The organism is Burkholderia sp. BCC1993 (assembly GCF_905339865.1).
GTDB lineage: Bacteria > Pseudomonadota > Gammaproteobacteria > Burkholderiales > Burkholderiaceae > Burkholderia.
On record NZ_CAJPGZ010000023.1, the window covers coordinates 1 to 57,199 of the forward strand.

Annotated in this window: 52 protein-coding genes (1 of these 52 cut by a window edge); 19 read left to right on the forward strand and 33 right to left on the reverse strand. The window is 65.3% G+C overall.

Annotation, left to right across the window (positions count from 1 at the left end; genetic code table 11):
• Together U4Y91_RS31760 and U4Y91_RS31765 are read right to left on the reverse strand one after the other, a co-directional pair.
• Window positions 1-126, reverse strand: a 126-nt coding sequence (locus U4Y91_RS31760) for a porin (protein WP_321808476.1), incomplete at its 3' end; no start/stop codon positions are given.
• 495 nt (window positions 127-621) lie between these two features.
• Window positions 622-1,593 carry a LysR substrate-binding domain-containing protein gene (locus U4Y91_RS31765; RefSeq protein WP_321808369.1) on the reverse strand — a complete coding sequence of 324 codons (972 nt, stop codon included), beginning with the start codon at window positions 1,591-1,593 and terminating at the stop codon, window positions 622-624.
• 136 nt (window positions 1,594-1,729) lie between these two features.
• Between U4Y91_RS31765 and U4Y91_RS31770 the strand changes: the two genes are divergently transcribed.
• Together U4Y91_RS31770 and U4Y91_RS31775 are read left to right on the forward strand one after the other, a co-directional pair.
• Window positions 1,730-4,030 (forward strand): NADP-dependent malic enzyme, encoded by a 2,301-nt coding sequence (locus U4Y91_RS31770; protein WP_124521810.1) that lies wholly within the window; start codon window positions 1,730-1,732, stop codon window positions 4,028-4,030.
• Between the two features lie 124 nt (window positions 4,031-4,154).
• Complete coding sequence (locus U4Y91_RS31775) at window positions 4,155-4,883, forward strand: transporter substrate-binding domain-containing protein (RefSeq protein ID WP_321808477.1); 729 nt, start codon at window positions 4,155-4,157, stop codon at window positions 4,881-4,883.
• A 217-nt stretch (window positions 4,884-5,100) separates the two neighbouring features.
• On the opposite strand, the gene U4Y91_RS31780 is transcribed toward U4Y91_RS31775, so the two are convergent.
• From U4Y91_RS31780 to U4Y91_RS31790, 3 genes are all read right to left on the reverse strand, one after another.
• Window positions 5,101-5,358: a hypothetical protein gene (locus U4Y91_RS31780; protein WP_321808370.1), complete on the reverse strand. Its 258-nt coding sequence runs from the start codon at window positions 5,356-5,358 to the stop codon at window positions 5,101-5,103.
• Window positions 5,359-5,487: 129 nt separating this feature from the next.
• On the reverse strand, window positions 5,488-6,309 hold the full coding sequence (locus U4Y91_RS31785) for a cysteine hydrolase (RefSeq protein ID WP_082088705.1): 822 nt from the start codon (window positions 6,307-6,309) through the stop codon (window positions 5,488-5,490).
• Between the two features lie 401 nt (window positions 6,310-6,710).
• Window positions 6,711-6,866, reverse strand: coding sequence for a hypothetical protein (locus U4Y91_RS31790; RefSeq protein ID WP_321808371.1), 156 nt, complete (start codon window positions 6,864-6,866; stop codon window positions 6,711-6,713).
• A 529-nt stretch (window positions 6,867-7,395) separates the two neighbouring features.
• On the opposite strand from U4Y91_RS31790, the gene U4Y91_RS31795 reads away from it, so the two are divergent.
• Window positions 7,396-8,226 (forward strand): alpha/beta hydrolase, encoded by an 831-nt coding sequence (locus U4Y91_RS31795; RefSeq protein WP_321808372.1) that lies wholly within the window; start codon window positions 7,396-7,398, stop codon window positions 8,224-8,226.
• A 137-nt stretch (window positions 8,227-8,363) separates the two neighbouring features.
• A complete protein-coding gene (locus tag U4Y91_RS31800; protein WP_321808373.1) occupies window positions 8,364-9,842 on the forward strand; it encodes a catalase in 1,479 nt (492 codons plus the stop codon).
• A gap of 28 nt (window positions 9,843-9,870) precedes the next feature.
• Here the strand turns inward: U4Y91_RS31800 and U4Y91_RS31805 are convergent, their stop codons facing one another.
• Window positions 9,871-11,685: a LysR substrate-binding domain-containing protein gene (locus U4Y91_RS31805; protein WP_321808374.1), complete on the reverse strand. Its 1,815-nt coding sequence runs from the start codon at window positions 11,683-11,685 to the stop codon at window positions 9,871-9,873.
• A 232-nt stretch (window positions 11,686-11,917) separates the two neighbouring features.
• On the opposite strand from U4Y91_RS31805, the gene U4Y91_RS31810 reads away from it, so the two are divergent.
• Window positions 11,918-13,465, forward strand: coding sequence for a winged helix-turn-helix domain-containing tetratricopeptide repeat protein (locus U4Y91_RS31810; RefSeq protein ID WP_321808375.1), 1,548 nt, complete (start codon window positions 11,918-11,920; stop codon window positions 13,463-13,465).
• 209 nt (window positions 13,466-13,674) lie between these two features.
• On the opposite strand, the gene U4Y91_RS31815 is transcribed toward U4Y91_RS31810, so the two are convergent.
• From U4Y91_RS31815 to U4Y91_RS31830, 4 genes are all read right to left on the reverse strand, one after another.
• Window positions 13,675-14,802: an aminotransferase class V-fold PLP-dependent enzyme gene (locus U4Y91_RS31815; protein ID WP_321808376.1), complete on the reverse strand. Its 1,128-nt coding sequence runs from the start codon at window positions 14,800-14,802 to the stop codon at window positions 13,675-13,677.
• 144 nt (window positions 14,803-14,946) lie between these two features.
• Complete coding sequence (locus U4Y91_RS31820; protein WP_321808478.1) at window positions 14,947-16,326, reverse strand: epoxide hydrolase family protein; 1,380 nt, start codon at window positions 16,324-16,326, stop codon at window positions 14,947-14,949.
• Between the two features lie 191 nt (window positions 16,327-16,517).
• The gene (locus U4Y91_RS31825; protein WP_321808377.1) at window positions 16,518-17,510 is read right to left on the reverse strand and encodes a carbon-nitrogen hydrolase family protein; all 993 of its coding nucleotides are present in this window, start codon (window positions 17,508-17,510) and stop codon (window positions 16,518-16,520) included.
• 205 nt (window positions 17,511-17,715) lie between these two features.
• Complete coding sequence (locus U4Y91_RS31830; protein WP_321808378.1) at window positions 17,716-18,753, reverse strand: GlxA family transcriptional regulator; 1,038 nt, start codon at window positions 18,751-18,753, stop codon at window positions 17,716-17,718.
• A 104-nt stretch (window positions 18,754-18,857) separates the two neighbouring features.
• Here U4Y91_RS31830 and U4Y91_RS31835 point away from each other — a divergent pair, with 104 nt between their 5' ends.
• The 6 genes from U4Y91_RS31835 (at window position 18,858) to U4Y91_RS31860 (ending at window position 24,551) form a co-directional block, all read left to right on the forward strand.
• Complete coding sequence (locus tag U4Y91_RS31835) at window positions 18,858-19,034, forward strand: hypothetical protein (protein ID WP_415750518.1); 177 nt, start codon at window positions 18,858-18,860, stop codon at window positions 19,032-19,034.
• A 5-nt stretch (window positions 19,035-19,039) separates the two neighbouring features.
• Entirely contained in the window at window positions 19,040-19,516 is a 477-nt protein-coding gene (locus tag U4Y91_RS31840) for a hypothetical protein (protein ID WP_321808379.1), read from the forward strand.
• Between the two features lie 43 nt (window positions 19,517-19,559).
• A complete protein-coding gene (locus U4Y91_RS31845; protein ID WP_321808380.1) occupies window positions 19,560-19,916 on the forward strand; it encodes a muconolactone Delta-isomerase family protein in 357 nt (118 codons plus the stop codon).
• Window positions 19,917-19,998: 82 nt separating this feature from the next.
• A complete protein-coding gene (locus U4Y91_RS31850) occupies window positions 19,999-20,973 on the forward strand; it encodes an alpha/beta hydrolase (protein WP_321808381.1) in 975 nt (324 codons plus the stop codon).
• A gap of 238 nt (window positions 20,974-21,211) precedes the next feature.
• Entirely contained in the window at window positions 21,212-22,999 is a 1,788-nt protein-coding gene (locus tag U4Y91_RS31855; protein ID WP_321808382.1) for a SulP family inorganic anion transporter, read from the forward strand.
• A 25-nt stretch (window positions 23,000-23,024) separates the two neighbouring features.
• On the forward strand, window positions 23,025-24,551 hold the full coding sequence (locus U4Y91_RS31860; protein ID WP_321808383.1) for a CHAD domain-containing protein: 1,527 nt from the start codon (window positions 23,025-23,027) through the stop codon (window positions 24,549-24,551).
• A 37-nt stretch (window positions 24,552-24,588) separates the two neighbouring features.
• Here U4Y91_RS31860 and U4Y91_RS31865 read toward each other — a convergent pair whose 3' ends face one another.
• The gene (locus U4Y91_RS31865; protein ID WP_321808384.1) at window positions 24,589-24,966 is read right to left on the reverse strand and encodes a RidA family protein; all 378 of its coding nucleotides are present in this window, start codon (window positions 24,964-24,966) and stop codon (window positions 24,589-24,591) included.
• 103 nt (window positions 24,967-25,069) lie between these two features.
• Window positions 25,070-25,963: a LysR family transcriptional regulator gene (locus U4Y91_RS31870; RefSeq protein WP_321808385.1), complete on the reverse strand. Its 894-nt coding sequence runs from the start codon at window positions 25,961-25,963 to the stop codon at window positions 25,070-25,072.
• A gap of 124 nt (window positions 25,964-26,087) precedes the next feature.
• Between U4Y91_RS31870 and U4Y91_RS31875 the strand changes: the two genes are divergently transcribed.
• Window positions 26,088-26,531: a DMT family transporter gene (locus U4Y91_RS31875; protein WP_321808479.1), complete on the forward strand. Its 444-nt coding sequence runs from the start codon at window positions 26,088-26,090 to the stop codon at window positions 26,529-26,531.
• 77 nt (window positions 26,532-26,608) lie between these two features.
• On the opposite strand, the gene U4Y91_RS31880 is transcribed toward U4Y91_RS31875, so the two are convergent.
• From U4Y91_RS31880 to U4Y91_RS31905, 6 genes are all read right to left on the reverse strand, one after another.
• Window positions 26,609-27,070 carry a cytochrome c gene (locus U4Y91_RS31880; RefSeq protein ID WP_321808386.1) on the reverse strand — a complete coding sequence of 154 codons (462 nt, stop codon included), beginning with the start codon at window positions 27,068-27,070 and terminating at the stop codon, window positions 26,609-26,611.
• A gap of 62 nt (window positions 27,071-27,132) precedes the next feature.
• Complete coding sequence (locus U4Y91_RS31885) at window positions 27,133-27,636, reverse strand: cytochrome c (protein WP_321808387.1); 504 nt, start codon at window positions 27,634-27,636, stop codon at window positions 27,133-27,135.
• Window positions 27,633-28,178, reverse strand: a complete 546-nt coding sequence (locus U4Y91_RS31890) for a methylamine dehydrogenase light chain (protein ID WP_321808388.1) — start codon at window positions 28,176-28,178, stop codon at window positions 27,633-27,635. Before U4Y91_RS31890 ends, U4Y91_RS31885 begins: the two co-directional genes overlap by 4 nt.
• Window positions 28,179-28,217: 39 nt before the next feature.
• Complete coding sequence (gene mauD / locus U4Y91_RS31895; RefSeq protein ID WP_321808389.1) at window positions 28,218-28,853, reverse strand: methylamine dehydrogenase accessory protein MauD; 636 nt, start codon at window positions 28,851-28,853, stop codon at window positions 28,218-28,220.
• Complete coding sequence (locus U4Y91_RS31900) at window positions 28,850-29,404, reverse strand: MauE/DoxX family redox-associated membrane protein (RefSeq protein WP_321808390.1); 555 nt, start codon at window positions 29,402-29,404, stop codon at window positions 28,850-28,852. Before U4Y91_RS31900 ends, mauD begins: the two co-directional genes overlap by 4 nt.
• Window positions 29,405-29,411: 7 nt before the next feature.
• Window positions 29,412-30,569: an amine dehydrogenase large subunit gene (locus U4Y91_RS31905; RefSeq protein ID WP_321808391.1), complete on the reverse strand. Its 1,158-nt coding sequence runs from the start codon at window positions 30,567-30,569 to the stop codon at window positions 29,412-29,414.
• Between the two features lie 241 nt (window positions 30,570-30,810).
• On the opposite strand from U4Y91_RS31905, the gene U4Y91_RS31910 reads away from it, so the two are divergent.
• From U4Y91_RS31910 to U4Y91_RS31930, 5 genes are all read left to right on the forward strand, one after another.
• Entirely contained in the window at window positions 30,811-31,773 is a 963-nt protein-coding gene (locus U4Y91_RS31910) for a helix-turn-helix domain-containing protein (protein WP_321808392.1), read from the forward strand.
• 131 nt (window positions 31,774-31,904) lie between these two features.
• A complete protein-coding gene (locus U4Y91_RS31915) occupies window positions 31,905-32,849 on the forward strand; it encodes a GlxA family transcriptional regulator (protein ID WP_321808393.1) in 945 nt (314 codons plus the stop codon).
• A gap of 479 nt (window positions 32,850-33,328) precedes the next feature.
• The gene (locus U4Y91_RS31920) at window positions 33,329-35,041 is read left to right on the forward strand and encodes a M36 family metallopeptidase (RefSeq protein WP_321808394.1); all 1,713 of its coding nucleotides are present in this window, start codon (window positions 33,329-33,331) and stop codon (window positions 35,039-35,041) included.
• 74 nt (window positions 35,042-35,115) lie between these two features.
• Window positions 35,116-35,682, forward strand: a complete 567-nt coding sequence (locus U4Y91_RS31925; RefSeq protein ID WP_321808395.1) for a M28 family peptidase — start codon at window positions 35,116-35,118, stop codon at window positions 35,680-35,682.
• A gap of 121 nt (window positions 35,683-35,803) precedes the next feature.
• Window positions 35,804-36,172, forward strand: coding sequence for a YbjQ family protein (locus U4Y91_RS31930; RefSeq protein ID WP_321808396.1), 369 nt, complete (start codon window positions 35,804-35,806; stop codon window positions 36,170-36,172).
• A gap of 10 nt (window positions 36,173-36,182) precedes the next feature.
• Here U4Y91_RS31930 and U4Y91_RS31935 read toward each other — a convergent pair whose 3' ends face one another.
• From U4Y91_RS31935 to betC, 8 genes are all read right to left on the reverse strand, one after another.
• Window positions 36,183-36,893 (reverse strand): PepSY-associated TM helix domain-containing protein, encoded by a 711-nt coding sequence (locus U4Y91_RS31935; protein ID WP_321808397.1) that lies wholly within the window; start codon window positions 36,891-36,893, stop codon window positions 36,183-36,185.
• Window positions 36,890-37,573, reverse strand: a complete 684-nt coding sequence (locus U4Y91_RS31940; protein WP_321808398.1) for a Fe2+-dependent dioxygenase — start codon at window positions 37,571-37,573, stop codon at window positions 36,890-36,892. Before U4Y91_RS31940 ends, U4Y91_RS31935 begins: the two co-directional genes overlap by 4 nt.
• Window positions 37,574-37,619: 46 nt before the next feature.
• The gene (locus U4Y91_RS31945) at window positions 37,620-39,815 is read right to left on the reverse strand and encodes a TonB-dependent siderophore receptor (protein WP_321808399.1); all 2,196 of its coding nucleotides are present in this window, start codon (window positions 39,813-39,815) and stop codon (window positions 37,620-37,622) included.
• A gap of 578 nt (window positions 39,816-40,393) precedes the next feature.
• Window positions 40,394-41,644 carry an MFS transporter gene (locus tag U4Y91_RS31950; RefSeq protein ID WP_321808400.1) on the reverse strand — a complete coding sequence of 417 codons (1,251 nt, stop codon included), beginning with the start codon at window positions 41,642-41,644 and terminating at the stop codon, window positions 40,394-40,396.
• A 334-nt stretch (window positions 41,645-41,978) separates the two neighbouring features.
• Window positions 41,979-42,863, reverse strand: coding sequence for a patatin-like phospholipase family protein (locus U4Y91_RS31955; protein WP_321808401.1), 885 nt, complete (start codon window positions 42,861-42,863; stop codon window positions 41,979-41,981).
• Window positions 42,864-43,090: 227 nt separating this feature from the next.
• Entirely contained in the window at window positions 43,091-44,230 is a 1,140-nt protein-coding gene (locus U4Y91_RS31960; protein ID WP_321808402.1) for a porin, read from the reverse strand.
• 256 nt (window positions 44,231-44,486) lie between these two features.
• On the reverse strand, window positions 44,487-45,458 hold the full coding sequence (choX, locus tag U4Y91_RS31965; RefSeq protein ID WP_321808403.1) for a choline ABC transporter substrate-binding protein: 972 nt from the start codon (window positions 45,456-45,458) through the stop codon (window positions 44,487-44,489).
• A 43-nt stretch (window positions 45,459-45,501) separates the two neighbouring features.
• Entirely contained in the window at window positions 45,502-47,037 is a 1,536-nt protein-coding gene (betC, locus tag U4Y91_RS31970; protein ID WP_321808404.1) for a choline-sulfatase, read from the reverse strand.
• Window positions 47,038-47,239: 202 nt separating this feature from the next.
• Between betC and U4Y91_RS31975 the strand changes: the two genes are divergently transcribed.
• Together U4Y91_RS31975 and purU are read left to right on the forward strand one after the other, a co-directional pair.
• On the forward strand, window positions 47,240-48,166 hold the full coding sequence (locus U4Y91_RS31975; RefSeq protein ID WP_321808405.1) for a choline sulfate utilization transcriptional regulator: 927 nt from the start codon (window positions 47,240-47,242) through the stop codon (window positions 48,164-48,166).
• Between the two features lie 304 nt (window positions 48,167-48,470).
• Window positions 48,471-49,358: a formyltetrahydrofolate deformylase gene (gene purU, locus U4Y91_RS31980; RefSeq protein ID WP_044844353.1), complete on the forward strand. Its 888-nt coding sequence runs from the start codon at window positions 48,471-48,473 to the stop codon at window positions 49,356-49,358.
• Window positions 49,359-49,508: 150 nt separating this feature from the next.
• Here purU and U4Y91_RS31985 read toward each other — a convergent pair whose 3' ends face one another.
• The 7 genes from U4Y91_RS31985 to U4Y91_RS32015 all read right to left on the reverse strand — a co-directional run.
• Entirely contained in the window at window positions 49,509-51,164 is a 1,656-nt protein-coding gene (locus U4Y91_RS31985; protein ID WP_321808406.1) for an APC family permease, read from the reverse strand.
• A 179-nt stretch (window positions 51,165-51,343) separates the two neighbouring features.
• The gene (locus tag U4Y91_RS31990) at window positions 51,344-52,207 is read right to left on the reverse strand and encodes a glycine betaine ABC transporter substrate-binding protein (protein ID WP_321808407.1); all 864 of its coding nucleotides are present in this window, start codon (window positions 52,205-52,207) and stop codon (window positions 51,344-51,346) included.
• A 149-nt stretch (window positions 52,208-52,356) separates the two neighbouring features.
• Window positions 52,357-53,505 carry a hybrid-cluster NAD(P)-dependent oxidoreductase gene (locus U4Y91_RS31995; protein WP_321808408.1) on the reverse strand — a complete coding sequence of 383 codons (1,149 nt, stop codon included), beginning with the start codon at window positions 53,503-53,505 and terminating at the stop codon, window positions 52,357-52,359.
• A 29-nt stretch (window positions 53,506-53,534) separates the two neighbouring features.
• Window positions 53,535-54,776 carry an aromatic ring-hydroxylating dioxygenase subunit alpha gene (locus U4Y91_RS32000; RefSeq protein ID WP_321808409.1) on the reverse strand — a complete coding sequence of 414 codons (1,242 nt, stop codon included), beginning with the start codon at window positions 54,774-54,776 and terminating at the stop codon, window positions 53,535-53,537.
• A gap of 52 nt (window positions 54,777-54,828) precedes the next feature.
• Window positions 54,829-55,614, reverse strand: coding sequence for an electron transfer flavoprotein subunit beta/FixA family protein (locus U4Y91_RS32005; RefSeq protein WP_044844358.1), 786 nt, complete (start codon window positions 55,612-55,614; stop codon window positions 54,829-54,831).
• Window positions 55,611-56,780: an electron transfer flavoprotein subunit alpha/FixB family protein gene (locus U4Y91_RS32010; protein ID WP_321808410.1), complete on the reverse strand. Its 1,170-nt coding sequence runs from the start codon at window positions 56,778-56,780 to the stop codon at window positions 55,611-55,613. Before U4Y91_RS32010 ends, U4Y91_RS32005 begins: the two co-directional genes overlap by 4 nt.
• A 4-nt stretch (window positions 56,781-56,784) precedes the next feature.
• Window positions 56,785-57,199 carry the 3' end of a (Fe-S)-binding protein gene (locus tag U4Y91_RS32015; protein WP_321808411.1) on the reverse strand. Its footprint extends 1,511 nt past the window's final position, so the window shows 415 of its 1,926 coding nt (coding positions 1,512-1,926); its start codon lies off the right edge, out of view; the stop codon is at window positions 56,785-56,787.

The window sequence follows — 57,199 nt, forward strand, 5'->3', positions numbered from 1 at the left end:
CGTCGCGATGTGGTTCAGGTATTCGACGCCGCCGTCGATCCGGCCGTACAGCGTCACGCTCGTCTGCGCGAACGCGGCCGCCGGTGCGGTGGCCACGATCAGCCATGCGAAATGTTTGAGTCGCAAAATCAAGCCCGCCTCTCCGTGTCTCGACCGTCCGATGCGTTGGCCGGCAACCCATGCCATCACGGCAGCGATGGTGCAACGCACACCATACGAATCGACATGCACGCGTCTGACGTTGATAATCCGCCGAACGGCGACGGAACAAGCGACAAAGACGATGGAATCGATACGGTACGCGGCCGCCGCGAGCCTTCCTTCGTTGTGGACCGATTATGAGGGTAGGACAAGCACCATGCGATGAACAACCACTATTTGGAAATTCACCCATGCCGCTCGTTTCTTAATGACGGAATCGAGTCATGCCAGCATCGGACTTGCCGTCTCTGTTGCCGGCCATGCGTCGTGACGATCCAGTGATGGGTGACGACGCAATTGACGATGACGATCCATGCAATTGCAACGCGCCTGCCGGAGCACGCCATGTCATCGGCGGACGATCAAAACCGGGGATGACGCGGTTGCCGGCCGCGCGCGTACCGGCCGGCACCCGAAGGCTTATCGCGGCACTTCGACGTAGGTTTCCCTGCAGATCTCGCGCAGCGCCTGGACGAGCACATCCCGCGTCGGCGCATGCGATTCGGCGGCGCGGGTAAACAGCGCGATGGGCGGCAGCGTCCAGACCAGCGAGTAAGGCACGATCGCCACGCCGGCGATGCGCACCATTTCTTCCGCGATATCGGCCGGCACGATCGACACCGCGTCGTCGCTCGACGCGATCATTTCGCCGATCAGCTTCGACGAGTAGCTTTCGACGATCGGCACGGGTGGCGCGATGCCCGCCGACAGAAACAGGTCGGTCACCTGCTCCCGCATCGGCGTGTGGGGCGCGCCGAGAATCCAGTCCAGCGCGTGCAGCTTCTCCCAGTCGAGCTTCGAGCGGGCCAGTTTCGCGGCGAGGCGCCGGCTCGCGATCATCCGCGGCTGCTGCTGGTACAGGACTTCGAAGGAGACCTGCCCCAGATCGATCGCCGACGACGCCCGCCCGATCACGAGGTCGACGCTGTGGTCCTTGAGCTGCAACAGCAGCTGATCGCTGGTGCCTTCGTGGATCGTCACGGTCAGGCGCCGTTCCATCCGGGATTGCAGCCGCTTGAGCGCCGCCGACAGCATCTGGCCCGAAATAAACGGAATCACGCCGATATGCAGGTGCGCCGCATGGCCGGCGGCGACCGCCTCCATCTCGCGGGCGAGATGGTCGAGATCCCTCAGCATCGCCTTGGCGCGTTCGAGCACGACCGAACCGAGCGCGGTCGGCCGCATGCCGCGCGACGAGCGCTCGAACAGCGGCGTGCCGAACATGCTTTCCAGCTCGGACAGCGCGTTCGTCACGGCGGGCTGGCTGCTGGCCATGTGCTCCGCGACGCGCGTCAGCGACCCGTGCTGCTGGATCTGCAGCAACAGCATCAGGTGCCGCATCTTCAGGCGCGCGCCAAGCCGCCTGACCACGTCGTTCGCGTCGAATGTCATTGCCGAACCGCCACACCATCATGAAAAAGTGATGGACCGATATTAAAACAGAATCATCTCCTTATGGCTGATCCCTAGAATCACCTCCATGGATCGCGTCGGGACTGGCCTGGCGCGCACGCCCGGACCAAAAAACATGAAACAGACAGAGACCCAGCAGCAGGCCGCGTACGACTATCACGAGTTTCCGACCCCTGGGAAGATCTCCGTCGTCGCCAGCAAGCCGCTCGTGACGCAGCGCGATCTCGCGCTCGCCTACACGCCCGGCGTCGCCAGCGTCTGTGAGTCGATCGCCGCCGAGCCGCTGAACGCGCACCGCTTCACGAGCCGCGGGAATCTGGTGGGCGTCATCACCAACGGCACCGCCGTGCTGGGTCTGGGCAACATCGGCGCACTCGCGTCCAAGCCGGTCATGGAAGGCAAGGCCGTGCTGTTCAAGAAGTTCGCGGGAATCGACGTGTTCGACATCGAGATCAACGAGACCGACCCGGACAAGCTCGTCGACATCATCGCCGGCCTCGAGCCCACCTTCGGCGGGATCAACCTCGAGGACATCAAGGCGCCGGAGTGCTTCACCGTCGAGCGCAAGCTGCGCGAGCGCATGAAGATTCCCGTCTTTCACGACGACCAGCACGGCACCGCCATCACCGTCGCCGCCGCGTTCATCAACGGGCTGAAGGTGGTCGGGAAGTCGATCAAGGAAGTGAAGGTCGTGACGTCGGGCGCCGGCGCGGCGGCGCTGGCCTGCCTGGACCTGCTCGTCGACCTCGGGCTGCCGGTCGCGAACATCTGGGCAACGGATATCGAAGGCGTCGTCTATCGCGGCCGCACCACGCTGATGGATCCGGCCAAGGAACGCTTCGCGCAGGAAACCGATGCGCGCACGCTGTCCGAAGTGATCGGCGACGCGGACGTGTTCCTCGGGTTGTCGGTCGGCGGCATCCTGAAGCCGGAAATGCTGAAGGCGATGGCCGCGCGTCCGCTGATTCTCGCGCTCGCCAACCCGACGCCGGAGATCTTCCCCGAACTCGCGCATGCGACGCGCGACGACGTCGTGATCGCGACCGGCCGCTCGGATTTCCCGAACCAGGTCAATAACGTTCTCTGCTTCCCGTACATCTTCCGCGGCGCGCTGGATGTGGGCGCGACGACGATCACCCGCGAAATGGAAATCGCCGCGGTTCACGCGATCGCCGGCCTCGCGCAGGAAGAGCAGAACGATATCGTCGCCGCGGCATACGGCGGCGATGAAGTGTCGTTCGGTCCGCAATACCTGATTCCGAAGCCGTTCGATCCGCGCCTGATCGTGCGTATCGCACCGGCCGTGGCCAAGGCGGCGATCGAAGGCGGCGTGGCGACGCGCCCGCTCGCGGATCTCGACGCGTATGTCGAGCAGCTGCAGCAGTTCGTCTACCACTCCGGCGCGTTCATGAAGCCGCTGTTCGCGACCGCGCGCCAGCTCGTGCGCGACGGCGGCAAGGCACGCATCGTGTTCACCGAAGGCGAGGACGAGCGTGTGCTCCGCGCGGTGCAGGTGATCGTCGACGAGAAGCTCGCGCGCCCGATCCTGGTCGGCCGTCCGGAGGTGCTGCTCGCGCGGATCGAGCGGTTCGGCCTGCGCCTGCGTCTCGGCCAGGATGTCGAGGTGACCAATCCTGAATACGACGAGCGCTTCCCGCAATACTGGACCACGTATTGGGAACTGCGCTGCCGCGACGGCATCTCGAAGGAAATGGCGCGCGTCGAAATGCGCCGGCGCCTGACGCTGATCGGCGCGATGATGGTGCGGCTCGGCGATGCGGACGGGATGATCTGCGGGACGGTTGGCGAATATCACAATCACCTGCGCTTCGTCGATGAAGTGATCGGCAAGAAGCCCGATGCATCGACCTACGCGGCGATGAATATCCTGCTGCTCAATCAGCGGACGGTCGCGCTCGTGGATACGCACGTGAACGACAATCCGGATGCCGAGCAGATCGCGGAATTCACGATCGCGGCCGCGCGGCAGATGGAATGGCTGAACCTCACGCCGAAGGCTGCGCTGCTGTCGCGGTCGAACTTCGGCTCGGGCAGCGCGGCGTCGGGCGTGAAGATGCGCAAGGCGCTCGAGATCATCCGCGCGCACGCGCCGGATATCGAAGCCGATGGCGAGATGCATGGCGACTGTGCGCTCGATGAGGCGCTGCGCGCGCGGCTGCTGCCGATGTCGCCGCTGAAGGGCGCGGCGAACCTGCTCGTGTGCCCGAACGTCGATGCGGGGAACATCGCTTACAACCTGCTCAAGACGGAGGCCGGCAGCAACGTCGCGGTCGGGCCGTTCCTGCTGGGGGTCAATGCGCCGGTGAACATCCTCACGTCGAGCGCGACCGTGCGACGGATCGTGAACATGACGGCGTTGACCGTGATCGAAGCGAATCGGAACGTGGCGGGTTGAGAGCGGCCCAGGTAGTCGCATGATGGGGGCCGGCTGCGGCCGGCCCTGTCCTGCGAGCGAAGTATTAGAATCGTCGGCAATCGGCTCCCGATTCGGCGGCCGTCCCTGCTCGCGAGAAGAAGCGATGAAGGTAACGATTGCATACCTCGACGAACCGCCATTTGGATGGACGGAACCGGATGGCACGGCAACCGGTGCCGACATCGATCTCGCCGGCGAGATCCTTCGGGCGATCGGCGTCACGCGGATCGAACATCACCTGACGACGTTCAGTGAACTGCTGCCCGGTGTCGCCGCAGGCCGCTGGGACATGAACGTTCCGCTCTTCGTTACGCCGGAACGCGCCGCGATGGTCGCGTTCAGCGTACCCGTGTGGGGAATCGCGGACGGCTTTCTCGTACGTGCCGGAAACCCGAAGCAACTCACCCGCTATGCGTCGCTTGCCGCGCGTCCCGATGCACGTCTTGGCATCATTACCGGACAGGTACAGCACGACTCGGCGAAAGCCGCGGGCGTGAGCGAGCATCAGATCACCCTGTTCGACCGGCAAGCCGATGCGATCGAGGCGGTGCGCGCCGGCACGGTCGACGCGTACGCGAGTACTGCGCTCGGACTTCGGATCGTGGCGAAGCGGATGGACGGCGCATTACTCGAGGCCGTCGCGCACGAACCGCTAGCGGATCGAATACACCACCGGCCGCCGTTGGGTGCCTTCTCGTTCAATCGACAAAACAGCGCGTTGCTCGATGCGGTCAACCGGCAGCTGCGCTCGTATCTGGGCTCGCCGGAGCATCGCGCGCGCATGGCGGGATTCGGATTGAGCAGTGCCGAAATCGATCCTGCCCTCCGCTGAAACGGTGCCGCGAGGATGAGCACCGGCAACTGGATAAGCGCATTCGAGATGGTGACGCTGGAAGCTGCGCATCGCGCACGCTCGTGCTCGTGCTAGTGCTCGCGAAAACAGCGCACCGGCACGCCAAGGCGCGACTGCGCCTCACCCAACTCGCCCGGACCGAACACGGCCGCGCTTTGCCGCAGGTCTTCCCATGCGAAGACATCGTCGTTGACGATCAGGCGGTTACCGAACTGCCTCGATATGCGTCAAACAGCTGTGAGCACAGGGCCGCCAGGGCAGCGAGATTCACAGCCTGGTCCGCGTGCTCGACTTCGCCGGCATTAAGCACGTCATCGAGGACAGGAGCCAGGCGACGCAGTTTTCGGAAGGTAGCGGCGTCAAGTTTCATGTGATGATGCGCGAAGGGGCACGCTGGACTTCTGCAAAACTCTTCGCGCTGGAACTTCAGGAAGCCTTCGATCAGGTCTTGCATGATGTCGCCCGTTTGGTTGCGTGGGAACTCGATGTGCAATCGAGGTGGCCACGAAAATATGCCTGCGCTTTATGCTCAGATCGTGCACCCCCGACATCCATGACCGGGGGCGCCAAGGCTGGGAATGCTTCAGACCGACTTACCTTCCAGCATCTTTACCGTATCGTCTGTGGTCCAGACTCCATCGGCGATGAAGCGATAATTGACTAGCGCAGCGCCATAGCCATCGCCTTCCGGCAGCTTCGGTCCCGCTACGGCGTCACGCACGACTGCCACCTCGAAGCCATTCTCGAGCAGATCGCGCAGATGCGACTCCACGCACAGGTTGGCCAGCATGCCCGCCAGAATGACCTGCTCCACGCGCTGCTTGCCCAGTTGGAGCTTCAGGTCGTTGACCTGGGGGCCATAGAGCTTGTGCGGCGAGCAAATGATTGTCTTGTCATCCTCGATGTACGGTTTGAACTCCGGAAGGAAGTCCGAGCCTGACCCGCGGAAGCCTTCAAGCGAGAGCGCACTCGGACGGTCGAACAGGCCGAGGTTGTGCTGAAATATCTCCGCCCCACCCTGGAACTTCCACCGATGGTCCTGCGGATAGTAGTAGTGGGGGGAAATCGCTATCGTAATTCCGGCCTTCTTGGACGCCTGAAACAGTCGCACCAGGTTCGGCACCATATTCTGTTCGGTCACGCTTTCGCCCACCACCGGCCACGCCTTGCCCTTCGGGCTCATGAAGTCAATCTGCGGATCGATCACGACGAACGCAGTACGGGTGAGGTCAAGCTTCATGCCCGTCTTGGGCAGTGCCGGTTTGGCCGGATCCGCGTACTTGGCACCGCCACCGGCGGGCGCTGAGTTGGCCAGCGAGGGCAGTTGCGTGGAGGCTACTGCCGCGGCGGCAGCCATGCCCTTGAAGAAGGTACGGCGGCCATGAAATTTCGAGGATTCACACATAGTAATTCTCCGGTTGGCTGCGCGGGAACGCTAGCAGGTGCGGCCGACGCGCTGTCACGGGTCCCAAGCGCACGTTCGCTAAAGCAACTTCCAGAATCGGGAAGAGACGGAGTGGTCGTCACAGCCGCCAGGTTTCATCACCGCCTGGAAAGCGCACTGCGGCTACCCGAACTCCTTGTCAGACGAGCCGGGCGATGCAGGATGCAACGTTTACGGGGTTCCAGTTGTTGATCGTCCCCACGAGGCAGGTGAGGATCGGCAGTTCCTGCTAGCTGTATTGCGTGTGTACACGTTCTCGCGAATAGGCCCTTCGATCGTGATCTTCTGAAACAGCGGGCCGAACTCCATGCGATTCGTGGACAGTTCTCTGGACTGCTTAACGTAGGTAGGAATCTGAGTCATTAGGTTTCCTTTATGAACTGACTGAAGGCGTGTTTCTCGACCATGGCGGTGCGTTCCAGATCGAGTGTCATCGTGGGGAACGGGCATGGCGCGCGCGCTCGGATCGGTGTACCAGGCCGGTTGTTCTGCTGTTGGTAGTTGCTGTGTTGGATCATGTTGGTTCCTGGGACTGAGGTGGACAACGAACACGTCGCGAGAATCTCGAGCCGATGCATCGATGCTGACGTGATGCGTTGAAATCTAGAGGCAAATGCCTGCCTGAACTAGGGGCCGGGTGCGGATAGTTCTGTCAATCGCGACGCACCAATCGCGTTCAGCGAGAGTTCATCAAGAATGAGCCGGCATTTGAAGATCCTGTCGTGCGAATGGCTGAGCCCGGTGAACGACCCAGCGGCACGCGCTGGATGCGTTGCCGCGACATTGGTGAAGCACCTGCAACATCGAATTGCACGTGATGCATATCGCACGGCGAGGTGACCGTGGCTAGACTGATCGCGTCTCCCCTCAGGCCTATTACCCATGAAGATCGATCCCGTGCCAATGCAGCGTGGCTTCGCCAGAGTCACGCGTCGTCAGTTGTTGATCATCGGGGCAGGCACTGCAGCAGCAGTGGCTTTGCCATTCGCAGCGTTCGCTGCACCTACTGCGCCGAATGGCGCCGAAACTCCGGAAGGAAATCCACCCATGAGCTATATCACCACCAAAGACGGAGTCCAGATCTTCTACAAGGATTTGGGTCCCTCCAATGGCACTCCGATCGTCTTCTCGCACGGATGGCCTCTGAGCTCCGACGATTGGGACGCGCAGATGATGTTCTTCCTCTCCAAGGGCTATCGTGTCGTCGCGCACGATCGGCGCGGGCATGGTCGCTCGGCGCAAGTCTGGAACGGCCACGACATGGATCACTACGCCGACGACCTCGCCGCGGTCGTGAACCATCTCGACCTCAAGGGCGCGATCCACGTCGGGCACTCCACCGGCGGCGGCGAGGTCGTGCGCTATCTCGCTCGCCACGGCGAGAAGCGGGCCGCGAAGGCCTGCCTCATTAACGCCGTGCCGCCGCTGATGGTCAAGACCGCGTCGAATCCCGGCGGCCAGCCGAAGGACGTGTTCGACGGCCTGCAACGGCAGACGGCCACGAACCGGGCGCAGTTCTACCGCGACATTCCCGCCGGACCGTTCTACGGCTTCAACCGGCCGGGCGCGAAGCCGCAGGAAGGCATCATCCAGAACTGGTGGCGCCAGGGGATGATGGGCAGCGCCAAGGCGCACTACGACGGCATCGTCGCGTTCTCGCAGACCGACTTCACCGACGACCTGAAGAAGATCGGACTGCCGGTGCTGGTGATGCACGGCGACGACGACCAGGTCGTCCCCTACGCCGACTCCGCGCCACTGTCGGCCAAGCTGCTGAAGAACGGCACGCTGAAGACCTACAAGGGCTTTCCGCACGGCATGCCGACAACGCACGCGGACGTCATCAACGCGGACCTGCTGACATTTATCCAGGCCTGATGGAGTCCGAATCAGTCGGCACCGTCGATGGCCGGTCCACGCTTGTGGTGAAGGCCATCGACGCGACGCCCACTCCGGACGTCCAGCCCCCCCTCCTGAAGACGCTCCGCTGAACCCTTCTTCTTGCCCACATTGCCATGACCAAACTCACTTTTGCCAACGGCGCCCCCGTTGTCGACAACTTCAACATCGAGACCGCCGGTGCGCGCGGCCCCGCGCTGTTGCAGGACATCTGGCTGCTTGAGAAGCTCGCTCACTTCGACCGCGAGGTGATCCCCGAGCGGCGCATGCACGCCAAGGGCTCCGGCGCATTTGGCCACTTCACGGTGACGCACGACATCACAGCGTTCTCGAAGGCCAGGCTCTTTTCCGGCGTCGGCAAGAAGACGGACGTCTTCGTGCGCTTCTCCACGGTGGCCGGCGAGCGCGGCGCGGCGGATGCCGAGCGAGACATCCGCGGCTTCGCGGTGAAGTTCTATACCGAGGAAGGCAATTGGGACCTGGTGGGCAACAACACGCCCGTGTTCTTCCTGCGTGATCCGCTGCGATTTCCCGACCTGAACCACGCCGTCAAGCGCGACCCGCGCAGCAACCTGCGTAGCGCCCAGAACAACTGGGACTTCTGGACGCTGCTACCCGAGGCGCTGCATCAGGTGACCATCGTGATGAGCGATCGCGGCCTGCCCGATGGCTATCGCCACATGCACGGTTTCGGTAGTCACACGTTTAGCCTCATCAACGAGGACAACGAGCGGCACTGGGTGAAGTTTCACCTGCGCAGCCGGCAAGGCATCCGTAACCTCACCGACGCACAGGCCGCCACGATCGTCGCCAACGACCGCGAGAGCGCGCAGCGCGACCTGCTCGAGGCAATCGATGCCGGCGACTTCCCGCGCTGGACGTTGTGCATCCAGGTGATGACCGAGCAGCAGGCGCAGGTCTGCCCGTTTAATCCCTTCGACCTCACCAAGGTCTGGCCGCACGGCGACTACCCACTCATCGAGGTGGGTGTGCTGGAACTCAACCGCAACCCCGACAACTACTTCGCCGATGTGGAGCAGGCGGCGTTCTCGCCCGCCAACGTCGTGCCGGGCATTGGCTTCTCGCCGGACAAGATGCTGCAGGGGCGGCTCTTCAGCTACGGCGACGCGGTCCGCTACCGTCTGGGCGTGAACGCGCACCAGATCCCGGTGAACGCCCCGCGCTGCCCGATGCACAGCTATCACCGCGACGGCGCGATGCGCGTGGACGGCAACCAGGGCGGGCTGCCCGGCATCGTGCCAAACAGCCGCGGCGAGTGGGCCGACAGCCCGCGACTGGCGGAGCCGCCGCTGGTGGTCTCGGGGGCAGCCGCGCACTGGGACCATCGCGCGGACGAGGACTACTACTCGCAGCCCGGGGCGCTGTTCCGACTGATGTCGCCCGAGCAGAAGCTGCAGCTCTTCGACAATACGGCGCGCTCGCTCGGCGGCGCGAGCGAGGACGTGCAGCAGCGGCATATCCGCAATTGCACGATGGCCGATCCCGCCTATGGTGCAGGAGTTGCCGAGGCGCTGAAGAACCTCCAGTCAGGCATGGCCCTGCCGTCGTCCACTCACGGCGCAGCTGGTCGTTGAAGGCGCGTTGTCAGTCGTCCTGCCAAGTCTATTGACCCGGCAGGGGCACCCATGGCGCCGAGGCGGCCTGTCGATCATCACGCGTGGGTGAAAGAGCACCTGCGCATTGAAGGTCCAGCGCCCGGATTGCTGTCGTCATGTGATCGACGAACACGCGGATACGCGACGGCAGATGCTGACGACTCAAGTAGCAGATGTAGTGGCCGCGGTCATCGGGTGCGTACTGTGGCATGGAGTAAACCAGTTTCCCCTCGCGCAGCAGATCGCAGATCAGGTACCCGCCCAACTGAGCGATGCCTTTGCCTTGGAGGACGGCCTCCAGCACTAGCCCGACATCGTTGAACATGAGGCGCGATGGCGGAGTCAGCTTGCGCGTGCCCCCCTCCACCTTGAACTCCCATTCGTAGACGCGGCCCGACGGCAGACGGACGTTGATGCAGTCGTGCTGCATCACCGCGTCCGGCGACTCGGGCATACCGCGCCTTCCGGCATACTCGGGCGAGGCGCATACCAAAGTCTGCATCGGGACGATCTGTTTTGCGACGATCCGGCTGTCGGCCAAGCGCCCGTTGAGAAACGAGACGTCGATGCGGTCCGACGTGAAGTCGCTCGCGACAAAGCTTAGGTGCAGCTCGATCTCGATGTCGGGGTACTTCTCCTGGAAGCCCCACAGCAGCGGTGCAACCACTTTGCGGCCGAAGCCCACGGAAGCGGAGACCCGCAGGCGTCCTCGCGGCGGACCATCGCGCAGATCGCGCATGTCTTCCATTGCCTCTTTGATGAGAGCGACGCTGGGCTGGCAGCGGGCATGGAAGATCTCGCCTTCGCGCGTGAGCGAAATGCTGCGCGTCGTCCGACTCAACAGACGCAAGCCGACCTGCGCCTCCAGTTTCTGGATGACGCGGCTGACCGCAGAACGAGTGATCCCGAGCCGGTCAGCAGCCTTGCAAAAGCCGCCTTCGGCCACAACGGCGATGAAGGCGACGACTCCGGGATAGCTCGTCGCGAAACTCGATGCAAGCGCGTCCGAGTTGTCCGCAGCGGCAGTCGCCAAAAGAGAGGACTGCATGGCGAAGCAGGACTGAGCCTTGTAGCGATCGAGCCAGTCCTCGAACCGGATCGCGCCGATGCGGGGGTTCTCCCCGGGCGTGAGCGTTCGATCCGAGAGGAGGCCACCGAAGTAGCGCGCGTGGATGTCCGGCACGACCTTGCGCGTATCCTGCGTCGCCCGCAGGAAGCGCCTGACCAGTTCGTCCAGTGGCATCGCCTCCGGACCGGCGACTTCGACCGTGCCGTTGACCGGCGGCGCGACTGCGACCTCGGCAAGCGCCGCTGCCACGTCCGCTGACGCGATCGGCTGGATCAGCGCCGGCGACAAGCGAATCTCCTTGCCTAAGGTGGCCAGCCGGGCAACCGACTGGGCAATGTCACCGACAGACTCGTAGAACTGCGTCGCACGCACGATGGTGTATGGAATGCCGGATGCCTTGATGAGGCCCTCCTGCACGACCTTCGCCCGGAAATTGCCGCAGTCGGTAAGCCGTTCGCTACCAACGATCGACAGGGCCACATGGTGGCGTACGCCGGCGGCAGCGCCCGCAGCCAGCAGGTTGCGGCCCGATGTCTCGAGCAACTCGATGGCCGCCTTGTCTTCCCATACTGGCGCGTTCGCCGCATCGACGACGACCTCGGCACCGTCGAGCGCTTTGGCCAAACCCTCGCGGGTGCTGGCGTTGTCGCCGGTGTCAGGGGCGGCTGCGAGCACGTCATGGCCGCGCTTGCGCAGGTCCTCGACAAGCATCGTTCCGATGAGGCCGGTGCACCCGATGACGACAATTTTCATGTTTTCTCTCCGTTTCTCGACCGCAAACCGTTGTCGTCGATGTGTATGGAGATTGCCTGCGCGCGCCGGGGAAGTCCTTGCCTTCGCCTTGAATTTCTCTGCAGGAGACCTTGATTATTCGTCCAAGCGTTGCCCGATCGGGATGAGATGCGCTCACCTCCGGTTGCAGTATCATCCATGGACGGAATTCGCCAGTTACCCCCTGGGAGCCGAATCGGCCACGGGATGTCAAGTGAAGTTCGAGTTTGGAGACTACGTGATCGACCCGGAACGCCGGGAGCTTTCGCATCGCGCGAAAGTCGTACCTGTCGGGCCGCAAGTCTTCGATCTGCTCCTGCATCTTGTCAGGAACCGCGACCGTGTCGTCAGCAAGGACGACCTGCTGCAGGCGGTATGGCGCGGCCGAATCGTCTCGGAATCGACGATCACCAGTCACATCAATGCGGTCCGCAAGGCCATCGGCGACACCGGCGGGGAACAGCGCTTGGTCAGGACTGTCGCCCGCAAGGGTTTCCGCTTCGTCGGCGAGATCGGCGAACACGTCTCCAGAGAATTGAGGGAGCCGCCGTCCGCGCTCCTCCTTCCGGGTAAACCCTCCATTACCGTATTGCCCTTCCAGAACCTGAGCGGCGATCCCGAGCAGGAGTATTTCGCCGACGGCGTGGTGGAGGACATCATCGCTGCGCTATCGCGCATACGCTGGCTGTTCGTCATCGCGAGCGACTCGAGCTTCACCTACAAGTGCCGCGCAGTCGAGGTGAAGGACGTCGGCCGCGAGCTTGGCGTGCGCTACGTGCTGGAAGGTAGCGTGCGCAAGACCGGCAACAAGGTGCGCATCACAGGGCAGCTCATCGATGCCAGGATCGGGGCCCATCTCTGGGCGGAGCGCTTCGAAGGCACGCTGGACGACATCTTCGAACTGCAGGACCAGGTTGCGGAAAGCGTCGTCGGCGCCATCGCGCCGCAGCTCGAGCGGGCGGAAATCGAGCGTGCCAAGCGCAAACCGACGGAGAACCTGTGCGCCTACGACTATTACCTTCGCGGCGCCGCGCACTTGCACAGCGGAACGCGCGAATCAATCGAGGCGGCGCTGCCCTTGTTCTACAAGGCCACCGAGCTCGATCCGGCGTTCGCATCGGCCTATGGCATGGCGGCCTGGTGTTATTTCTGGCGCAAGATGAATGGCTGGATGACCGATCCGCCCCGGGAGATTGCCGAGGGCACTCGCCTGGCACGACTGGCGGTGGAGCTTGGCCGGGACGATGCTGTGGCGCTCACGAGAGGAGCTCATGCACTCGGGCATCTCACCGGCGACCTCGACGGCGGTATTGCGCTGTTCGACAGAGCTTTGCTGCTCAATCCGAACCACGCCCCTGCATGGTCCCTGTGTGGGTGCCTGTACGCTTGTCGCGGTGAAACAGACGTTGCGATCAAGTATTTGGCGCGTGCCATTCGCTTGAGTCCATTGGATCCAGAAATGTTCAGGATGCAGGCTGGGATGGCGCTGGCACATTTCTTTGCAGGACGCTTCGACTCCGCTTCGGATTGGGCCGAAAGGGCCAAATGGAATCTACCCAGTTTCCTTGCCCCGGTCGGCATTCTGGCGGCGAGTCATGCGTGCGCTGGACGCATGGACAAAGCGAAGGACGCGATGCAGCGCCTGCGCACGCTCGATCCGTCACTCCGCGTCTCCAATCTCAATGACTGGCTTCCGATCGGTCGCCCAGAAGATCTGACCCAGTTTGCGGAGGGGCTGCGGCTGGCCGGATTGCCCGAGTGACTACGGCACGATTGCTCCTCGTCGATGGCGCATACCGCGCCGAGCAGAGCGTGCTCTCGAACGGCCGCACCGATCGCATGGATGAGGCCGCGAGGCATCGGCCGATGATCGGTCGCGGCGGCATTCGGGAAACGCGGCGCATCCGTGATCGTGATCGGATCGATCTCGTCACGTCATGCGCCGCAACGCGCGCCTGGATCAGCAACGCGCTACAGAACCCGCTCCAGCGCACTCGCGAACCGCGCAACCGCCGCATCGACGTCATTCAGCTTGTCGAGCCCGAACAAGCCGATCCGGAAAGTCTTGAAATCCGCCGGCTCATCGCATTGCAACGGCACGCCGGCCGCGATCTGCATGCCGACATCGGCGAATTTCTTGCCGGAGCGGATATCGTCATCGTCGGTATAACAGACGACGACGCCCGGTGCCTCGAAGCCTTCTGCCGCGACACTCCGGAACCCCTTCTCGGCAAGCAACGCACGAATCCGCGTGCCGAGCTCGAGCTGTTCCGCCCTCACCTTGTCGAAGCCGTACGCGTCCGTTTCCTTGATCACGTCGCGCAGCGTCGCGAGGCTGTCCGTGGGCATCGTCGCGTGATACGCGAACCCGCCGCTTTCGTACGCTTCCATGATCTGCAGCCACTTGCGCAGATCGCACGCAAAACTGGTGCTCGTCGTCGCATCGATGCGCTCGCGGGCGAGCGCACTGAGCATCACCAGCGCACAGCCGGGCGACGCGCTCCAGCCCTTTTGCGGTGCGCTGATCAGCACGTCGACACCGCTCGCCTCCATGTCGACCCAGATCGTGCCGGACGCGATGCAGTCGAGCACGAACATGCCACCGACCGCATGCACGGCGTCGGCGACCGCACGCAGATACGCATCGGGCAGCATCATCCCCGACGCGGTTTCGACGTGCGGCGCGAACACCAGATCCGGCTTGTGCTCGCGAATCGCCGCAACGACTTCATCGATCGGCGTCGGCGCAAAGGCGGCCTGTCTGCCCGCTTCGACCGGACGCGCCTTCAGCACGATCGACTCGGACGGAATGCTGCCCATGTCGAAAATCTGCGACCAGCGGAAGCTGAACCAGCCGTTGCGGATGACAAGGCACTTCCTGTTCGTCGCGAACTGCCGGGCCACGGCCTCCATGCCGAACGTCCCGCTGCCCGGGACGATTGCGACCGCCTTCGCGTTGTAGACCTTCTTCAGCGCAGCGGAAATATCGCGCATCACGCCCTGGAAGCGCTGCGACATGTGATTGATCGACCGGTCGGTGTACACGACCGAGTATTCGAGAAGCCCGTCGCGGTCGACATCGGGAAGTAATCCTGGCACGTTCGCCTCCGGTAAAGGACATGGGATGAGCGCGAGCGGTGTTCATGAGCGGATGCCGCTGCGCCGATGCAACGCTGCTGTTCTCTGATAGTCGAACGATTCTAACGAAAGCTGCCGCTCGTTGGAAATTTCGGCGGTTGCACGTCACGCGCGCAACGGTCTCAACCCGGCACGCACTTCATTCGCGAAGATCATCGGTTCTTCCCATGCCGCGAAGTGCCCGCCTGTTTCCGGTTTGTTGAAGTAAATCAGATCGTGATAAGCCCTCTCGGTCCAGCTCCGCGGCGCCTGGTAGTTTTCCCCCGGAAACGCGCTCACCGCGGCCGGCACGCCGACGTCGGCTGCAAGGAAGAAGTTCGCATGCGATTCCCAGTAGAAACGCGCCGCCGAGATGCCCGTGTTCGTCAGCCAGTAGAGCGTGATGTCGTCGAGCACGTCGTCCCGTGTCAGCGCGCCGGCCAAGTGGCCGTTGACCGGGCGACCCAGCACGGCCGCACTCAGCGCTGCCGCCGGCTGCCCGTAACCGTCCCCGTGATCGAGCAGCCACGAAGCCAGCGCGACGGGCGAATCGGCGAGTCCATACAACGTCTGCGGGCGCGTACCCATTTCAATCGCGTAGCCGCGCTTCCTTTTGAAATTGGCGCTCAGCTGTTCATACGCGTGCCGCTCCTCGTCCGACAAACCGGCAGGTGCGGGATCGCCGGCCGTCAGCGACTTCAGAATTTCCGCCGGCACGGACGCCGGGAAATTCACATGAATGCCCATCAGCTCAGGCGGCGCCTGTTTCGCCATGACGTTCGTGACGATGCCGCCGAGGTCCCCGCCCTGCGAAGCAAAGCGCGCGTAGCCGAGCCGTTTCATCAGCGTCACCCATGCGCGCGCCGTGCGCTCCGGCCCCCATCCCGTCGTCGTGGGTCGCGCCGAAAAGCCATAGCCGGGCAGCGACGGAATCACGAGATGGAACGCATCCGACGCCGGCGCGCCGTACGCAGTCGGATCGACGAGCGGCGCGATGATCTTGAACTGCTCGATGATGGAGCCGGGCCAGCCGTGGGTCACGATCAACGGCATCGCATTCTCGTGCTTCGATCGCACATGGATGAAATGGATGTCGAGGCCATCGATTTCGGTCACGAATTGCGGATACGCATTCAGCGTCGCTTCGCACTTGCGCCAGTCGTAGTCGCTCGCCCAATACCGTGCGAGCGCCTGAATGGTCGCAAGCTGAATGCCCTGCGACTCGTCGGCCACGGTCTCGCGGTCCGGCCAACGCGTCTTGTTGATGCGGTGCCGCATGTCGGCGAGCTGCGCGTCGGGCACATGCACCCGGAATGGCCGAATCGCGGATTTGTCGCCGCGTGCGGGTGCCGCGGTGCCGATTGCCGGGCTGGTCTGTGCGACCGCCAGGCGGCTCAGCGAACCGGCCGCCAGTGCGGCGGCCGCGATACCGACAAAGCGCCGGCGCGACAATGACGTCGTCACGTTGCGACCAGCGCCGGCAGTCGCGCTTCCGGCGCACGACATCAGGAGTGGCCGATCATCGGCAGCGTTCGTTTTCATATCACACACCTTTCAAGGAAAGATTTCATCACACCTTTATATGCATATGCACATATAGCGGTCAAAAAATGTGCGGTCATGCGGCGATCCATACTGCGACTGCCGGACCCGATCGGCAAGCCGAATGTTCAGTAACGGCCGGGCAAGCCTGCGCATCACGCAGCCGCGGCACGCCCATCGTCCACGCCCGCGTCATATCCGGCCACCGGCTGCGCGACGCGTTCGTGAACATGCGCGGTCGGCGTACGGTCGATCATCAGGCTCAGCAATTCCGAGCGGTTATAGTGACCGGCCGCATCCATCAGCATCTTGCGACGGTCGATCTGCGAGAAGTCCAGATCGACGATGACCTCGCCCTCGCCCGATCGAAGCGGCTCGGCCATCAACATGCCGTCGGGCGACACGATCGTCGTGAAGCAGCCGCCCGAGATCGGCCCGATCGCGCAACCGGTGTCCTTCATGATTTGCGCCTGCTGGTCGGCATCCAGCCACGCCGTTGCATTGACGACGAACGCGCCGGACTCGAGCGCATGCTGCCGGATGTTGATCTCCATGCGCTGCGCGAAGCCTTCCCCGAAAGCCGAACCCGGATACATCGCCGAATGAATCTGTTCGCCGTCGGCAATCATCGCGTAGCGCGCGAGCGGATTGTTGTGCTCGAAACAAGCGAGCTGACCGATACGGCCGACGGCGCTGTCGACCGCGCGCAGCCCCGATCCGTCGCCCTGCCCCCAAACCATGCGCTCGAAGTGCGTCGGCGTGATCTTGCGACGGCGCTGGATCAGTTGCCCGTCCGCGTCGAACAGCAACTGCGCGTTGTACAGCGTGCCCCCGTCGCGCTCGTTGACGCCGATGGACACGACCATGCCGGCCCTGCGTGCTGCTTCGCCGATCGCATCGGTCGCGGCGGACGGCACGGTGACGGCCTGTTCCAGCAGCCGAAGATGCTCGGTACCGGACAGCAGTTCGATGCCCGTCTGAACGGCCGCGAAATACGGGTAATAGGGGACGACCGTTTCGGGAAAAGTGGCGAATTGCACACCTTGCCGGCCAAGCGCGTGGATCTTCTCCACGACCTTGGCGACGGTGGCTTCACGACTGTAGAGCACCGGGCTGAACTGGACAGCGGCGGCCTTGACGACTTTCATGACTCACTCCTTGGACCATGCGCGGTGCGGCGTTCCGCTCGCGACAGGCGCATTGGAACAGGCGAACGTATCCCGTTCTTGTCGGAAAGCCGGCGATATGTATGCGTACGTATCCGCGTCTGTTGCAGATACTTCGGGATACAAAGAAAGGCGGCGACCGGAGCGGCCCGGACCTGACGCGAGCGGCAACGCGACGTCGCGAGGTTCAATCGCGCTGATCGCGTGGTTCGGCTTGCACGCTCTTTGCCGCCGCACGCGAAAACTGCACTTGATATTCGCTCGGCGACAACCCCGTTTTGCGCTTGAACAATTGCCGGAATGTACTGACATCGCTGTAACCGACGCGCTGACTCACGTCCTCGAGCCCGATCGGCCGTGTTTCCAGCAGACGTTTCGCAACCTCGACCCGCAGATTCTGCAGATACGTCAACGGCGCGAGGCCGACCGCTTCCTTGAAGCGACGATTGAGCGTGCGTTCGCTGACGGCAAGCGATGCCGCCAGATCGCCGAGCCGGAATCCTTGCTGCAATGTCGCTTCCATCCGCTGCTGAGCGCGCGCCACGAGCGTGTCGGTATGCCCGTGTTCGTCGAGAAGCGTGGCAAAGGACGCCTGCGACGTCCGGTTCATGTCGATCAACAGCGCCTTCGCGGTCATCATCGCGAGTTCTCCGCCGGCGCAGGCTTCGACGAGGTGCACGGCGAGGTTCAGATAGGACGTGACGGAGCCGCCCGAGATGATCCCGTCTTGCGCGAGCAGCAGCTCGTTCGCGCGGACTTCGACACGCGGATAGCGGCGCGCGAAATCCGCCGCTCTCGCCCAGTGCGTCGTCGCGACGCGGCCATCCAGCAGGCCCGCCTCGGCAAGCAGGTAATTCGCCGTGCAATACGCGGCGAGCATCGTGCCTGCCTTGTGTTGACGCCTCAGTGCGGAAGTCAGTTCGCTCAACTGCTCGCGATGCCCGAGGAACTCGTCGATCCGCGAAAAGAAAGGTGCCGTCAGCAGCACGGCGTCTGCTCGTTTGCGCGGGTCGATCTTGCCGTCGACAGGAATGATCTGACCTGACGCCGCCTTCACGGGTTGCCCGTCGAGCGACTCCACGCGCCATGCGAACAACGGCGCGGATGGCGCGCCCGGTCCCGCCCGGCGCGCATGGAACTGATTTGCAGCGCTGAAGACATCAACCGGGCCCGCGACGCCGGACGCCAGAATTCCGTCATAGACCCAGATGCGGATGATCGCCATTGTGTGTCCGAATTTCCTTGAATAGTGGCGATGCTGCCACTTTCCTGCGCCCACGTAAACCGCGACGATGGCGCCATCCGATCAACCGAAAACAGGAGCATCCCATGCCGATGATCGATGCGATGTGGCCCGACCACGCACTGACGCCCGACGCTGAAGCCCGCCTCGTCAGGGAACTGACCGATATCCTCATCGAAGCAGAAGGGTACGATCCCGCGAACCCGATCGTTCAGCGAGATGCCGCAAACTCAGGTATCACGCGCAACGCGTGCAAGGAGTAATCGCCATGAAATTCAACGACACGGCCCCCATGATGGCACCCGCCGACGGTCCGCCGCGGTGGCTGGCGCGCCTGGCCGAAAACGCGACGCTGGAAGCCACCGTTCTGAAGCGCACGATCGACGGACGATCCGACATTCTCTCTGTGATCAAGCACGCAGTCTCGCTCTACGAGTTCCAGCAGCATGCTTACAAAGGCATGATCGGCAACGATCTTTATCTGGAATCCTATCGTTCACGTATCAACGGCGTGCCGATCGAGACGGTAGTCGTCGCCCATATGAACGAGCAAGGCGATACGGATTCCGTCGTCATCAATCATCGGCCGCTCGATGCCGCACTACTGTTCTCGCAATTGATGCGCGAGCGCGTGGACGAGCGCTTTAGCGCGTGTTATCTGTCGGAACAGGAAGCCGCCGCGCTCAATGCGGCTGCCGTCCCGCCACCGGGCCCGAGGCCGCAGGATGAAACGCGCTCTTCTTGATTTGACGGCAGCATGCTTGCTGCTCGCTTCCACAGGAGTCTCCATGGCACATTCCGCTCCGATGCCGACCACGCCCACCACGCCCACCACGCCCACCACGAAGATACTGGCGATCGGCACGTTTCCTCCGGGCACGGACATGCAGCACGTCCAGACGATTCTTCCGACCGAAGTCCGCGAGACGACACAGCTATATCTCGCGGGCAAGATCGATCAGTGGTATTCCCTGCAGGACCGGCCCGGGGTGGCGTTCGTCCTGAACGTGACGGACACGGGTGAAGCGCATGAAATGCTGGAGCGACTCCCGTTGGGAAAGGCTCACCTCATGACGTTCATGCTGCTCCCGATCGGCCCGCTCAAGCCATTGAGCAAGCTTTTGAATCCTCCGGCGGCTCAGTAGAAACCCCTGCATCCCGCCACCTTTCGAAACAGCGAAGCGCAACGTGTCCCGTGCGATGTCGCACCGAACGAGATCCTCGATCATGACTCAACCCGTAACGAAAGCACCCGTATCTCCCGCCGTCGATGCGGGTTCTTCAACGTGCTCGACCGTGCCGACGCCATCGTCGCCGGAACCCACGGTCGACATCGGCGACGTGCAGGTCAATGCCGACATCACGCTGCGCCGGATGGTCTACCGTCCCGCCCAATCGAAGGGCATCGTGCTGTTCCTGCACGGCTTCCCCGAGACGATGTACGCGTGGAAGCCGATTGCCGAATCACTGTCCAACGACTACGAGGTACATGCGTTCGACTGGCCAGGCTACGGGCAATCGTCGCGTCCGCGCGCCGATCGCTTTTCGTACGCGCCGAACGACTATGCCCGTGTGCTGAAAGACTATATCCGTACGTCGGGCATCGACAGTTCGAGACTGTTGATTTATGCGACGGATATCGGCGCGCTTCCGGCGCTGCTGGCAGCGTTGGAACAACCGGATATCGCCCGGGAAATCATCGTTGGCGACTTCGCCCCGTTCAACCGGCCGCAATATATGTACGAAAGCCTGCAAGGCCTGAAGTCGAAGCCTTCATCGGATATCGTGCATGCCGCCATGAACAGGAATCGCGACGAAATCCTCGCAAACACGTTCTTCCGGGGCATGGAGGATGACGAGCGCTACACGTTGCCCGAGGAATTCATGGACGACGTGGCGAAGGGATGGAACGGTGACTTGACCGCGGCCGACACCTTTTTCCACTACTACGCATGCTTCACCCGGGATCAGGACTACTTCGAAGCCAATATGGCAAAGTTGCAAGTCCCCGTGAAGGTCGTGTGGGGCGGGAAGGACATCTATATCAAGAAGGAAATGGGCATCGAGTACGCGGACCGAAACGGTGTGAACATTTCGATTCTTCCGGAACTCGGCCACTTTCCGCATCTGCAGGCACCCGCCCAGACGGTGAACGAAGTTCGGGCTTCGTTCAGCGCGGCGAGCGATCGCGCGACCGAGTAGAGGACAACGGCGGGACGACGCCGCTTCCGCCAGGCGATTCAACCGCACCGCCGATCACTTCGGCCATCGCCAGCCTGGATCGGACCAGTGTTCGGCGAAGTAGTCGGACAGTCAGACCGGCGCGTCGAAACGCATCATCGTGAAACCGGGCTTGCGCTCCGACGGCACGGGAACGTAATCTTTATCGATACCGGCCGACGCGGCGAACGATTCCGCCCGGGTTCCCTGACGTCCTGCGATGAACATCAAAAGCCGTGCCCGCCAGCACACGGCCCGCCCGCCCCGCAAGCCCGATGCCGGCCTGCTGCGGTGGATCAACGGACTCGCCGCGGCGCGCACGTATCGATTGCATTGGCTGCCGCACGATCTGCTTGCCGGCGTCACGCTCAGTGCCGTGCTCGTGCCCGCCGGCATGGCGTACGCGAACGCAGCCGGCCTGCCCGCCGTCAACGGGCTCTATGCGTCGCTTGCCGCGATGCTCGCGTATGCGCTCTTCGGCCCCAGCCGCATCCTTGTTCTCGGCCCCGACTCCGCGCTGGTCGCGCTGATCGCCGCAAGCATCACGCCGCTTGCTCACGGCGATGCCGCGCATGCGCTGGCCCTTGCGGGCGCGCTTGCGATACTCGCGGGCGCGATCTGCATCGCGGTCGGGGCGCTCAGGCTCGGATTCGTCACCGAGCTGCTGTCGCTGCCCATCCGGTACGGTTTTCTGAACGGCATCATGCTGACGATCAGCATCGGACAATTACCCAAGCTCCTCGGCTACAAGGGCAACGGCGAATCGTTCATCGAGCAGGTGCGCGACGTGGTCGCCGGCATCACGGCATCGAAGGTGAACGCAACGTCGTTCGCACTCGGTGTCGCCGCGCTCGCGCTGATACTCGCGTGCAAACGGCTCTGGCCCAGGGTGCCGGGTGTCCTGCTCGCCGTGGCGGGCGCGACGGCGATGGTGATGTGGTTCGATCTGTCGACGCGCGCCGGCGTTGCAACCGTCGGTGCGGTCCCGCAAGGCCTGCCGGTGCCGCGCATCCCCGACGTGAGCCTCGACGACTGGCTGCATCTCGCGGGGAGCGCAGCGGCGATCGCGCTCGTTTCGTTCACGGATATCAGCGTGCTGTCCCGCACCTACGAACTGCGCAACGACACCAGCGTGGACCGGAATCACGAATGCATCGCGCTCGGGCTGTCGAACCTCGCCGCCGGCCTGGTGCAAGGGTTCGCGGTGAGCGCGAGCGGCTCACGCACGCCCGTCGCGGAAGCGGCGGGCGCGAAGACGCAGGCAACGGGCGTGGCGGCTGCCGCCGTCGTTGCCGCACTGCTGCTGTTCGCGCCGCGCGCGCTTGCGCACACGCCGCAATCCGCGCTGGCCGCCGTCGTGATCGCGGCATGCGTGAACATGATCGAGGTGCGCGGCGTCGTGCGGCTTTATCGGCTCCGCAAAAGCGAGTTCGTGCAGGCAGTGGCGTGCTTCGTCGGCGTTGCAGCCGTCGGGGTCGTGAACGGCATTGCGCTGGCGCTGCTGCTCACCGTGCTGTCGTTTCTATGGCGCGCGTGGCGGCCTTACGATGCCGTGCTCGGGCGGGTCGACGGCAGGAAGGGCTATCACGACGTGTCGCGCCATCCGGACGCGCGGCACGTGCCCGGGCTCGTGCTGCTGCGCTGGGATGCGCCGCTCTTTTTCGCGAATGGCGAAATCTTTCGGGAACGCGTGTTGCGCGCCGTCGACGAATCGCCCGAGCCGGCACGCTGGATCGTCATCGCGGCAGAGCCCGTGACCGACATCGACCTCACGGCTGCCGATGTCCTCGAACGGCTGCATCGCGAACTTGCCGCGCGGCAGGTCAAGCTGGTCTTCGCGGAACTGAAAGGCCCCGTCAAGGACAGCCTCAAGCATTACGGCATGTACGGCATGTTCGGCGACGACAACTTCTTTCCGACGATCGGCGAAGCGGTAAGCCGTTATGTGGACATGCATCAAATCGAATGGCACGACTGGGAAGACGCCCGCGGATCGGGGGAGGTCTGATGGTTGGCAACCTATCGGAGGCGGTATGGAACGAGAGCTGAAGCTGCGGGTTACCGCAAAGAATCTCGACAAGTTGCGCCACGCGCCGATGCTTGCGCAGTCCAACGGCGCCGGCGCGACTCAACAGCTGACGAGCACGTACTTCGACACTGCCACGCTCGCATTTCACCGGTGCGCGGCTTCCCTGCGGGTGCGTGCGGACGGCAACCACAGAATCCAGACATTGAAGCTGGAAGGATCGGCCCGGGCCGGCCTCTTCGAGCGGGACGAATTCGAGACGCCCGTCGACGGCGACGTCCCCGATCTGACACTGCTGCGGGACACGCTCTCCGATGACACCAAGTGCAGCCGCCTGGTTCGCGACGAGGCCACGGCACCGGATCTTCAGCCCGTGTTCGTCACGCGGATCAAGCGGACGGTTTTACCGCTGCGCCTGCCGTCCGGCGATGAAGTCGAGGTCGCGCTCGACAAGGGGACGGTCGACGCGGATTCGAAGTCGGTCCCGATCGCCGCGATCGAACTGGAACTGAAACGCGGCCGCCCCGAAAACCTGTACGGCATCGCACTGAAATTGCTCGACATCGCGCCATTGCGCATCGATCACGAGAGCAAGGCCGATCTCGGGTACGGGCTGCTCGTCGCCGAGCACCAGCCGGCCGTCAAGGCGCAACCGGTGCAGCTGAAGAAGCGCGATTCGATCGAAGACGCGTTCTGCCGGATCGTGCGCAACTGCCTGGACCAGATCCGCGCCAACGAACGCGGTGTCGAGTCCGGCCATGATCCGTCGAGCGTGCATCAGATGCGGGTGGGGCTGCGTCGCCTGCGTTCGGCGCTCGACCTGTTTGCGAAAGTGGTTCCCGCGTTTCCCGGCCTTGACGACGAACTGCGCTGGATCGCCGGCGAGCTCGGCGCTGCGCGCGACTGGGAAGTGCTTGCCGGAACGACGCTCGACCATGCCGGCACGAACGGCATTCCGGACGAGAGCCGTCCCGTGCGCAACGCCTGCCAGCGCATTGCCGTCATCAATCGCCAGCGCGCGGCTGCCGCAGTCGGATCGGTTCGCTACACGCGGCTCGCGTTACAGCTCGCGTCATGGGTGAACCGAAAGGGCTGGCGGGACGGGATGCCTGACGAACGGCGCGATGCCATCATGCAGCCGGCGAGTCCTTTTGCTCACGAGGTTCTGCGTCGCCGGCACCGGAAACTGATCAAACGCGGCAAAGGGCTGGCCGATCTCGACGATCACCGGCGTCACCGTGCCCGCATCGCGGCGAAGAAAGTCCGGTACGCCACCGAATTCTTCGCGTCGCTGTGCCGCAAGCAAGCCGTCCGCTCGTATGTCGACGCGCTGACCGAACTTCAGAATGATCTGGGCTGGCGTAACGATGCCGTGGTCGCGGAGCAGTTTCTGAAGGCGCTGCCTCGCACGTCACCCGACGCCGCGCCGGGCGCGGGCTTTGCGCGCGGCTTTCTGGCCGCGCGTGCCGCAGCCGATCACCAGACGTTGAAGACGCTGTGGAGCCGCTTCAAACGGCTGTCGCCACCGCACTGAACCGGCACAAGGCCGCATCGACGTTGCGCGATGGCACTCAGGGCTTGCACGCGATCGCCTCGATCTCGATCCTGGTGCCGACCATGTTCGTCGCCTGCAACGTCGAGCGTGACGGCTTGTTCTCGGGGAAGAACTCCGCATAGACGCGATTGAATTCGGCGAAGTCGCGCGCGTCTTCGAGCCAGACGGTGGTTTTCACGACGTCGCCGAGCGTGCATCCCGCCAGCGCGAGTACGTGTGCGACGTTCTTCAACGTCTGACGCGTCTGCGCTTCGATCCCGCCGGCGGCGATGCTCCCGTCTTCGTTTCTCGCCACCTGACCGGATACGAATACCAGATCGCCGGCTTTGGTCGCCAACGATCGAGGCAGGTTTCGCGTGACAGGGTTGCGCTCTGCGAAGTATTCGATTGCCATTTGAACCTCCGTTCGATCCGCCTGGCGCCTGCGCCGGCCAATGACGACGAGCGTAGCGCGGAACCCGCACGCTGCCAATCCGGTGTGCGCGACCGAAGCGCCGCTACATGCTGCGTCGCCCCGTCGTCGCTACCCTGACGAAAGCGTCCGCCAGCACGGTCGGCTCCGCCGGCAATACCACCGCACACACCGACGTCGCATCATCATCGGCAAGCGGCACGAACGCGACGCCATCGAACGCAAGCGCGGCCATCCGCGCCGGCACGATCGCCACGCCTCGCCCCGCTGCGACGAGATTCAGCATCGACGTCTTCGGCGAAACGATCCGCGCCGTTGCCGGCACGAACCCGCGCTTCAGGCACAGATCGAGCACGACCCGCGCCAATCCGCCTCGCTCGCGATATACGGCCGACACGAACGGCTCCCTGTTCAAGCGGGCAATCGTCGTACGCTTCTGCTTCGCCAGCGGATGACCGACCGGCACCGCAACGCACAACCGCTCTGCCGCCATCTCGACGAATCGAACGCGCGCATCGCGCCGCAGCACCGGCAAGCGCACGACCCCGACATCCGCATTGCCGTTCGCGACTTCGAGCACTTGATCCTCGGACGACGCGCGATCGATATCGATCCGCGCGCCGGGGCATTCGGTCATGAACCGGTCGAGAACCGGCATCAGGCTGCCGACCGGAACGGTGCTCGAATGCAGCAGCCGCAACACGCCGGCCTCGCCGCGCGCCAACTGCGCGCCCTCTTCGGCCGCCGCCGCCAGCATCACAGGAATCGACGCGACGCGATCGCGATAAACCGCGCCGGCCGGCGTGAGCCGGACACCTCGCGGCTCGCGCTCGAACAGCGGAAACCCCAGCTCGCCCTCCAGCTGCCCGATCTGCCGGCTGAGCGCCGACTGCGCGACATGCAGCGCGCTCGCCGCCGGCGTGAAGCCGCCGAGATCGGCCACGGTGAGGAAATACTGGATTTGCCGCAGGGATGGCATGCCGAAACGAGATGGATGAGTGCCCAATTTGATATTTGCGTTATACCGGAGTGCTTCGCAGAATGAAAGCTTCCAGGCCGCCCTTCCTTGTTGCGACCGATTTCCCGGAGCGTTCATGACTTCGCTGACTACCGTCCTGTCCTATCTCCTCGTCGTCGCCGCCGGCACGAGTGTCGCGCTGCAGCAAGTGCTCAACGCAAACCTCCGCGCGCAGCTCGCGTCGCCGTGGTGGGCCGGTTCGGTCAGCTACTTCGTCGGCTTGATCGTGATGCTCGCGGTCGCGTTCCTGTCGCCGCAGCCGCGCCTGACGGGTGCCTTCTCCGAAGCCGGATCGTGGTTCAGCTGGACGGGCGGATTCTTCGGCGCGGTGTTCATCGCCGTCGCGATCCTGATGGTGCCGCGGCTGGGCGCGGCGACGACGCTTGCACTGGTCGTCGTCGGGCAGATGGTCGGCTCGCTGCTTCTCGACCAGTTCGGGCTGTTCGGCACGCCGCAGCATCCGGTCGGCGTGATTCGTATCGCCGGCGCGGCGTGCCTGATCCTCGGGGTCGTGCTGATTCGTGCGTAATCGCGTGACGACGCGACGCGGTCGCCGGCACCGGCGTTGCGCTGCTACGTGTGCCGACGGCCGATCAACGAGTCGGATCAGTAGCGATCGGACACACCATCGATCCCGCGCTCGTGCAATTCGCGCACGAGCCTCGCACGCACCGTCGCGACATCAGAAAACGCAGGCCGTCGATGCGCGGCGATTTCGGCCGCCGTATAAGGCTTGAAATCGCGCGGCAGCGCATCGTGGTTCATCGTCGTGAGTACCCAGTTCAGTACGTCGGCGAGGTCCTGGTCCGACAGCGCCGAGTTCGACGCGCCGGGCACGCGCATCACGTACTCGCGCCCGGCCGGCAGATGCGTGAAATAACCGAGCGAGTTCGCGAGCGGCGGCACCTTGCCGGGAATGCCGCCGCCCGTCGCCGTGTGGCAGCCCATGCAGTTGAGGACCCAGTGCTGCCGCGCGAGCGTGGCGTCGGCCGCGCCGTCGGCATGCGCGGGGACGGCGACCGCACAAGCGGCGACGGCGACCAGCATCGACGACAGGCAGCCGCTCATGAACGACCCGATCCGCCACGCCCCCGCACGGCGCCCGCCGCGACGCTGAATGCCGGCCGCATTCACAGCCCCAGCCCCTTCGTCACGACCGCACGTTGCGCGTGAACGGCCGTGCCGTCCATCTCCTTCGCCCGCGCCGCGCGAATGTCGGCTGCCGTGAACGGCTTCGCATTGCCGTGCTTGTCGTTGAGATCGAACACGACGTAGTTGAGCACGTTCGCGATGTCGTCATCGGTCGCGCTCGCGAACGACGGCATCTTGAAGTTGTAGCGCTTGTCGTGCACCTTGATCTCGCCGAACATCCCGTGCAACAGCGTCGCGACGAGTTGCGCGCGGCCCGCGTCGGCCGTCGCGTACTTGCCCGGATACTCGGTCAGCGGCGGCGCGAGGCCGTCCTGCCCCTTGCCGCCCGCCTGGTGACACACCGCGCACTGCGCGTCGAACAGGCCCTTGCCTGCGGGGTAATGAACGGCCTGCTGCGCACCGGCCATGCCCGGCAGCATCAGAAACCCCGCGGCAGCGGCCACGCACGTGGCCACGATCTTTCCAGCTTGCTTCACTTTCATTGTTTTGCCGCTCCCAGCAGGACCGAAACCGAACAGTGGTAATTCGAATTACCGTTCGCCATGCACCAGTTGATGTCGTTGTTCAGCGACAGCTTGTACAGCGGCTTCTCGCGCTCGTTGCGGTTGCAGAAGCACTTTCCGCACGACGTCTTGCCGCAGCAGTCGTTGTACGACACGATGTAGTCCGAACCGTCATGCGGATTGCGGCAGGTGCCGATCCACGTGATCGGCGAAGGTGTGGTACCCGGCGGGCAGCTGCTCGACGTACCGCCGCAGCAGCTGCACAGCCAGCCGTCGATCGCGCAGTATTTCCAGTAGTCGCAGCTCATCGGATCGTCGCTCGCGCCCGATGCGGCGGCACCGGACGCCGCCGATGCTCCCGAGGCCGCGTCGGCCGCATACGCGGTGCGATCGACGGGCAACAGCGGCAGCATCGCCGATCCCACCAGCACCTTGCCAAGCTGCGCCATCGCGCTGCGCCGCGAACTATGCTGCGCGACGCCGCGCGCCGACCGTTCGAACCATGAATCAAACAGGCCCATTCCGTTGTTCTCCGTTGACGTTGAAGGAAGGTCGGCCGATCACGCGTGCTGCGCGTGCTCTTGATGGCCGTCGTGGTCGTGATCGCCGTGCACGAACTGCTGCAGCGATGCGACGCCCCGCTCTTTCGCTTCGAACAGGCTCTCGAGATGCTCGCGCGTATTGACGAGCCCCTTCGCGCGCACGGTGCCGGTGTCGTCGAGTAGCACCGCGTACGGCAGCTTGCCGATCTGGTACGCGAGGCCGAGCTCCTGCGACAGCACGTACGGGAAGCGCGCGAGGTTGTGCTTCTGCGCGAAGCGCGTGTGTTCGTCGGGATCGCCGTCGCTCGCGAGCACGATGTTCACCGGCGTCGACTCGCTCGCCTGCAGTGACGGCAGCAGCGGCAGCAGCTTCTTGCAGACCGGGCACGTCGGCGACAGGAAGAACAGCAGCGTCGCCTTGCCCGACGCATCGATGCCGCCGACCTTCACCTGCGAGCCGCGAATGTCGGTCAGCTCGAAGGCGGGCGCGATCGCGCCGACCGCCGGCCCCTTGTCGATCATCAATGCGCCGGCCGGCATGATGCGTTCGTACAGGATGCCGATCTGGCGCACGAGCGCGAGGCAGATTGCGCCGAGCGCGAGCACGGCGACCCACAGCAAGGCGGTGGAAACGGTGAGAGCGGTTTGCATCATGAATTCCTCAGGTGGGAAAGGCGCGGTACGTTGGCGAGCAGCACGTCGACGGTGAGCAGCGCGCAGACGATCAGCAGCACGGAAGAGAACAGCGTCAGGTAGTCGAACCACACGACCGCACGGCTGCCCGGCTCGACGAGCGCGGTCGCGGCCAGCACGACGAGCAGCAGCACGCGCGCGACATGCAGCCAGCCAATGCCGCGCGGCGCATCCGTGCGCGCGGCGGCAAAACCGGAACAGCCGCAGTCGATGTCGGTGTGGCCGCGCAGGATGTTGATCGTCATGCCGGCTGCGAAGACGAGCAGCAATGCGATCAGGCCGAGCGCGCCGGCCGTGCGCGTATCGGGAAACAGCAGCGCCGCGGCGCAGACGGCTTCGGCAAGCGGAATCGCGAACGCGGCGGGCGCGGTGAGCGCATCGGGCAGCAGGCGATAGCCGGCGAGCGCCTGCCGGAACGCGGCCGGCCGGCGCATCTTCGCGAAGGCGCCGAGCAGCACGACGACGGCCGCGCCTGCCTGCGCGCTGGTGGCGAGTACGGGATCGAGCATCATCGCGGCCTCACGGGTTCACGAGCAGCGTCGGCGTACTGCCGATCTGCTTCTCGACGTGCTGCAGCTTGCCGCTGTGCGCGTCCATCACGACGAGATCGGACGTGCCCGTCAGCCCGTAGAACAGCGGCTTGTCATCCTCGCTGACCTGGATCGACACGAGCGGATCGACCTTCTGCTGCGCGAGATCCCAGCGCGCGACGCGCTGTTTCGTCTTCAGGTCGTAGATCCACACCTGCGTGCCGGGATCCTTGTGCGTGCCGTCGCCACCCTTGTGCATCAGCACGTAGTAGCGGTTCTGCCTGACCTGCACGGCCGTCTGCTGCATGCCGCCCGGGCGCCAGCCTTCGGCGCGCTCGGCATCGGTCAGCAACGACCACGACTTGCCGAACGCGGGCCTGGCGCCGCTGAAATCGGCGCTGCGCACGTTGCCGTGGTACGTCGCGAACAGGTAGCCGCCCTGGTAGCGCGACGCGTTGATGAACGCCGGATCGTTGTCGACGTCGATGAATGCATCGGACATCGTGCGCTTCACCTCCTTGCCGTTCGCGTCGAGCGTGACCGTGAGCGCCTTGCCGCTTTCGCACAGCGCGGTGAAGCGGTCGTTCCCCGACGGATACGCAAGCACGCATGCCGCGGTGTCGATCTCGGACAGCACCCGCTTCGACACCGCGTCGATCACCGTCACCGACGCGGCCGGCGTGATGTTCGCGACGTACAGCCGCTTGCCGTCCGCGCTGAACGCGGTGTTGTACGGCGACGGCACGTGCTGCCCGTGCTTCGCCGGAATCACGATCTCTCCGGTGTGATCGAGCGTCGTGTTGTCGGTCATCTCGACGACGTCGGTGCGCGTGCCGTGCGAGCCGCGCGCGAAATAGGTCGTCGCGATGAAGCTCGTCCTGTGGTCGGGCGAGATCGCGAGGCCGGGCGCGAAGCCGCCGTCGATCTGGCCGAGCAGCTTCTTCGCGTCGGCGTCGTACACGAAGATGCGCCCGTCGGTCATCGTCGGCATCGCGATGTCGACGACGTACACCGCGTGCGGATGCCACGGCGGCATCTTCTGCACGACCAGTTCCTCGGGCTTTTCCGTCGCGTCTGCGCTGCCGGCCCACGCCGCCGCGAACGCCAGCGTCGCCGCGAAAGCCGCGGTGCGTCGCCTTGTTCTCATGTCGCCTCCAGTTGGGATTCAGGTAATGTGGGGCGACTGTAGTTCGACAATAAACCGGTTCAGCACCCGGACCGGCAACGCGTGCGTGCCGATTCGGGATATTGGAAAACCGCCTGAAAGGCACCTGCGGCGCACCCCATCCGACCCCGCCAAAACCCTCATGGAAATAGCGCTCATCCGTATTGCACCGACCGCTCGGTCGGTTTAATCTTGCGCGGTCCGAACGACCGCCGGAGGCGCCATGCTCGTGTTTCACCAGATGTTCGACGACGCGGACCGGCATGCCGAGGCGCTGCGCGGCTGGGATCAGCGTTACGACCAGATCGGCTCGGGCCCGTATCGCAGCGCGGTCAAGCACGTGGAGCTCGACGGCGTGCAGCTGTTCCAGGAAGCGGCGAACGTGCGCATCATCCAGCGCGGGCGCCTGCCGCCCGGCCATACGGTGTTCGGGATGCCGCTCACCGGCTCGGGCACCTTCGCATTCGGCGACGCGCGCATCGAGCGCGGCACGATCGTGATGGCGCGCGGCGGCTCGCCTTTCGAACTCCATTCACCCGACGACATGTCGCTGATCGGCGTGGTCATCGATCCCGAGCTGATGCAGCAGATCGAGGATGCCGCCGATGTCCGACTCGACGAGCGCGCACTGCGGCGCGGCGTCGCCGACGTGCCGGTCGCCGCGCGCGAACGCGCGAGCGTGCAGCTCGCGACGCTGCTCGAACGCGTGCTGTCGGCACCTGCTACGTTCGACGCGGCGCGTGCGCAGTCCGAGCTGCGCGGCGACGTCGGCAACGTGCTCGTCGATCTGCTCACCTACCGGATGCCCGGGCCGTCGAATCGCCTCACGCACGCGTGCCACGCCGATATCGTGCGGCGCGTGCACGACTACGTGATCGACCACCCGGAAGCGCCCGTCGACATCCTGAGCCTGTGCACGCAGCTGCGCGTGAGCCGGCGCACGATGCAGAACAGCTTCCAGTCGGTCGTGCAGACCGGTCCGCTGAACTACACGCGCTCGCTGCGTCTCGCGCAGGTGCGACGCCTGCTGCTCGACACGCGGCAGTCGGACCTGCCGATCAGCGAGGCGGCCGCGCGCTGGGGCTTCATCCACCTCGGGCATTTCGCGAACGCGTACAAGGCCCAGTTCGGCGAACTGCCTTCGACGACGGCGCGCCGGACGGTGCGCGGCGCAAATACGCGCTGAGCACCGGAAAAAACCGCCATAATCCGTTGTTGAACGTTCGGCTCCCGCGAGCCGGGTGCGCTGCGCGCGTGCCTGTCCGCTCAACGGGCCGCGCAGTACGTGACGACCACCCGCTTCCACCCCACGCCCCGATGCCAGAGGATTTCCACTTCCTGTTGCTGCCCGGCTTCTCCGCGCTCGGCTTCATGTCGGCGGTCGAACCGCTGCGCGTCGCGAACCGCTTTCGCACCGAGCTGTACCGCTGGCACGTGATCAGCGCGGACGGCACGCCCGTCGCCGCGAGCAACGGCATTCCGGTCGCGGCCGAAGCCGCGTACGCGGACGTCGCGCAGGTCGAGACGGTGTTCGTCGTCGCCGGCTTCGATCCGCTCGTGTGCTACGACCGCGCGCTCGCCGACTGGCTGCGCCGCCAGAACCGGCACGGCGCGACGCTCGGTGGCATCGACACCGGCAGCTTCGTGCTCGCGGAAGCCGGGCTGTTCGACGCCTCGCAAATGCTGACGCTGCACTGGGAAGCGCTCGCCGCGTTCCGCGAGCGCTACCCGGGCCTGAACGCGACGCAGGAACTGTTCGAGATCGACGACCGGCGCATCACCTGCGCGGGCGGCACCGCGTCGATCGACATGATGCTCGACCTGATCGGCCGGCGGCACGGCGCCGATCTCGCGGCGGCCATCTCCGAACAGTTCGTCGTGAGCCGCATCCGGCAACGCTCGGACAGCCAGCGGCTCGAGATCGCCGCGCGCTATGGCGTGCACAACCGCAAGCTGATCCAGGTGATCGACACGATGCAGCGGCACATGGAAACCCCGCTCGGTTCCGATGCGCTCGCGCAGGACGTGGCGATCACGCGGCGCCAGCTCGAACGGCTGTTCAGCGCGACGCTGAACGACACGCCGACGCGCTTCTACCTGAACCTGCGCCTCGATCGCGCACGCGAGCTGCTGCAGCAGACCGACATGAGCATCACGTCGGTGTGCGTTGCGTGCGGCTTCGAATCGCCGTCGCATTTCTCGCGCACGTATCGCTCGCGTTTCGGCGTGAGCCCGCGCAGCGACCGCCGCGCGACGCGCTGAACGGCGCCGCTTTTGCGTACAATCCGGCGCGCCATTGCACGCGCCGGCAGCGTTTCCCGCCATTCGCTCAACAATGCCGCCGATTGATCGACGCACCGAAGCGGCCTTCGAAAATAAATTGCAAAGGTGCCGAAAATGTTCTGTAACATACCTCGCAATTAGATAGGCAGCCCTAAGGAGATGAGAGCCCGGGCCCGACGCACGTCGCGCCACGCAGGCTGCCAAACCGATATCAATGCCGATCCGAGGGGTATGACATGACGATGCTCGCTTCACCGTCGCCGCACCTGCCTGCCGTTCGCTTCCCCGCCGCCATTCCGTTCCGATTCGTTTCGACCTGACGCTTAGTTATCCTCAGTCAGTCGAATCTCCCAGCACCGCTTCGCCGCACCGGTTCCATCGAGCCGGCGCGCGAGCCGTGTCGTGCCTGCTCGCCACGAGCGCGCGGGCGTGTCCAACCGTTGAGATGAGGATCACCCATGCAGACATCACGCAAAGCATTGCCGCTCGCCCTGGGTCTCGCGCTCGGTTTCGGCATCGTCGGCGGCAGCGCGGCCGATACCAAGGTCGCGAACCCGCAGGCGTCGAGCCTGCGCGAAAGCCTGACGCGCGGCGTGGCACCGGCCGCGGCCAAGGCCGATACCGCCGCGGGGCAATTCCGCGCCGACGGCGTCGCCGTCACGCTGTACAACCCCGCGTATCGCGCGAAGAAGGCGGCCGCCACGCCCGCGGCCGCCGCGCGCGATTTCGTCGCGTCGCAGGCGACGCAGCTCGGGCTCGACCCGGCCGCGCTCGCGAGCCTCGCGGTGACGTCGGAGCGCAGCGATGCCGACTTCACCGTCGTGCGCTTCCAGCAGCAGGCGGCGGGACTGCCCGTGTACGGCAGCGACATCGCGGTGACGGTCGCGAAGGACGGCCGCATCCTGTACGTCGCGAGCAATACGATCAACGGCGTGGCCGTCACCGCGCGCAAGACACAGGCCGTCGACCAGCAGCAGGCGCTCGACCGCGCCCGCGCGTATCTCGGCGTCAGCGGCTTCACGAACCTCGACGCACAGCGCGTCGCGTTCGTCGACAAGGCCGGCACGCATACCGCATGGAAGGTACGCGGCCGCCCGCAGGACGGCCCGAAGGGCGACTGGGAACTGCTGATCGACGCGGACAGCGGCGAAGTGCTGCGCGCCGAGGACAAGGCGTTCTATGCGACCGACGGCACCGGCTTCGTATTCAGGCCCGATCCGCTTTCGTCGACGAAGAGCAGTTACGGCAGCACGGGCTACAAGGACAGCAACGACACCGATTCCACCCAGCTCACGGCCGCGCGCGTGCGTGTGACGCTGAAGGATCTCGCGCAGTCGAACTCGCGCTACGTGCTGTCGGGCCCGTATGCGTCGTGCGTCGACTTCGATGCGCCGCGCGACAACGCGTGCCCGGCGCAGGCGACGCCGACGTTCGAGTTCACGCGCGGCAACCTGTATTTCGAGGCGGTGAACACGTACTACCACATCGACACGTTCCTCCGTTACGTGAACCAGACGCTCGGCATCAAGGCGCTGCCTTACCAGTACACGGGCGGCGTGCAGTACGACCCGCACGGCGAATCGGGCGACGACAACTCGTCGTACTCGTCGAGCAGCGGCCGGCTGACCTTCGGCCAGGGCGGTGTCGACGACGCGGAGGATGCGGACGTCGTGATCCACGAGCTCGGCCACGGCATCCACGACTGGGTGACCAACGGCGGCCTGTCGCAGCAGGAAGGCCTGTCGGAAGGCACGGGCGACTATCTCGCCGCCGCGTACAGCCGCGACTTCAATCAATGGAGCCCGTCCGACGCGCAGTATCACTGGGTCTACAACTGGGACGGCCACAACGAATACTGGGGCGGCCGCGTGACGAACTGGAACGTCGGGCGCACCTACGCGCAGGCACGCGGCGCCGAGATCCACACGGCCGGCCAGTACTGGGCGTCGTGCAACCTCGTCGCGCGCGACGCGATCGGCGCGCAGGCGATGGACAAGGCCTTCCTGAAAGGGCTGTCGATGACCAACAGCTCGACGAACCAGAAGGCCGCCGCCCAGGCGGTGCTGACGGCCGCCGCCGCGCTCGGCTACAGCAGCGCGCAACTCGCGGCGATCGGCAATGCATACAACAAGAGCTGCACGTACGGCGTGACCGTGCCGCAGAAGTCGTAATTCCGCAGCAGGCGGGGGCGCCGCACGATGCGACGCCCCTCTTCCTCGACATCGCCATCCTCACGAGATCGAACATGCCTACTCTGACATTGACCCGCCTGAGCGCCGCGCTGGGCGGCGTGCTGCTGACCGCCGCCGCGCACGCGACGCCGATGTGGATCACGCTCGGCGACACCGCGATCAAGTTCGTCGGCTACGCGGCCGAGGAAGCCGGCCTGCTCGGGTCGAAGGCGATCGCGAAGCAGTTCCGCACGCAGAATGCGAACGTGGTCGGCGTGCTGCAGCTCGACATGACGAACTACCAGGGCGATCCGAAAGACATCTACCTGATCACCGACTACACGAACGCCGCGCAGAACACCTACCTGACGAACCTCGCGAAGGCCTACCTGCCCGAGCTCGCGATCGGCACGTCGCAATGCGGCTATGCATGTTCGGATCACGCGTCGTGGCATGCGCAAGGCTATCCGGCGTCGTTCCCGTTCGAGGCCGACCAGAACGACAGTCCCTATATCCATACCGTGAACGACACGCTGGAGAATTCGGACCGGCAGGCGAACCACGCGCTGAAGTTCGGCAAGCTGGCGCTTGCGTATGCGGTCGATCTCGGCGGCGACGGCAGCACGACCGTCAAGCGCTGACCGGCCTCGGCCGGCTCGAGCCGCACCGGGCGGGCGCGTGCGTGATGCGCGCCCGGTCGAGCGCGTTTCCCGTTCCGGATAGAATCGTCGTTCGATCACTTCCGCACCACGGTGCTCCGCCATGACCGACTTCTCCCGCTCCGTCGACGCCCTCTCGCCCGAGCGCGTCACGACCGCGTTCGATTTGCCCGGCCACACGACCGTCCGCTCGCTCGGCGTCGCACAGGGCATCATCGTGCGTTCACGCTCGATCGTCGGCTCGTTCGGCGCGGCGCTGCAGACCCTGTTCGGCGGCAACATCACGCTCTATACGTCGCTGTGCGAGAAGGCGCGCCAGCAGGCGTTCGACAAGATGCTCGCCGACGCGCGCAAGCTCGGCGCGAACGCGATCGTCGCGATGCGCTACGACTCGACCGAGATCGGGTCGGGCGTCACGGAAGTCATCTGCTACGGCACGGCCGTACAGGTCGCGCGCGACGCCGGCGTCTGACCGTCAGCCGTTACGCGCTGGCCGCGCACACGATCGCGACGATCGAGCCGATCACGAGCACCACGCCGATCGTCTTGCGCTTGTTCAGTTCCGTCCACAACAGCACGCCGGTGAGCGACAGCAGGATCAGCGCGCCCGCGAGCGTATCGACGAGCAGCACCCAGCCGATGCCCGTCCCGACGCCCTTGTGCAGGTTCGTCAGCCACGCGAGCGTGCCGTTGCCGGTACGCTTGAGCGTCATCGTGTCGCTGCCGACCCAGTAGTCGACCGCGACGTTTTCATGCGGCGACGCGAACACGAGCTGCCAGTGCTCGGGCTGCACGGTTTCGCGGTCGCCCCATGCGACCGGATGCCCGGGTTCCTTCTGCACGCGGCCCATGCGTTCTGGCAGATGCAGATCAGGTTGCGCACGCAACCATTGCTCGAGCGCGCGCGGTGACGCGGGCTCCGGATCGGGCACGCCGAGCCGCAACGTCTCGACGCGCGGCGTGCCGGTCTGGATCCGCAGCGGCGGCGCACGATGATTCAGCAGGAAACCCGTCGTGCCGAACAACAGCCCGAGTGCGGCACCCCACAGACCGACCCAGCCGTGCACCTTGCGCAGCCATTTGATGAAGGTGCCGCGGCGCGAACGCGCGCCGCCGGAGCCGGCCGGGCGCACGCCCGGCGCGATGCGGGACGCGGATGCCGCGTCGATGTCGATGGGATCGGCAACGCTCACGTCTCGCTCCAGATTCTCAGAAGATTGTGGTAACAGCCGACCAGGCTGCGGCACGCCTGCGTATCGGCGCCACCGGCGTTGAGCCGCTGGATCGCCGTGTCCATGTCGAACAGCAGCGCCCGCTGTGCATCGCTGCGCACGAGGCTCTGCACCCAGAAGAAACTCGCGATGCGCACGCCGCGCGTGACCGGCGTGACCTGGTGCAGGCTCGTCGCCGGATAGACGATCATGTCGCCAGCGGGCAGCTTGACCTGCTGCACGCCATACGCGTCCTCGATCACGAGTTCGCCGCCGTCGTATTCGTCCGGCGCGGACAGGAACAGCGTGACCGACACGTCGGTGCGCAGCTTCACGCCGTTCGGCAGCACGCGCACCGCGCCGTCCACGTGACTGCCGAACGTCATCCCGCCTTCGTAGCGATTGAAGAGCGGCGGATAGACCTGGTTCGGCAGCGCGGCGCTGATGAACAGCGGATTGCGCTCGACCGCAGCGAGGATCGCGTCGCCCAGTTCGCGCGCAATCGGCGCATGCTCGGCGATCTGCTGGTTGCGCTTGACCGGCGCGCCCGTGTAGCCGGCCGTCGCGCGGCCGTCGACCCACGCGTCGCCCGCCTGGTCGAGCCGGTCACGCACCGTGTGCACCTGCTCGGGTGTCAGCACGTTCGGGATGTGTACAAGCATCGTTCCACCTTTTTCATCGAATGACGCGGCGATCGCACGCGTGCGGTCAGAACCGGTAGTCGAGCGTCGCGAGGAACGTGCGTCCGACGCCCGGCACCGCGCGGCCGCCGTCCGACTGGATCAGCGCATCGTAATAGAACTTGTTGGTCAGGTTCAGCAGGTTCAGGCGCAGGTCCCACTGCTTCGCGTGATACGCGGCCGTTGCATCCCAGCGCGTATAGCCGCCCACCTGCACGTAGTTCGTGTTCGCCGCGTAGCGACCCGACATGTAGGTCGGACCGCCGCCGATTTCCCAGTGCGGCGTGAACGCATACGTGGTCCACAGCGTGAACGTGTTGCGTGGCGTATTCGCGAGCGTCTTGCCCTGGGTGCCGTCGAGCGCGCTCAGGATCACGCCGTTCATGTACGTATAGCTGCCGAACACCTGCCACTTCGGCGTGATGTGGCCCGTCACGCTCGCCTGGAAGCCGCGCACGCGAATATCGCCCTCGAGCAGGTATTCACCCGTCGACGTCAGCGTGCGCGCGTTGCTCTTCTCCTGCTGGAACAGCGCCGACGTGACCGACAGGTTGTCGTTCAGCAGATCCCACTTGCCGCCGACCTCGTACGATTTCGTGTGTTCCGGCGACAGGTTCTGCGTGTTGTTCGTGACCGTCAGCGTCTCGAGCGACGGGTTGAACGACGTGCCGTACGAGAAGTAGTACGACTGCGATTCGGTCGGCTGGTAGATCACGCCGGCCCGCACGCTCGTGAAGTAGTTGGTCTGCGACGCGTAGCGCGGTGCGCTCACCGTATTCGCGAGATGCGCCTGGAAGCGATCCCAGCGCAGCCCGCCGACGAATTTCCAGTCGCGGCCGATCGATACCGTGTCGTTCATGTACGCGGCGAGCGTCGTCGCACCCGATTCAGCGTGGTTGGCCGGCGTCTGCGTCGCGTTGGACGCGGTCGACGACAGATAGGCCGGATTGATCAGCGACAGGATCGGCAGGCCGCTGCGCGTGTACGCCTGGTTCGTGTAGCTGTCGTGCCCGACCTCGATGCCCGCGATCAGGTCGTGCTTCACGAAGCCCGTGTCGAACTTGAAATGCGCCATCGTGTCGTTGTCGACCGAATGGTTTTCGATCACGCGATCGTGACTCGCGAGCTTCACGTACAGCGCGGACATCGGCAACGACGTGTAGTTGCCGTTCGCGAGCGCGGTGCTCGACGCGAGCGGCCCGGTCAGCACCGCGTTCGCGGCCGTCTCGCGCGCATCGGTCATCGAGTGCGAGAACGACGTGCGGTTGCTGATCGTCAGCGCGTCGTTGACGCGATGATCGATGCGCGCGGACACCGTCTGCACGTCCTGGATCGTGCGGTCGTCGGTGAGGCCATAGAACGTGTGCTTCGACACCGGCGCCGGATGGCCGTTGACCGCGAGCACGCCGTAGTCCGGCATGTCGTAGTTGTGCTGGATCAGCGCGGACAGCGTGATCTCCGTCGGCGTGCCGATGCCGAAGCGCAGCTCCGGCGCGATTCCGTAGTCCTTGTTCTTCATCACGTCGCGCGTCGAGCCGAGCGACTGGCCGAACGCGTTGATGCGGAACGCGGAGGTCGCGCCGAGCGGCCGGTTCAGGTCGACGCTGGTGCGGTAGTGGTCGTCGGTGCCGATCGTCGTCGACACTTCGGCGGACGGCTTCAGGTTCGCCTTCTTCGACACCTGGTTGATCACGCCGCCCGTCGAGCCGCGCCCGAACAGCATCGACGACGGGCCGTACAGCACCTCGACCGAATCGAGATCGAACGTGTCGCGGTAGTACTGGTTACGGTCGCGGAAGCCGTCGAGATAGATGTCGTTCTGCGCGGTGAAGCCGCGCAGGTTGATGTTGTTGCCGATCTGCCCGCCTTCCGCGCCGCCGATCGTGATGCCCGGCGCATTGCGCAGCGCGTCCTGGAACGACGTGAGCCCCTGCGATTCCAGCAGCGCCTTGTTGATCACCGTGACCGACTGCGGAATGTCGCGCAGCGCGGTGGGGGTTTTCGCGCCGACGGTCGAACGCTCGGCCTGGAAGTCCTGATGCACGGCCTGCCCCGACACGTTGACCGTCGGCAGCGTGTCGCGCGCGGCCGGCGTCGCACTGCCCGGTTTCGCGGTGACGGCCGGCGCCGATTCGGCGCTCGTGCTCTGCGCGAATGCAGGCGAAGCGATAGGCAAAGCAAAGGCCAGCGCGAGCGCACTCGCGAACGGGGTCTTGTTCGGCATGAAAATCCAGTCGGAATTTGAAACCGCCCCGCGTGGACGCGCGGCGACGCGCGCACGAGGCACGGATATGCTGGCTCGCTGGCCGCCGACGATCAGACCGACGGCGACACTAGCTGGCTACGATTGACGAGTGACCGGCAGCGCAGTCGTCGCCGCGGTCATGAAAATGAGAATCGGTATCATTCCAGATATTTCTTTCTGTTTCAATTGATACCCGCTTCGTCATACGAAAGAACGATGTTTCGAAAAATTACGGAAAGTTCGACGTAATTATATGAATGGTTTTTGTAATTGATCGGGATATTCAGTCTGACAAATTCAGGGCTGGGGGCCTTGCGCAGCAAGGCACTGAAGTATCAGCCCCTTTTCGGATTCCCACCCCGGCGGGCTCGATGATGCGCACCGCTTTCAGCTCCGATACCTTGCATCACGCGAAACGACAGCGCCGGATTTATTGTTCAGATGATTATACGGGCCGAATGCCGTTTGGAATTCGATTGAAACAAGAAAGCAATTTGAAATGAATTGCGCCGAATGAGGCCGGTTTCCCGTGAACGCATCGCCCCGCTGACGTCGACTCAATGATCGCGCTCGAGCGACGTCATGTTCCGCAAGGTCGGGAACAACCGCACCCATGTCAGCGCGACGGCGATCGTCGCCGCGCCGCCGACAACGATCGCCACCGGCGCACCCCACCACGCAGCCGTCACGCCGGATTCGAATTCGCCGAGCTGGTTCGACGTACCGATGAACAGCGAGTTGACCGCGCTCACGCGGCCGAGCATATCGTCGGGCGTGCGCAGCTGCACGAGCGACAGGCGCACGACGACGCTCACCACGTCCGATGCGCCGAGCGCCGCCAGCGCGACGAGCGACACCACGAAATTGCGCGACAGCCCGAACACGATCGTCGCGATGCCGAACGCGATCACGCCGCCGAACATCGCGCGGCCCGGCCGCCCTTTCAGCGGAAATCGCGTGAGCCACAGCGTGCCCGCGAGCGCGCCGACCGCCGGCGCCGCGCGCAACGCGCCGAGCCCCCACGGGCCAACCTGCAGGATGTCGCGCGCGTAGATCGGCAGCAGCGCGGTCGCGCCGCCGAACAGCACCGCGAACAGGTCGAGCGACAGCGCGCCGAGGATCGCCGGTTCGCGCCGGATGAACGCGATGCCGGAAAACACCGAACGCAGCGTGACCGGTTCACGCGCAGGCGGCGCACTGCGCAGCGGAATCGTGCCGCTCAGGATGGCCGCGATCGCGAACGCCACGACGCTCGTGCCGAACGCCGCGGGCGCGCCGACGCCATACAGCACCCCGCCGAACGCAGGCCCGAGAATCTGCGCGGCCTGGTTCGCGGACGTCGACAGTGCGGTCGCGCGCGGCAGGTCGCTGCGCGGCACGACGGCCGGCAGCAGCGACGACACCGACGGCGATTCGAACGCACGCGCGGTGCCGACGATCGCGGCCAGCGCATACACGCCCGGTGCGGTGAGCCCGCCTTGCGCCGCGCCGAACAAGAATACGCCGGCGGCCAGCGCCTCGACGCCCTGGCAGATCGTCGCGATGCGCCGGCGATCGTAGCGGTCGGCCACCTGCCCGACGACGAGCGTCAGCGCGAACATCGGCACGAACTGCGCAAGCCCGACGAGCCCGAGCGCGAAAGCGCTGTGCGTGAGCGCATAGACGTACCAGCCGATCGCGACCGACAGGATCTGGAAAGCGAGCGACGACATCACACGCGTGCCCCAGAAGCGCTGGAACGGTGTGTGGCGGAACAGGTTGGCGGGTAACGGCGACGGCGAAGTGGATTCGGGTAACGGGGCGGTCATCGGCGAGACGTCATGGAGGGAAGGCCGGCGATCGCCGATACGCGATGCGGCCAAAGCGCGATGATAGCTTCAACCAACGGAACCTTGCCGGATGCCCATCGGATGCCGGTGCGGCCGGCACGCCCTGCACTGCACTGCGCTGCGCGATGCGACGCCGAACCGAACCGCACCGCACCGCACCGCATCGCATCGCATCGCATCGCATCGCGCGCAAAAAAGATTCTTCGCCGATTTCCGGGGAGAGGTGGCCGGCGTTCTGCGTTCTGCGTTCTGCGTTCTGCGTTCTGCGTTCTGCGTTCTGCGTTCATGAGTTTGTACGCGGCGTGAGCAACCCTCAATGCGACAGCGCCGCGGCGTGATCGTGCTCGCGCAGTTGGCCGGGAATCGCGCACTGCGCGAGCCCGCCCGCATCGATCCACGCACGCGTGCGTTCCGCGGCCCTGTCGATCAGTTGCGCGCACTGCGAGTAATCGTATGACGACACCTCCAGCGGACAGAGCGGCGGCACGACATGGATTTGCGCGCGTGCCGCGTACAGCTCCAGATCGCGCACCAGCTGCCGCGCGATCACGAGCGTCAGCGCATGCGTCGCGTGCGCGATCGCGCTGCGCGGCGGTACGCGCAACGCACAGGCGAACCCGGCCGGCAGCACGACGATCCGCTTGGCGCCGAGCGCGATCGCAACGGAGATCGGCGTATTGTTCGCGACGCCGCCGTCGACGAGCTCCACGTCGCCGATGCGAACCGACGGAAACACGCCGGGAATCGCCGCGCTGGCCTGCACGGCATCCACGACCGGGCCGGCGGACAGCACGACCTCCTCGCCGCTCAGCACGTCCGTCGCGACGATGTGGAGCGGCAACGCGGCCTGCTCGATCCGCCGGTACGGCAGGTTCGTTTCCAGCAGCAGGCGCAGCGCATCGGCCTCGACCAGATGCGGCCGGTTGCGCAGCAGCATCGCGACGAGGCTGCGCATCGAAAACGGCATGACGTCCTGGCGGCGGATCCTGCACCACAGCGCGGCGAGCATCGCGACGCCGTCCGCATCCGGCCGGCCGGCGAAATAGGCGGCATTGATCGCGCCCGCCGACGCGCCGACGACGCAATCGGCCCGTTCGCCGCTCGCCACCAACTCGCGGAGCATGCCGACCTCGATCGCGCCGAGACTGCCGCCGCCGGCGAACACGAAGGCGGTCGTGGGAGTGGGATCGGAAGTCACGGTGCGCCCTCCTGCGGTTGGCTGCGACAGTGCTTTCTCCATGATGGATCGTGCGGCGCCCCGGATGTCCTGATGAAAACCCTGCCGGCCCGCGGCCCCGGCGGTTCGTTGACGTGCACGCCGCATTCCCCGGAATCCCGCGATGAACAAAAAAAAAAGCGCGAACCGCAGTTCGCGCCAAAGAGAGACCTAGCTGAAAAACGTCGAAAGATCTACTCCAACCCCACTCAGAAAGAATGCCGCATCCCGATCCGCACGTCGGCCTGCGTCTGCGTCGTCGACGGCGTGAAGCTGTAGCCGACCACCGCATCGACGCCTTGCGACGCGCGCAGGTAATCGCCGGAGATGTACACGTCGGTGCGCTTCGACAGCAGGTAGTGCAGGCCGGCCGTGCCCTGGTTCCAGTGGTGGCCTTCGAAGCGCGTGTGCTGGTAGCCCGCGATGAAGCTCAGCGCCGGCGTGAACTGGTACAAGCCGCCGCCTTCATACACCTGCATGTGCGACGACTGGCCGAAACCCTTGATCGTCGTGTACGAGAAGTTGGCGTCGAGCGTCAGCTTGCCGATCGTGTAGCTGGTGCCGATGCCGAACGTGCCCTGGCTGTCGACGTCCATCGCGGTGTTCGCGAACAGGTCGGTGCGCGCGCCGGTCGCCGGATCGACGGTCACGGTCTGCTGGCCGAGGAACGTATGCGTGCCGATCATCGCGTACGGGTCGAACGCGTAGATGCCGTTCGGGTTGTTCAGGCGCGTGTACGCGGCGCCGATCGAGAAGTCGCCCTTCGTGTAGCTCGCGCCCGCGCTCCATGCGCTGTTGCGGTGGAAGTTGCCGGCGACGTTGCCGAACGAATACATCGCGCCGAACTTGACGCCGTTCAGGTCGTTCGACAGGAACTTGACCGAGTTCGGCAGGCGGTCGCCGTTGAAGCGGTCGAAGTCGCCCTGGTGGATCGCGTAGCCGCTGCCCCATGCCGAGATGTTGTAGATCGACACGAGCTCGTTGGTGATGTCGAGCTGGTTGCCGAACGACAGCGTGCCCCAATCGTTCTGGAGACCGACATAAGCCTGCCGCCCGAACTCCGACCCGCCGAAGCCAAGCTGGCCGTTGCCGAGGTGGAAACCGCTCTCGAGCGCGAACACGGCCTTCAGGCCGCCGCCGAGATCTTCCGTGCCTTTCAGGCCGAAGCGGTTCCCGTACGAGACACCGTCATCGAACTTGACCACGTGCGAACCGCCCGTGTTGTTCACGTATGTGATGCCCGCGTCGAGAATCCCGTACAGCGTCACGCTGCTCTGCGCGTGGCCGATGGCGGGAATACAGGCCGCGCATACCAGCGCGGCGGCTACGGCAACTTTCTTTTGCTTCATTGTCGACCACCCTCCCTGAACCCTTCGATGGAAAGAATCGTGGCCTGGCGCGCACAGCAATACGCCGGCCGATTCGAATTCGGTACGTCCGCTGGCTTCGGCATTTCGTTTTCCGCAATAACGCAGCCATTGGCGAAAAATACAAACCCATATTTCATGTCACCCGTCTGAAGGCGACACCAAATGGTCTCGATGCGACTGTTCGGGAAAACACGGAGGCGGGCGGCGCGGCAAAAACCGGCCGCCCGGAGGCGGATCAGCGGGCGTCGAGGGCCGCGCGCACGGCCGGCAACGCGGGGGCGCCGGCCGCCGTGGTGACGCCGTCGAGCCACGCTTCGACGCGCGCGGGGTCGGCCTTCAGCGCATGCTGCGCCGCGAGCGCGGGCGACGTCTTGTTGTCGAGCATGTCGGCGATCATCCGGTTCTCGACGTCGACGGAGAACGTCATCTGCCGGAACAGCCGCGCAAGGTTCGCGCACTGGCCGGCAAAGCCCGGGCGCGTGACCGTGTTGACCGTCGCGCCGCCATAGTTCGGGCCGAAATACACGTCGCCGCCCGACAGGTAGGTCAGTTTGAACTTCGTGTTCATCAGGTGCGGCTCCCACGCGAGAAAAACGATCCAGCGCTTGTCGCGCACCGCGCGCTCGACCTGCGTGAGCATCCCCGTCTCGCTCGATTCGACGAGCGACCAGTTCGCCGCGCCGAGCGCATGGTCGGACAGCATCCGCTTGATGTTCTGGTTCGCGGGCGCGCCGGGCTCGATCCCGTAGATCTTGTCGCCGAAGCGGTCCGCGTAGCGCGCGAGATCGGCGAACGTGTGCACGCCGGCCGCCGCGACGTAGTCGGGCACGGCCAGCGTGAACTTCGCGCCGCTCAGGTTCGCGTGCAGCACGTCGATCGACTTCTCGTCGACGAACGGCTTCACGAGCGGCGCCTGCGCGGGCATCCAGTTGCCGAGGAACACGTCGACCTGCCCTTTCTTCAAGCCCTGGTAAGTGATCGGCACCGACAGGTTCGCGACGTCCTGCCGATAGCCGAGCGCCTTCAGCACGACACCGGCCATCGCGTTCGTCGCGTCGATGTCGGTCCAGCCGGGCGCCGCCATCTTCACGTCGCGGCACGTCTGCGGGTCGGCGGCGTGCGCGGGCTGCTGCATCGCCACCACGCACGCGGCCGCGGCGAGCGCGGTGCCCAGGCTCCGGATTGCTGCATTGCATTGCCGTTTCATGATTCGCTTCCTCCGTCGTTCGTCAATGTCCGCTGCGGCCCGCTCAGCGCCCGACGCGCGGAAAGCGCGCCATCGCTTCGAGCGTGTCGAGTTCGATGTGATTGCGCATGTAGCGCTGGCTCGCGTCGGTGAACGGCTGCCAGTCCCACGCCTGGATGCGGCCCTGCGTCGTCGCCGCGTAATGGAAGCGGCGCCGCCGCTGGCTCGCGCGCACCTGCGCGTCGAGTTCCGGCAGGTTCCAGCGGCGCGCGGCCTCCTCGCGGAATGCGGCGAGCACGCCGGCGGCTTCGGGCAGACCGGCCAGGTTCGTGCGCTCGCGCGGATCGTCGGCGAGGTTGTAGAGCTGGTCGGGATCGGCCGGGCAATGCACGTATTTCCAGTCGCCGCGGCGGATCATCACGACCGGCGCAACCGCCCCTTCCGCGAGGTATTCGCCCAGCGCGACGTCGTGCGCGGGTGCGCCTTGCAGATGCGGCACCAGGCTCGCGCCGTCGACCGGGTCCGGCCAGCCGCCGGCCGGCGCCGCGCCGGCGAGGTCGACGAGCGTCGGCAGCAAATCGACGTGCGACACCGGCCCGCGCACGCGCGCGGCACCGAAGCGGCCCGGCGCATGGACGATCAGCGGCACGCGGCAGCCGCCTTCGAAGAACGTCATCTTGTACCAGAGCCCACGCTCGCCGAGCATGTCGCCGTGGTCGGACGTGACGATCACGATCGTGTCGTCGGCGAAGCCGCATTGCTCGAGCGCGGCCAGCACGCTGCCGAATTGCGCGTCGACATAGGACGTCGCGCCGTAGTATGCGCGGCGCGCGGCGCAGATCTGCGCGTCGGTCGGCGGCGTGCGGTCGTTTTCGCAGACGAAGCGCAGCCGCTGCGAATGCGGATCGCTCTGCTGCGCATCGAGCCGCACGGCCGGCATGTCGATCTCGTCGTCGCGGTACAGATCCCAGTATTCGCGCGTGATCGCGTACGGATCGTGCGGATGCGTGAGCGACACGACCATGCAGAACGGCCGCGCGTCATGACCGGCCGCGCGCTCGCGCGCGACGTCGTACAGCTTCTGCTTCGCCGCGAACGTGACTTCGTCGTCGAAATCGAGCTGGTTCGTGCGCACGCACGGGCCGGCCTCGAGCACCGAACTCATGTTGTGATACCAGCTCGGCCGCTCGGTCGGGCGGTCCCAGTCGGGCACCCAGCCGAAATCGGCCGGATAGATGTCGGTCGTGAGCCGCTCCTCGAAGCCGTGCAGCTGGTCGGGTCCGCAGAAATGCATCTTGCCGGACAGCATCGTGCGGTAGCCGCCCGCGCGCAGGTAGTGCGCGAAAGTCAGCGTTTGCGCCGGCAATTCGGCGGCGTTATCGTAGGCGCCGATACCCGACGGCAGCTTGCCGGTCAGCAGCGAGAAGCGCGACGGCGCGCACAGCGGGCTCGCGCAATACGCGGCGTCGAACACCACGCCTTGCGCCGCGAGCCGGTCGAGCGTCGGCGTGCGCGCGACGCGGTTGCCGTAGGCCGGCAACGCGAACGGCGTCAGCTGGTCGGCCATCAGGATCAGGATGTTGGGAGTCGGGTTCGTCATCGGCGGTCTTGGGGAAATCGGTGTTCGAATGGAACGGCGCGACGCTCGGGCGGCGACACGGCCGGCATGACGGACGCAGCCTGAAGAAAGTGCCGCGCGCACCGGCCGCGACTGGCTAGAATCGCGGAAGGCCTGGCGCGGCGCCGTGCCGTCCGAAGCACTATCCCCCGCCCGAATTCGCGCGGGAAGGCGTCCGGCCCTTATGAGGCCATTAGAGAGACTTATGTCGAAATCCGAACCGTTACCGTCGATGCAGGCGCTGCGCGCGTTCGAATCGGCCGCCCGTCTCCAGAGCTTCACGGCCGCCGCGCGCGAGCTCGGCTCGACGCAACCGGCTGTCAGCCAGCAGGTGTTCCAGCTCGAAGCGGAACTCGGCGTGCCGCTGTTCGAGCGCAGCCCGCGCGGCGTCACGCTGACGAGCGACGGCCAGTGCCTGTACGAAGCCGTGCGGGTGAGCCTCGACACGCTGCGCGGCGCCACCGCGACGCTGCGCGCGCGCCGCGAGCACGGCGCGCTCACGATCGTCACGGATTTCGGTTTCGCGACCTACTGGCTGATGCCGCGCCTCGCGGGCCTGAAGCGCGTGATGCCGGACGTCGACGTGCGGGTCGTCACCTCGCAGGATTACGACGTGCAGCGCGACCATGCCGACATCGCGATCCTCTTCGGCGACGGCCACTGGCCGTCGTGCACGGCCGCGCGGCTCTTTCCCGAATCGGTCACGCCCGTCTGCTCGCCGGCGTTCCGCGCCGCGCACGCGCACGTCGCGCGGCCCGAGCACCTGCATGCGCTGCCGCTGCTGCACGTGCAGCCGACGCGCCCCGAACGCTGGCTGTCGTGGGCCGGCTGGTTCGACGCGCACGGCCTCGACGCGCCGGCCGCCGCGCGCGGCGTGACCTTCAACAGCTATGCGTTGGTGATTCACGCGGCGCTGCTCGGCGAGGGTGTCGCGCTCGGCTGGTCGCCGCTCGTCGACGAACTCGTCGCGTCCGGGCAGCTCGTGAAGCTCGTCGACGCACCCGTCGTCACGTCGCGCGGCTACTTCCTCGTGCGGCCGCCGCAGCGGCCCGAGCCGGACGCGACGCATGTGTTCCGGCGCTGGCTGCTGGACGCGTGCGCGCCGGTCTGAACGGGCGGGCGGCCGGCGGAGGGCCACCTGACGCTTGCTGAAGCAGTCGGGCCTGCCCCGCCTGACGCCCGCTGGACCAGCTGCGCCCGCCTCGCCGGACCGGCCGCGCCCGCCCCCCGCAACCCCCGCCTCAAGCCCCACCACCGCCGCGCCCCCCGCTGGCGCGCCGATACCAGCCACACGGCGGGTTGGTTCTATCCGCGCCCGAATCGTCCTGATTTACTTGAGCCTCCCGCTACCCGCGTAGCGTGGCGCCCCGTCGCGCCGCCGCGCGCGTTGCGTTCCCTGACATCCGAGGAATCTCATGACCGCCGACTCACGCCCCGATCAATTCGTCCTGACGCTGTCGTGCCCGAGCGCGGCCGGCCAGGTCGCCGCCGTCGTCGGCTTTCTCGAGCGCCATCGCTGCTACGTCGATGCGCTGAACGTGTTCGACGACGATCTCAGCAACCATTTCTTCGTGCGCTGCGTGTTTCATCCGACGGATGAGACGCTGCAGATCGACGCGCTGCGCCAGGAGTTCGGTCCGATCGCGACCGCGCTCGGCGGCGGCGGTGACGGCGACACGCAATGGGCGATCCACGACGTGAACGCGCGCCCGAAGGTGCTGATCATGGTGTCGAAGCTCGAGCACTGCCTCGCGGACCTGTTGTTCCGCTGGCGGATGGGCGAACTGAAGATGGACATCGTCGGCATCGTGTCGAACCATCCGGACTTCGAGCCGCTCGCCACGCAGCACGGGCTGCCGTTCCGCCACTTCCCGATCACGGCCGACACCAAGGCGCAGCAGGAAGCGCAGTGGCTCGACTTCTTCGAGTCGAGCGGCGCCGACCTCGTGATCCTCGCGCGCTACATGCAGGTGCTGTCGCAGGAAACCAGCGCGAAGCTCGCGAACCGCGCGATCAACATCCATCACTCGTTCCTGCCCGGCTTCAAGGGCGCGAAGCCGTATCACCAGGCGCATGCGCGCGGCGTGAAGCTGATCGGCGCGACCGCGCACTTCGTGACCGACGATCTCGACGAAGGTCCGATCATCGAGCAGGTGGTCGAACGCGTCGATCATGCGCTGCGTCCCGAGCAATTGCTCGCGGTGGGCCGCGACGTCGAATGCATCACGCTTGCACGCGCGGTGAAGGCGTTCATCGAGCGGCGCGTGTTTCTGAACGGCGACCGCACGGTGGTGTTTCCGTAAGCGCATCCGTTCGGCGCGCAGCCAACAAAAAACCCGACCGGCAGCCCCTGCCGGTCGGGTTTTTTATCGCCTTGCGTTCGACGCTTCGCGCGACGGCCCCGGGTGCGGTGTCCGGGTTCGTCGCGCGACGCGCGTGCCGCGTTCAGATGCTTACTTGACCCACGCGAAGTAGTACGACAGCCAGATCGTCAGCGCTGCGCCGACCAGCGCCGCATACGGCATCAGGTTCAGCCACATCGCGCGCTTCGGCACTTCGAGTTCCATGTCGCGCTGCATCTGCGCGGGGAAACGGCCGCGATCCTGCCAGTAGTGACGATAGAGAAACACCGGCACGATCAGCAGCATCGCGATCAGCCCGTTGCGCAGCGTGCCTTCGCCCTGCAGGTTCGCGCCCGCGCCGACATAGACGAGGTTCGCGTAGCCGCAGACCGAGCCGGCGACGAGCAGCCAGGTCGGGCAGCGGAACGGCCGATCCCAGCTGCCGCGGTCCATCCGGTGGATCCACCCCGACTGAAGATTCAGGAATACGAACAGCATGTAGCAGACGTTCGAGATCGCCAGCACCGTCATGTAGTCCGACATCATCAGCAACACGAGGTTGAAGCCGAGATCGGTCCACATCGCGCGCGTGGGCGAGCCGTGCTCGTTCACGTGCGACAGGTACTTCGGCAGCCAGCCGTCGACCGATGCCTGGTACAGCGTGCGCGACGAGCCCATCATCGACGTCATCACGATCAGCAGGATCGACAGCATCAGCATCACGACGACCGCGTTCGCGACCCACGCGCCGCCACCGACGATCTTCGCCATCGCGGCCGCGACGCCGGTGCCGTCGCCGATCGCCGGATCGAGCATCGCCTGCGTGCCGAGCGCGCCCTGGAACGCCATCGGCACGAGCGTCATCACGACGAGGCACAACGCGCCCGACCAGAAGATCGCCTTCGCGGTGTCGCGACGCGGATCGCGGAATTCGCGCGTGTAGCAGACCGCCGTTTCGAAGCCGTACGACGCCCAGCCGGCCATGAACATCGCGCCGAGCGCCATCGTCACGCCCTGCCCGTTCCACGAACCGAAGGTCGCGGTCGTGAGGTTGCCTTGAGCGTCATGACCGAGCGGCAGCAGCGGGAGCAGGTTCGACATCGGCACGTCGCCGGTGACGAACGGCACGATGCCGACGATCAGCAGCGGCGTGAGCGACGCAATGCCGAGAATGCGCTGCGTACGCGCGGCCTTCGACGCACCGCTGTGCTGAAGCTTGAACGTGATGAGAAGCAGAATCGTCGCGATGATGAACGTCGCGTTGATTCGCAGGGAAAGACCCGACTTGATGAACCCGAGATCCGCAACCTTGAGCTGCCAGTGCAGCACCGCCGCGTCGGCGGGAAAGAGACTCGTGAGCGCATAGCTCGCCGCGAGGCCGCAGCCGAGCGCGAGCATCGGCGACCACGCGAGCCAGTTGCACCACACGGAAACCGGGGCAATCAGCTTGCTGTAACGGACCCAGCCGATCGCGCCATATACCGACGCGCCGCCCGATTTATGGGGAAATAGTCCCGATATTTCCGCATAAGTCGCGCTTTGAATCAGCCCCATCGTGATCGCGGCGATCCAGATCGCCCACGCGGGCTGGCCGATCGTCGCGCATACGCCGCCGATCGTGAACAGCACGCCTGCCGGCACGCCGCTCGTTACCCAGAATGCGTCTTTCCAAGTCAGGCCACGATGCAGCGTGTGGCCCGTCGAATCGTGTGAGATGGTTGCCTCAACGTCACTGGTGCGGTTCGCACGCAGTCCTGCTTGACTCATCCAATTCCTCCTGTGATGACTCCGCACAAGGGCCGTAGTGTAACAACTTAAGCGCTTTTTTGCAGAATCAGTAAAAGAAAGCCGGGATATGGCCGCATGGATTCACGATTATTTCGGATTCCTGCAAACCATTCCCGGCATGTTGTTTTTTTAGTTTTTGGCGACGAATCGCCGCTGGATTACTGCGCGCCTTCAGTCCACGAATTCACGCGGTCAGCATGCGCGGCAATCCATGCATCGGCGGCCGCTTCCGGCTTCGAACCGTTCTGGATCGCGAGCATCACGCTGTCGATCTCGCCCGGCTTCCACTGGAACTTCTTCAGGAACGCGACGACCGGCTTGGCCTTCGTTTCGAGCTGCGGGTTCACGACGCTGTCGACGTGCTCTGCGCCGCCGAACACCTTCTTCGGATCCTCGAGGAAGCGCAGCTTCCACTTCGCGAACATCCAGTGCGGCGCCCAGCCGGTCACGATCACCGGCTTGTTCGCGCCGACGGAGCGCGACAGCTCGGCCGTCATCGCGCCGCCCGAACTCGGCATCAGCGTGTAGCTGAGGCCGTAGCTCTTGATCGCTTCGTCGGTCTTGCGCATCACGCCCGCGCCCGCATCGATGCCGACGATCCGGCCGCCGAAGCTGCTTTTCTCGGCATTCAGATCGTCGATGCTCTTCGCCTTCACGTAGTCGGGGACGATCAGGCCGATCTTCGCGTCAGGGAAGTTCGCGCCGAGATCGACGACCTTCGACTTGTACTCGCCCCAGTAGGAGCCGTGCGTGACGGGCAGCCATGCGGACAGCGTCGCATCGAGGTCGCCGCGCGCCACGCCCTGCCACATGATCCCGGCAGCCACCGGCACGAGCTGGACCTGGTAACCGAGCTTCTTCTCGATCACGCGTGCCGCAACGTTCGACGTCGCCACACTGTCGTCCCAGCCTTCGACGTAACCGATCTTCAGCGTGGGCTTCGTATCGGCGAGCGCCGACGCGCTCAGTGCCACCATCGCCGACAGTGCGCCGGTCCACAGCATTTTTCCGAACAACTTCATGGTCGATCTCCTTGAAATGCGCACCGTGCGCGTTGTCTCTCTAGGTTCTTCAACCACAATTCCGCGGTATCGTTGTTTTCCGACGGATGCTTGTCCGGAGGCGACGCAACGCAATGCGACGCGCCCGGACCGGCGATGGCTTGTTTCGACTACTTGTCGATCACGAGATCCGACAGCGGCTTGCTGCAGCACAGCAGCACCATCCCCTGATCGATCTCGCGCTGGCGGATGCCGCCGTTGTGCTTCATCTCGACCTGCCCCGACACGAGCTTCACCTTGCAGGTGCCGCACATGCCCTGGGTGCACGACGCCGGCAGCCGCACGCCGGACTGGCGCGCCGCGTCGAGCACGTGCTGCTCGGAGCCGCACGAAATCTCGCGATTGCTCTTGGCGAAGCTGACCGTGTACTGCTTCGTCGCGACGTCGCCGTCGTTGGCCGCCGGCGCGAGTTCAGCGAGCACGTCGTCGCTCGCGGTCTGCGCGAGCGTCTCGAACGAGAAGCTTTCCTCGTGATACTGCTTGCGGTCGAAGCCGGCCTCGTCGAGCAGGTCGCGCACGGCCTTCATGTACGGCGCGGGGCCGCACGTGAAGATCTCGCGCTCCATGAAGTCCGGTGCGATCAGCTTCAGCAGCGGCAGCGTCAGGAAGCCCGTGACGCCCGGCCAGTTGGTGCGTGCACCGACGCGCTCGACGACGAACGACGCGCGGAAGTTCGTATGGTTCGACGCGATCAGGTCGAGCTCGCGCGCGAAGATGATGTCGTCCGGCGTGCGCGCGCTGTGCACGAACAGGATGTCGCGATCCTCGGCGAGATCATGGTGCGCGCGGCTCATCGACATCAGCGGCGTGACGCCCGAACCGGCCGACAGGAACAGGTACTTGCGCGCCGGATGCCGCGCGCACGTGAATTCGCCGGCCGGGCCGAGCACGCGAACCGACGCGCCCGGCTGCAGGTTGTCGTGCAGCCAGTTCGACACCTTGCCGCCCGGCACGCGCTTCACCGTGATCGAGATCGTGTGCGGCCGCGCGGGCGACGACGAGATCGTGTAGCACCGGTTGATCGTCTCGCCGTCGATGTCGAGTTCGAGCGTGATGAACTGCCCCGGCTCGAAGGAAAACGCACGGCCTTGCGGCGAACGGAAGAAGAAACTCTTCACGTCGTGGGTTTCCTGACGCACGTGGCAGCACACCAGCGTTTCCTCGACGTCGCTCGTCCAGCGCTCGGGCAGCGCGCTCCAGAACGCCGGGTGCGTAACCCGGCTGTCCACCGGCTCGAAATTGGCCGAATCTCGCATCATGTGTAGCTCCACTTACTTTCTTCCGACTACTACGCGCCGATTTTTTCGGCGAGCCGGCCGATGTACCAGGCCGAGAATTTTTCGACGAGACCTTCCGTGTACGGCGAATACGGGCCCGGCTCGTATGCGCTGCTGGTCGCGCCGCGCTGCGAGAATTCGACGAGCGCGCGATCCTGGTCGTTGGTCGCGTTCCACACGGCCGTCAGGTTCTTCACGTCGTAGTCGATGCCTTCCTTCGCATCCTTGTGGACGAGCCACTTGGTGCGCACGAGCGTCTTGCCGGCCGACAGCGGAATCACCGAGAACGTCACGATGTGATCGCTCATGAAGTGATGCCACGAGTTCGGCTGCGTCCAGAACGACAGGCCGCCGAGGTCGGCCTGGTCGAACTGGCCGAGCAGCTTCTTCGATGCGACCTTCGCGTCGAGCGTCTGCGATTCGCCGTGGCGGTCGAGCGGCAGGCGCTGCGTGCGGAAACCCGTCACGTCGTCCAGCTTTTCGATTTCGGCGGACGGCAGGCCCATCTCGGCCCACTCCTTGCCGCGGCGCACGCAGGTTTCAGCGAACGCGTCCATGCCTTCGGCGTTCGCGTCGGAGCGCTGATAGCCGAAGCCGTATTCGTACAGCGAGATCGTCAGCTCGGGATGGTTCGCGACGCAGTGGTAGCACTCGCGGTTGTTCTCCATCGTGAGCTTCCAGTTGCCTTCCTCGATGATGTCGATCTGCGCGGCGATCTTCGTGTTCGGCAGATCGTGCGGCAGCAGATACGGCTCCATCTGGGCGCGCAGCTGCGCGAAATCGACCGGCGGCTCCTCGGCGAGGCAGACGAAGATCAGGCCCGCGAGGTTCTGCACGTGCACCGACTTCAGGCTGTGCTTGCAGCGGTCGAACTTCTCGCCCATGTGCTCGGCGAACATCAGCTGGCCCGTCAGGTTGTAGGTCCAGCTGTGGTACGGGCACACGATGTTGCCGACCGAGCCTTTATCCTCGTTGCACAGGCGCGCGCCGCGGTGGCGGCACACGTTGTGGAACGCGCGGATTTCCATGTCGTCGTCGCGCACGATCAGGATCGAGTCGCTGCCCAGTTCCACGGTCACGTAGTCGCCCGGCTCGGGAATGTCCGGTTCGACCGCGACCTGGATCCAGTGCTGGTGGAAAATCGCCTCCATGTCGAGGGCGAAGATGTCCTCGCTCGTGTAGAACGGCGCGTCGAGGCTGTAACCTTCCTTGCGTCGCTCGATCAGTTCACGAATGTCTGCCGATACTTTCATCGTTTGCTCCGGATTCCTTGCGTCCCAGTGTGGTTGCCGACAGGCATCAAAATCAGTAGTCGATGAGCTGATGCTCGCGCAAATACGCGAGGATCACTTGTGCTTTTTCGACTGAACTCCCTTCATTTACGACGTTGCCGCCGCGGCTTTCGGTCGTGGTCGCGGACAGCATCCGGGCATGCCCGGAGCGCTTCTCGGCGGCGACCAGCTTTACGGGTTTACGCTCGATCGGGCCGACCTTCCAGGCCGCCGCATCGGCGTCCGCGCCGGTCGACGTGAGTGCCGGGCGGATCGCGCCGGCGCGCAGCCGCGCATACGCGTAGCGCGGCGCCACGTTGGCGAGCGGATGGACCGCGACGACGGCCGGCAGCGCCGCGTCGACGCGCCGCCGCAGCCCTTTCGGCAAGAATTGCCGGACCGCCGCGCGGCCGCCGTCGACCGTCACGTCGACGGCCGAGCCGACGAGCGGATAGCCGAGCGCCGCGGCGACGCGATACGGCAGCATCCCGGTGTCGTACGCGCCCTCGGCGCGCGTGCCGGTCAGCACGAGGTCGTAGCCTTCGACGCGCGCGGCAAGCGCGTGCGCAGCATCGTCGCCGTCGTGGCAGGCCAGCACCTCGACCTGCCGTGCGCCGAGCGCGAGGTATTCAGCAAGCGCTTCATTCGCGGGATCGCCCGCATGGATCACGTCGAGCTGCGCGCGATGCCGCTCCGCGAGCTGGCGGCCGACCTCGAGCGCGGCCGCGTCGTTGCGGCTGTAGCGCGCGGTGCCGCTGACGGGGTGCCGGCCCACGGACACGAGCACCGCGATGCGTTGCAACTGGCGGGGGGCGTTCATGCTGCGACTCCTTCGGATTCACGCGAGCCGACCGCGGCCGGCGATTGTCCGCGCGACGCGCGCGCGGCCTGCACCTGTTCGATCAGCGCGGCGATCGTCGCCTGCGCGTCGCCCACCACCGTCAGGTTCGCGCGCTTCGCGATCGGCGCGCTGCCGTCGAGGTTCACCGCGATCACGTGGCGGCAGTCCTTGATCCCCTGCAAATGCTGCACCGCGCCCGAGATGCCGAACGCGATGTATACGCTCGCCTCGACCGTCTTGCCGGTCGCGCCCACCTGCTTGTCGCGCGTGAAGTGACCGTTGTCGACCGCGACGCGGCTCGCGCCGATCGCCGCGCCGAACGCGCCGGCCAGTTGCTCGAACGCGCCGATGTCGGACACGCCGTTGCCGGCCGACACGATGAAGTCGGCTTCCTCCAGCGCGACCTGCGCCGCGTCGATTTCCTCGAGGCCGAGATCGCGGTACGGCTGTGCCGCGTTGCCGGCCGGGCGGATGAAGTCGGCGGCCAGGCGATCGCCGGCGCCGACGAACGGCAGTTTCGCCTCGACCGCGTTCTGCGCGAGCAGGATCACGTCGGGCAGCCCGCGCGTCGCGAATGCGCGGCCGGCCTGCGCATACGCGCCGACATGCTTCGCGTCGATCTCGACCACGTGGGTCGCGACGCTCGCGCCGGCGGCCGCCGCGTAACGCCGGCCGAGATCGCCGTCGCCGGTCGCGTTGTCGGGCACGAACACGTGCTTCGGCGCGAGCGCCGCGGCGCATGCCTGCAAGGCTTGCAATTCGCTTTCGGGCGCGAAGGCGCGACGGTCGAAGTCGGCCAGCTCGATCAGCTTGTCGACGCCGAGTTCGGCGGCGTCATCTTTCAGTTCGCCGAATGCCAGCAGTGCGACTTCCGTCTGCGCGTCGGCGAGCACCGCGGCAGCGGCAATCGCCTGCCGCGTATGGTCGTCGAGCGCGCCGCGCTCGGTGTGCGCCACCACCAGCATTACGTGCTTCGGGTCCTGCACCGCGCGGCGCGGCTTCGCGGCCGCGGCGCCATGACCGTGCGCGGACCACTGCGCGGCGCTCGCGTCGGCGCTGCCTTCCTCGCCGAGCGTGATGCGCTTCAGGCCCGCGGCCGTGATGATGAACGGCCGGCGCGGATCGATTCGTTTGATCGTGTTCATCGATTCACTCCAGCGAGGCGGCAACGAGTTCGGCCACGTCGAGCACGTCGGGGCGCGGGCCCACGACGCCTTCGAGCATCGCCGTGCAGTTCGGGCAACCGACCGCGACCACGTCCGCGCCGATGGCGCGCGCGTCGGCGATGCGGATGTCGGGAATACGCTGCTTGCCCGGGATGTCGGTCAGCGGCGCACCGCCGCCACCGCCGCAGCAGCGGCCGCGCATACCGTTGCGCTCCATCTCGACGACCTGGATGCCGATCGTCTTCAGCAGCTTGCGCGGCGATTCCGTCTCGCCGTTGTAGCGGCCGAGGTAGCACGGGTCGTGATACGTGGTGCGCTTCTCGCGCAGCGACTCGACCGCCTTCGGCGCGATCTTGCCGCTGTCGGCCAGCTCCGCGAGGAAGGTCGTGTGATGCTTG

Coding starts and splice junctions, on each gene's coding strand:
- U4Y91_RS31765 (WP_321808369.1), bottom strand. CDS start 1,593: ATGACATTCGACGCGAACGACGTGGTCAGGCGGCTTGGCGCGCGCCTG.
- U4Y91_RS31770 (WP_124521810.1), top strand. CDS start 1,730: ATGAAACAGACAGAGACCCAGCAGCAGGCCGCGTACGACTATCACGAG.
- U4Y91_RS31775 (WP_321808477.1), top strand. CDS start 4,155: ATGAAGGTAACGATTGCATACCTCGACGAACCGCCATTTGGATGGACG.
- U4Y91_RS31780 (WP_321808370.1), bottom strand. CDS start 5,358: ATGCAAGACCTGATCGAAGGCTTCCTGAAGTTCCAGCGCGAAGAGTTT.
- U4Y91_RS31785 (WP_082088705.1), bottom strand. CDS start 6,309: ATGTGTGAATCCTCGAAATTTCATGGCCGCCGTACCTTCTTCAAGGGC.
- U4Y91_RS31790 (WP_321808371.1), bottom strand. CDS start 6,866: ATGATCCAACACAGCAACTACCAACAGCAGAACAACCGGCCTGGTACA.
- U4Y91_RS31795 (WP_321808372.1), top strand. CDS start 7,396: ATGAGCTATATCACCACCAAAGACGGAGTCCAGATCTTCTACAAGGAT.
- U4Y91_RS31800 (WP_321808373.1), top strand. CDS start 8,364: ATGACCAAACTCACTTTTGCCAACGGCGCCCCCGTTGTCGACAACTTC.
- U4Y91_RS31805 (WP_321808374.1), bottom strand. CDS start 11,685: ATGAAAATTGTCGTCATCGGGTGCACCGGCCTCATCGGAACGATGCTT.
- U4Y91_RS31820 (WP_321808478.1), bottom strand. CDS start 16,326: ATGTCGTGCGCCGGAAGCGCGACTGCCGGCGCTGGTCGCAACGTGACG.
- U4Y91_RS31825 (WP_321808377.1), bottom strand. CDS start 17,510: ATGAAAGTCGTCAAGGCCGCCGCTGTCCAGTTCAGCCCGGTGCTCTAC.
- U4Y91_RS31830 (WP_321808378.1), bottom strand. CDS start 18,753: ATGGCGATCATCCGCATCTGGGTCTATGACGGAATTCTGGCGTCCGGC.
- U4Y91_RS31835 (WP_415750518.1), top strand. CDS start 18,858: ATGCCGATGATCGATGCGATGTGGCCCGACCACGCACTGACGCCCGAC.
- U4Y91_RS31840 (WP_321808379.1), top strand. CDS start 19,040: ATGAAATTCAACGACACGGCCCCCATGATGGCACCCGCCGACGGTCCG.
- U4Y91_RS31845 (WP_321808380.1), top strand. CDS start 19,560: ATGGCACATTCCGCTCCGATGCCGACCACGCCCACCACGCCCACCACG.
- U4Y91_RS31850 (WP_321808381.1), top strand. CDS start 19,999: ATGACTCAACCCGTAACGAAAGCACCCGTATCTCCCGCCGTCGATGCG.
- U4Y91_RS31855 (WP_321808382.1), top strand. CDS start 21,212: ATGAACATCAAAAGCCGTGCCCGCCAGCACACGGCCCGCCCGCCCCGC.
- U4Y91_RS31860 (WP_321808383.1), top strand. CDS start 23,025: ATGGAACGAGAGCTGAAGCTGCGGGTTACCGCAAAGAATCTCGACAAG.
- U4Y91_RS31865 (WP_321808384.1), bottom strand. CDS start 24,966: ATGGCAATCGAATACTTCGCAGAGCGCAACCCTGTCACGCGAAACCTG.
- U4Y91_RS31870 (WP_321808385.1), bottom strand. CDS start 25,963: ATGCCATCCCTGCGGCAAATCCAGTATTTCCTCACCGTGGCCGATCTC.
- U4Y91_RS31880 (WP_321808386.1), bottom strand. CDS start 27,070: ATGAGCGGCTGCCTGTCGTCGATGCTGGTCGCCGTCGCCGCTTGTGCG.
- U4Y91_RS31885 (WP_321808387.1), bottom strand. CDS start 27,636: ATGAAAGTGAAGCAAGCTGGAAAGATCGTGGCCACGTGCGTGGCCGCT.
- U4Y91_RS31890 (WP_321808388.1), bottom strand. CDS start 28,178: ATGGGCCTGTTTGATTCATGGTTCGAACGGTCGGCGCGCGGCGTCGCG.
- mauD (WP_321808389.1), bottom strand. CDS start 28,853: ATGATGCAAACCGCTCTCACCGTTTCCACCGCCTTGCTGTGGGTCGCC.
- U4Y91_RS31900 (WP_321808390.1), bottom strand. CDS start 29,404: ATGATGCTCGATCCCGTACTCGCCACCAGCGCGCAGGCAGGCGCGGCC.
- U4Y91_RS31905 (WP_321808391.1), bottom strand. CDS start 30,569: ATGAGAACAAGGCGACGCACCGCGGCTTTCGCGGCGACGCTGGCGTTC.
- U4Y91_RS31910 (WP_321808392.1), top strand. CDS start 30,811: ATGCTCGTGTTTCACCAGATGTTCGACGACGCGGACCGGCATGCCGAG.
- U4Y91_RS31915 (WP_321808393.1), top strand. CDS start 31,905: ATGCCAGAGGATTTCCACTTCCTGTTGCTGCCCGGCTTCTCCGCGCTC.
- U4Y91_RS31920 (WP_321808394.1), top strand. CDS start 33,329: ATGCAGACATCACGCAAAGCATTGCCGCTCGCCCTGGGTCTCGCGCTC.
- U4Y91_RS31925 (WP_321808395.1), top strand. CDS start 35,116: ATGCCTACTCTGACATTGACCCGCCTGAGCGCCGCGCTGGGCGGCGTG.
- U4Y91_RS31930 (WP_321808396.1), top strand. CDS start 35,804: ATGACCGACTTCTCCCGCTCCGTCGACGCCCTCTCGCCCGAGCGCGTC.
- U4Y91_RS31940 (WP_321808398.1), bottom strand. CDS start 37,573: ATGCTTGTACACATCCCGAACGTGCTGACACCCGAGCAGGTGCACACG.
- U4Y91_RS31945 (WP_321808399.1), bottom strand. CDS start 39,815: ATGCCGAACAAGACCCCGTTCGCGAGTGCGCTCGCGCTGGCCTTTGCT.
- U4Y91_RS31950 (WP_321808400.1), bottom strand. CDS start 41,644: ATGACCGCCCCGTTACCCGAATCCACTTCGCCGTCGCCGTTACCCGCC.
- U4Y91_RS31960 (WP_321808402.1), bottom strand. CDS start 44,230: ATGAAGCAAAAGAAAGTTGCCGTAGCCGCCGCGCTGGTATGCGCGGCC.
- choX (WP_321808403.1), bottom strand. CDS start 45,458: ATGAAACGGCAATGCAATGCAGCAATCCGGAGCCTGGGCACCGCGCTC.
- betC (WP_321808404.1), bottom strand. CDS start 47,037: ATGACGAACCCGACTCCCAACATCCTGATCCTGATGGCCGACCAGCTG.
- U4Y91_RS31975 (WP_321808405.1), top strand. CDS start 47,240: ATGAGGCCATTAGAGAGACTTATGTCGAAATCCGAACCGTTACCGTCG.
- purU (WP_044844353.1), top strand. CDS start 48,471: ATGACCGCCGACTCACGCCCCGATCAATTCGTCCTGACGCTGTCGTGC.
- U4Y91_RS31985 (WP_321808406.1), bottom strand. CDS start 51,164: ATGAGTCAAGCAGGACTGCGTGCGAACCGCACCAGTGACGTTGAGGCA.
- U4Y91_RS31990 (WP_321808407.1), bottom strand. CDS start 52,207: ATGAAGTTGTTCGGAAAAATGCTGTGGACCGGCGCACTGTCGGCGATG.
- U4Y91_RS31995 (WP_321808408.1), bottom strand. CDS start 53,505: ATGATGCGAGATTCGGCCAATTTCGAGCCGGTGGACAGCCGGGTTACG.
- U4Y91_RS32000 (WP_321808409.1), bottom strand. CDS start 54,776: ATGAAAGTATCGGCAGACATTCGTGAACTGATCGAGCGACGCAAGGAA.
- U4Y91_RS32005 (WP_044844358.1), bottom strand. CDS start 55,614: ATGAACGCCCCCCGCCAGTTGCAACGCATCGCGGTGCTCGTGTCCGTG.
- U4Y91_RS32010 (WP_321808410.1), bottom strand. CDS start 56,780: ATGAACACGATCAAACGAATCGATCCGCGCCGGCCGTTCATCATCACG.